Below are 56414 nucleotides of genomic sequence, written 5' to 3' on the forward strand. Positions count from 1 at the left end.
GTACGCGGACCTGATCTGGTGTGAGACCGCCACGCCCGACATGGAGCAGGCGCGCCGCTTCGCCGAGGCCATCCACGCGAAGTATCCCGGCAAGAAGCTGGCCTACAACTGCTCGCCAAGCTTCAACTGGAAGAAGAATCTCGACGAGAAGACCATCGCCACCTTCCAGAAGCAGCTTGGCGAAATGGGCTATGCGTTCCAGTTCATCACGCTCGCCGGCTTCCATGCCCTGAACTACTCCATGTTCCAGCTGGCACGCGGCTACCGCGACCGCCAGATGGCGGCCTACGTTGAATTGCAGGAAGCCGAATTCGCTGCGGAGAAAGACGGCTACACCGCTGCGAAGCACCAGCGCGAAGTCGGCACGGGCTACTTCGATACGGTGAACCAGGTGATCTCGGGTTCGTTCAGTTCGCTCTCGGCGCTGAGCGGCTCGACCGAGGAAGAGCAGTTCCACCCGGCGTCGGCCGCGTAAGTCTCGTCCTCAACGACACCCGCCTCGCGCGAAAGGCCGCACCTTCCAGCACAGGGGTGCGGCCTGCTCGAGTGGGTTCCTACCAGCGATAGGTCGCACTCGCCATCGCCGTGCGGCGATTACCCCATGAACACCCCAGCTCGCCATAGCAGACGGACACGAAGTGCTTGTCGAGCAGGTTGTTGACGTTGAGCGCGAGCGAGACGCTCGGCATTTCGTAACGAAGAACGGCGTCCACCAACGTATAAGCCGGTACGTTGAAGTCCCGCGTGGCATCGGTCGTCACATCCGGATGGTAGGTGCCGCCGTAACTCTCGCCGACACGACGTACACCGCCGCCAAATCCAAGACCGCGTGCAACCCCTTCGTGCACGGTGTAGTCGGCCCAGAGGGATGCCATATGCATCGGCACCGTGCCGGGCGGCTTACCGATATCCGACACGACGCTGGACCGGGTCGTCTCGGCGTCCGTGTAGGTGTAGGCCGCACGCAGCTTCAGCCCGTCGGTCAGATTCGCCACACCCTCCAACTCAGCCCCTCGCGAGCGCACTTCGCCGGCCGCACGCGAGAAACCGGGGTGCAATGCGTCAGTCACGAGCACGTTGCCCTCGTGGATCTCGAAGGCCGACACCGTCACGAACGCGTCCACGTTCACCGGCTGGTACTTCACGCCGCCCTCGATCTGACGACCGGTGGTCGGCAGGAAACCACGCCCCAGATAGTCGAAACCACTGTTGGGAAGGAAGGACGTCGACCAGCTGACATACGGCGCAAGACCCCACGAGGTCTGATAGACGAGGCCGACACGCCCCGTGGTCTTGCTGTCGACCTGACGGCTGGCGGCGTCCGCGATCTGGTCGAGTCCACCCATCGATGTCCAGTCGCGGCGCACGCCGAGGAGCGCCACCCAGCCGCCACCAAACTTCAACTGGTCCTGCGCATACACGCCGGTCTGCTTCAGGCTTTGTCGATTACGGAAGCCCGGCGTGCCCAGCGGCGCCATGGGCAGGTTGTATTCGGGCGCATAAGCGCTCAAGGGATTGCCCAGGCCATCGCTTTCGCTCTGGCTGCTGTGCGTCTGGGAAACGTCCAGCCCCATGAGCACGGCATGCTGCACCGGCCCGGTTGCGAAGTTGGCCGTCACCCTGTTGTCCATGAGGTAGCTGTTCGTCTGCGAGTCGTTGTCCATCGCATAGCGATTGAACGTGCTGTAGTCCGGGAACAGTGGGCCACTACCGTAGAGCTGGCGCCAGCTCGTTGTCTGCCGGGCGACGCGCCCATTGAGGTGGAAGCTCCACACATCGTCCACCCTGTGGTCGATCTTGTAGCCCACCGCCGACTGGGTCCGGCGATAGCTGTCCCAGTTCGTGTCGCCCGTGTAAAGCGACGTGGACAGCTTGCCGTTCGGGTTGAACAGCACGGTGCCCTGCGCCGGTAGAAACGGATACAGGCTATTTGTCAGGTCGCGCTGATAGTTCGTCAGCAACGTGACGCTGGTGTTGTCGTCAGGCGCATAGGTGATCGCAGGGGCGATGGCGAGACGACGGTTATAGGTGTGGTCGATCTGCGTGTCGTCGTCGAAGCCGATCGCGGTGAGGCGATAGCTCCAGTGGCCCGCGTCGTCCAGCCTTCCGCCGTGATCGGTGCGCAGCTGGCGCTGTGCGTAGTTGCCGAGCTGGATGCCTACCTCGTGCAGCGACTCCGTCGTCGGCATCTTGCTGGTGACATCGATGAGGCCGCCCGGGTTGCTCTGTCCGTAGAGCACCGAGCTCGGCCCCTTCAGCACGGCGACGGATTCGATCAGGTAAGGCTCGATACGGAGACTGAGGCCGCCCGGCTGGGATCTCAGTCCGTCCTGGTAGATGCCGAAGGACCCCGCGTCGAAGCCCCGGATAGTCGGCCAGTCGTACCGTTGATCAGTGCCCGTCGCGTTGGAGGCTGTGCCTGCCGTGTAGTTCAGCGCCTCGGACAGGCTCTGCACGTTGCGTAACGTGAGGTCTTCACGACTGACCACCGACACCGACTGCGGCACCTCGATGAGCGGCGCATCGGTCTTCGTGGCCACGGTGGCCTGAGGCGCGGTGGAGGCGCGGACTTTCACGCCCTGCAGGTCGGTGACCTTGTCCTTGTCTTTCTCTGATACATCATCCGCGGCGCGAGCCATCGGTACGATCAGCAGTGCGGAGACGCATAACGGGAGGGCACGACGGAGCAGCGTATCGAAGGGACGCACGGCAAGCTTCCTTGAGGTAAACGGAGGGCTTGCTGGCTGGGTCGCGAAGGCGAGCGTGGCTGGCTGGTCCGGGGGAGACCGCGGTCGCGGGAATGACAAGGCACGCGAGCGCGGCGGCATTCTCCCGGCTGAGGCTTACCCGCGTCAAGGAAAGCCGCTACGAATAATCCCTCGTCCCAAAAGAAAATCGGCCAACACCGTGAGGCGGGCCGAGATAAGGACAGCTAAGGATCGTTGTGGAGAAAAGGCCGGGCCCCGGTGCTAGAGCGGGGGGAGGGAGGGGTATCTAGCACCGGAGCGGGGCGGGCAGCCCATTAGAGAACCGCCTGGTACAGAATTATCCGCTCGCCCCCGGGATTCGTCAACTACTCAGTACATGAAATAAGTATTAACTCTTTGGAGTGATTTTGGCCCGCGAATTGCTGGTGTTTCCAGTCATGTCGATGTCGAACCCACTCGCGCAACTCAGTGGTTCGATGGCGCCGCGGGCGTCGAAGCGCAGTGGCTCCCAGTAGTGAGTCGCATGGGTCTCGCTCGGGTTGCCGTTGTCCCAGCGATCCGACTGGAAAAGGAAGACGGGGCCATCCGGTCCCGGCAGGGTCGCGACATCGGCTGGCTGCCCGCCGCAGGACGTGGCACTGATCTTCAGGCCACGATGCTGTCTTGCCATCTCACCGCTCGCGGGCTTGCCCGTCCACGGACCCAGCGGCGATGTGGCATGGAGATATGACGTGCCGGTTGTGCAGTATCCACAGTTCGGGTCGGAGAACGTGAGGTAGTAGGTGTCACCGCGACGGAAGATCGATGGCGCCTCGGTTGCCTTCAGGCCAACGCGCGCGTAGCGCCCTGTACCGCTGAGATAACTTTCATCGAGTTGCTCGATCGCGATATCGCCCTTCCGTCGCCAGTCGGTGTACGCGAGGTAAGCCGTGCCATCGTGGTCGACGAAGACATCGTGGTCGCCGTGATTCAGGCCGGGAGGCTGGTCACGGTTGATGGCCAGCTTCGGTAGCGGCGCTTCGACGAAGGGACCGGTCGGCGTCGTGGCGGTGAACACGTGGTAGCCAACAGCCACTTCGTAGCTGTTGATCCACAGAACGTAGCGCTGCGTCCGGGCGTTGAAGACCACGTGCGGGCGGAAGCAGCCATAAGTCGACCCGTCGCAGCGCTTCTGCCAGGACGGCGTTGTCGCGTCGAAGAGCGGGCCTTCGGCGCGCCAGTGCGCAAGGTCGCTGGACGAATACACAACGAATCCGCAGAACGGAGCCTTCTTGTCGTTCCAGCGAAAGCCACAGCCATAACGCGTGCCGTAGAGATAATAGCGGTCGCCGAAGCGCTGGATCTGGCCGTCGTGGGCATCGATCGGATGCCCCTCATCGTCGACCCTGGCCGTGCCGGGAAGTCCGTTGTCGAGATGCACATGCACCGCACGACCGCCCGGCTCTTGCGTTGATGCGGTAGCTCCCGTCGATGCCGTGAGCACTGAAAGGACCGCGAGCAAAAGGCACATCGAGTAGCACAGACGCTGGAAAGACAGTGGCATGAGAAGAGTCGGATCGACGGAGAATAAGGCTCCGACCATAGCCGCTGCGCGTGTACCCGACAACGGCGGGCGCACCTGACCTCTTGCACATGCCTGCGCTTTCCCACCGGCGCATGCTCGTCGCACAGGAAGACGAAGCGGCCGGCCAGGGGTGGTGCGGGCCGTCGGGACGTTACGTGCCGCACTGGGGATACACACGCATGATCGGTTATTACATCGACCTGGCGCTGCACAGCCTCAGGCGCAGCAAGGTCCTGACGGTACTCATGATCCTCGCGATTGCCGTTGGCATCGGTGCGAGCATGACGACACTAACCATCATGCACCTGCTTTCCGGTGATCCGCTGCGTGGACGAAGCGGGCAGATCTTCTACCCTCAGGTCGAACCCGACCCTGGCTCGAAGGCCCGCGAGCCTCACGATGTCATGGACTACCAGTCCGCGATGGACCTGTGGAGCGCGCACCGCGCCGATCGCCAGGCACTCGTCATCAACAGTCGAGTGAAGTTACTGGCACCCGACACACGACTGCCGCCACTGATGCTCTCGATGCTCTCCACGACCTCCGATTTCTTCACGATGTTCGAGGTCCCGATCCGGTTCGGTCGCAGCTGGACGGCCGAGGACGACGCCGCGCATGCCCGCGTCGCGGTGATCTCCGCCAATCTCAACGACCGTCTGTTCGGCGGGCAAAACAGTGTCGGCCTGACCTTGCGCCTGAAGGACAGCGACGTGCGCATCGTCGGCGTCCTTGCACCGTGGCGTCCCTCGCCTCTTTTCTACGACGTACGCGGCGGTCGCTTCAGTGGCGGTGACACGGCCAGTTTCTATGACAAGCCGGAAGGTGTCATCACGCCCTTCACGACGGCACTGGAGATCAACGACGGAAACTTCCAGCCCTTCACGTGCTGGTCGAATCCCGTGACACCGGGACACCTGCAGAACGCGTCGTGTGTCTGGGTGGCTCTGTGGGTGCAACTGGGCGACGCTACCAGGGTCGCATCGTATCGCCGCTTCCTCGACGGCTACGTCGCTCAGCAACAATCGCTCGGGCGCATCACCCGAGCGGACAACACACGATTGCGCAGCCTGCCGGAGTGGCTCGATTTCAACGGCGTCGTGCCCGGTGACGTGAAGTTGCAGACATCGCTGGCGTTCGCGTTCCTGGCGATCTGCGTGTGCAACGTCGTCGGGCTACTTCTCGCAAAGTTCCTGCGCCGGAGTGGGGAGATCGGCCTGCGGCGCGCGCTTGGCGCCACGCGTCGTGCCGTCTTCATCCAGTGCCTGGTCGAGGCGGGCGTGATCGGTGGGCTCGGGGGACTCGGTGGTTTATTCCTCACGCTGTTCGGGCTTTGGCTCGTCCGCCAGCAGCCCGTTCCGTATGCGGACTTCGTACACCTGGATGTGTCGATGTTCCTGGCAACGTTCCTGATTTCCATCGGAGCGAGTCTTCTCGCGGGCCTGCTACCCGCGGCGCGCGCCAGCCTCGTCGAGCCCGCATTGCAATTGAAGGTGCTTTGACATGGCCGACCTGCAGATCCAGCCCGTCCTTGCCGCATTGCGCAAGCACCGCATCGCCACCATCGTGATCGCGCTCGAGATCGCCCTGGCATGCGCCGTGCTGTGCAACGCATGCTTTCTTATCGCGGGCCGCGTGCAAGCCATGCATGTGCAGAGCGGTGTCGACGAACAGGCGCTGGGCACGATCAAGCTGGAAGGTTTCGATCCCGAGCAGGCGAACGACCTCGATGCACGAGTGATGGCCGGCCTGCGAGCAGTGGCCGGCGTGCAGTCCGTGAGTGCCGTCGGCGCCGTTCCTTTCGGCGAGGCCAGTGTCATCGCGGGCGTCCATCTCGACGCGGCCGGCCAGCAGTTCGGCGGCGTCGTGGACTTTTATGTCACTGGGCCCGGCGCCGCCAATGCGATGGGTATCCGTCTCCTGTCCGGGCGCATGCCAGCGCCAGACGAATACATGTCGGTAACGCAGTTCGTGCCAAAGGAAGCTCCGGTCCTGATCACCCAGGTCCTGGCGAAGCACTTCTGGCCGGACGAAAATCCGCTCGGCAAGACGATATGGTCCATGGACACCCACTTCCGCGTAATCGGCGTCGTCGATCACCTGACCGTCCCACAGCCCGGTTCCGGCGAGGAGAAGGATGCGGACTGGTCGATCGTGGTGCCCGCCATGCCTGGCCCTCAGTTCGCCGGAAAATATCTGTTGCGAGCGAACCCCGACGATCTCCCGCGCGTCATGCGCGATGCCAGGACGGCCGCCCTCAAGATCGCTCCGGACGCCGTCCTCGACCTTGATCAAAGCAGGACCATCGGTGAGCTTCGCGAGAAGTTTTTCCTCAATGACCGGGTCATGACGGGATTGCTTATCGCCGTCATCGTGGCGCTTCTCGGCACGACGGCCCTGGGCATCGTCGGGCTGGCGAGCTTCTGGGTGGCGCAACGTCGAAGGCAGATAGGCGTGCGGCGTGCGCTGGGTGCAACGCGGAAGGATGTCCTGCGTTATTTTCAGATCGAGAACTTCCTTATCGTGACGATCGGAATCGTCCTCGGGATGGCTCTCGCTTACGGAATCAACCTGGCCCTTATGAATATCTACGAGCTGCCGAGGCTGCCTGCATGGTATCTGCCGATCGGCGCCATGGCTCTGTGGGTTCTGGGTCAACTGGCCGTGCTGGCACCGGCGATGCGAGCGGCAGCGGTCCCGCCGGTGGTGGCCATGCGCTCCTCCTAGCGGTTGCAGGACAGACGTCCCTGCAACCGCAGTCCCTCATCCACTTACGCCGGGCGGCTTGATTTAGGTTTGCAGGTCATCGTCACCGCCGTCTTCGCCTTGATGCCATCCGCATCAATAAATGACGCGCTCCACTTGATCGTAAACGGGTGATCTTTCACAGCCGTGCAGCCGTAGTCGATCGTCAGTGGCACGGCGGGATCTTTGAATCGCCCATATCGTGGCGTGCAGACGAACACTACGTCCGCCTTGTACTGCGCTCCCGACACCAGATTCACTTCTGGATGAGTAACCGTGAACTCCTCACATCCGCGACCCTCGCGAAACATGCGATATCCCTTTTCAAGACCTCGCATCGCCAGGTCACGGAAAACGTAGCTTCCGATTGCTGCGGCGTCTTCCTTGTTGGAATGAAAACCAATCTCCGCGACGATACTTGGCATAGTCGCGTACGTGTTCTCTCCGTACCGACCGATACTCGGCTCGGATGCAACAGGAAATGCATCAAAAGCGGCATTGGACTTCAAACTCTCTTTGATATAGCAGAGACCCACCGTCGCAAGGCGCTCATCTACGTCCCGACCTTTCGTGTAGAAGATTCGGATGCCCCTGGTGTTCGGGTTCTCGGTCGCGTTTGTATGAAGATGAATGGCAGCGTCTACACCGAGATGGTTTGCGTAGAGCGGACGACTTCTGATGTCCTGCTCGTACTCCTCCATGTCGCCGCCTTTACCGGGTTTACTGTTCCAGATTTCAGGAGCGTTCGGAAGCATATTTTCGAGGAAGTAGCGGCTTGCCATGTCCGTCCACGGCTTACCGCTTTCAGCATGCCTGTCTCGCGCCTGGGACCGAGCCCTGAATACCTCTTCTCCGGCACGAGAGCCGAGATAGCTATCCAGCGATGCGGCAAATGCCGGTGTAGCGAAATCCTCGGTTATTCCGTTAACTAGCGACCTTTGCGTAGTCCATCCGAACTTCTTGTGGAAATAGTAGCCATGACCCGCCGAGACAAGCACGCGGCCTTTTCCGGCGTCGGCCCGATGAAATAGTGTCTGGCGCTGCGACATCTCAGCCTGTTCTTTGAGTCCTTTCTCGTAAGGGAAGTAGTCGAGGATGTCCCTCCCCTCGAAGGTGAAGTCCACGCCTCGAAGCGGCCCGATCTTGTCCATATACACGTACACCGTGGTGGCCAAGGCATTGATGCGATCTTCGAAGTCGCCTCCGTAATAGGTAGGCACGTAACCCTTACCAAGCTCCACCAACAACTCGTCGCCGGAATCGTTGAAGGACACGTCTCCGACCACAATGATCGGTGCCTGTCCAGGCACTCGCTCCTGTACATCCACATGGGCCTGTAGCAATCCTCGTAGCACGGGCTCGAGCGATTTGCGCTGCTCGGCCGAGAGCTTGGTCGAATCTTTCGCCACCTCTGCGCCGACTTCCGCGGCATGGGAATGTTCGAGGTTCGAAATGAAAGCTGTTGTGGAAAGGATGGCCGCGCGTAGTACTCGCACGTGCACGAATGCGAAATTCATCTTTTTCTCCGATAAAGGGAACGAGTCCGCTGCACATCGATCAACGATGCACAGTCATCGTCCGTTCTTTCGAAGGGGCACCACAGTCACCAGGGCCTTGCGTGTCGCGTAGGGTACTAAAGCGGCACGCTCACGTGCTCACTGTCAGCATGTCGGGATAAAAAACTACTGCTTTCGTGGCGCGTAATAACACTTGCGAAAAGATCAAAACCGCCGGTAATGCAACGCCTCGGCAAGATGATGCTGCTCCACACACCCCGCCCCACCTTCAAGGTCGGCAATGGTGCGCGCTACGCGAAGCACACGATGGTACGCACGCGCGGATGCACCGAGCTTCTCGACAGCCCCTTCGAGCCATTCACGCTCGGCCTGCGGTAGCGCGCAGTCGCGTTCGAGGTTGACCACACTCAGTTCGGAGTTCGGTTGGCCGGCGCGAAGCAGTGCCTTCTCACGCGCGTTGATGACGCGGCGACGAACGGTGGTGCTGTCGTCGTCGTGCGGACCACGAGGCGCCGTCAGATCGGAGATCGGTACGCGGGGTACTTCGACACACAGGTCGATGCGATCGAGAAGCGGGCCGGAAATGCGTGCGCGATAACGATGAATCTGGTCAGGCGTACATCGACAGTCGTGAGTCGGATCGCCGGCGTAGCCACACGGACACGGATTCATCGCGGCGACCAGTTGGAACTCCGCCGGGAAGGTGGACTGGCGTGCGGCGCGCGAGATAACGATCTGTCCGGACTCGAGCGGCTCGCGCAACACTTCGAGCACGTGGCGACTGAACTCGGGAAGCTCGTCGAGGAAGAGGACGCCGTTATGTGCCAGCGAAATCTCACCCGGTCGCGGCGTCGAGCCCCCGCCGACAAGCGCGACGCCTGACGCCGTGTGGTGCGGCGCGCGGAACGGACGGCGGCGCCAGGATTGCGGGTCGATGGCTTCGCTGGAGAGCGAGCGGATGGCACAGCTCTCCAGCGCTTCGGATTCGGTCATCGGTGGCAGGATGCCCGGCAGGCGTTCGGCGAGCATGGTCTTGCCGGTGCCCGGCGGACCGATCATCAGCAGGTGGTGCCCTCCCGCCGCGGCGATTTCCAGGGCGCGCCGCGCCTGGTACTGGCCGCGCACGTCTCGCATGTCCGGCCCGCACGTCGGCAGGTCGTAAAAGTCGGTTGCCGCCGCCGGAGCGCCCAGGGTGCCATGCCCGCCCAGCCAGGCGCAGACCTCCGCCAGGCTGTCGGCGAGCAGTACATCGGCTTCGCCGACCAGCGCCGCTTCCGCCGCGTTGGCACGAGGAACGACGATGCGCCGACCGCAGCGGCGCGCGCGAATCAGGGCGGGGAGAATGCCGGGAACGGCGCGCAGTTCACCCGACAGCGCCAGCTCACCGAGGAACTCACAGTCGTCGAGCCGCTCGCGAGGGACCTGCGAGCCTGCGGCGAGAATGCCCAGGGCAATGGCGAGGTCGAACCGGCCGCCGTCCTTCGGCAGTTCGGCGGGCGCCAGGTTTACGGTGACGCGGCGATTGGGGTATTCGAAGGCGGTGTTCTGGATGGCGACACGGACACGATCACGCGCTTCGCGCACCGCCGAATCGGGCAGTCCAACGATGGACGTGGAAGGCAGGCCGCCGGACAGATGCACCTCGACGACGACCTGCGGCGCGGTGACACCTTCCTGCGCCCGCGAGAGGGTGACGGCGAGGCTCATGACGAGGGATATCGTAACCGGTAACGGATCCCATACGGCGGCGAACTACCGTGATCCTGTAGGGATCGGGCTCGCATACGCACTCCTTGCGTCGACTGGGAAAATAACCGCCCCCGACCGCTCTCGGGGTGAGGGTGACGGATCGGGGGCGGTCCCGGGACGTTTGGCCGTCCTTATTGGCCAGGAGCCGCAGCGCTGACTTCCAGGTCGGCGAGGCGCTTTTCCAAAACTTCGAGCCGTTCGCGCGTCCGCGCTAGAACCTGGCTCTGAACATCGAATTCTTCTCGAGTAACGAGATCGAGGCGGCGTAGTCCCTGCGCCAGAATATCTTTGAAGTTGGCGTGCATATCCTCACGCGCTTGCGCCAACCCTGGCGGAACCAACGATGCCAACCGCTGTGCGAGTTGATCGATACCCTGCACATCCATCTTGCGCACCCCGATGTCGTGAATGAAGTTTAGGTGATTGGTTTGTAGGCGCTATAGGCCTACGCCTACACGTAGTGTAGGGTTTTTCCTACAAACGCCCCAGAAGACGCCCCGGGAGCCGGATGGCACAATGGCTGTCCGCGCGCCGGCAAGCGGCTGCGCCCTAGGAGTGATACATGAAGCTGGTGGTCGCCATCATCAAGCCTTTCAAGCTGGACGACGTCCGCGAGGCCCTCGCCGAGGTCGGCGTCCAGGGCGTTACCGTGACCGAAGTGAAGGGTTTTGGCCGGCAGAAGGGCCATACCGAGCTCTATCGCGGCGCGGAGTACGTCGTCGACTTCCTGCCCAAGATCAAACTGGAAGTGGCTGTGGCCGACGACCAGATCGAACGCGTGGTCGAGGCGATCCAGGTCGCCGCCCGCACTGGCAAGATCGGCGACGGCAAGATTTTCGTCAGCTCGCTGGAGCAGGTGGTCCGCATCCGCACCGGCGAACTGGACAACGACGCCCTCTGAGCGAGGGCGCCCCGGCTGGCTCAGGCTGCCTGGGCCAGCCGCTTGTGGCGACGATGGTGGAACAGCACGCCCGCGTAGTAAGCCATGTAGTAGCCGATGGTCAGACCGATCACCAGCATGGTCAGCGGACTGTTGCCCGGCGCCGGCGTATGGGCCGGCACGGCAGCCGTCCCGTCGCTGAACATCGGCGCCAGCACCAGGAAGCGCCAGGCCATGCGGCCGAGCAACAGGGCCGTGAGTGCGGCACCGATCCAGGGATTGGGCACATAGAAGTCGGCGCCTTCGGCGTTCGACTCGAAACGGGTCAGGCGCAGGCCGACGAGGGCCAATGCGGCGCCGGCGACGAGCCCGCCCAGTGCGCCTTCGGCCAGGCGGACGTCCTGCAGACCGGAGGTCAGCGTCAGACAGGCGATGACCGCGAAGATCGCGACGCGGATGCTCATGCGTTTTGTGCGGATCGGCTGACGACCGAAGCTGCCGCGGACACGGCGATAGACGGCGAAGGCCATCAGCGGAGCGACGATGAACGGGACGACGGTCGGAGCCAGCATGGCGTAGGTCTCGGTGGGTGGCGGTGTGAGGCTACGTTAACGTCATGGCGCGGGGCGTTCGAGGGCTGACTGACAGGTGTTGGGGGTGACGGGTGTCACCCCCTCCCTCTGGGGCCGTGGGGAATGCCGCTTCGCCGCTTCGTTGGCTTTTCGCCGATGAATCGGCTCCCACATTGTCCTTTTCGCCGATGAATCGGCTCCCACATTCTTTTTATTTGGCCTTGCCCTGGTTGGCGACGGCGGCCATTTTGGCCTCGATCTCGGCCTGGTCGCCCAGGTAGTAGTGCTTTACCGGGTTGAGGTCGGCGTCGAACTCGTATACCAGCGGGATGCCGTTGGGGATGTTGAGCTCGGCGATGTCGTCGTCCGAAATGCCGTCGAAGTACTTCACCAGGGCGCGCATCGAATTGCCGTGGGCGGCCATCAACACGTTGTTGCCCGCGCGGATGGCCGGAGCCAGCACGTCATGCCAGTAGGGCAGCACGCGGGCGACGGTGTCCTTCAGGCACTCGGTCAGGGGTACGTCGATGCCCTTGTAGCGGTCGTCGTCAGCGAACGAGGTCGCACCTGCCTCGAGGGCCGGTGGCGGGGTGTCATAGCTGCGACGCCAGACGTGAACCTGTTCGTTGCCGTACTTCGCCGCCGTCTCGGCCTTGTTGAGGCCGGTCAGGGCGCCGTAGTGGCGCTCGTTGAGGCGCCAGTCGGTGACGACCGGGATCCACATCAGGTCCATCTCGTCCTGTACATGCCACAGGGTGCGCACGGCACGCTTGAGGTACGAGGTGTGGGCCAGGTTGAAGGTGAAACCGGCTTCCTTGAGCAGGCGACCGGCTTCGCGGGCCTCGGCTACGCCCTGCTCGCTGAGGTCGACATCGGCCCAGCCGCTGAAGCGGTTTTCGAGGTTCCAGGCCGACTGGCCGTGGCGGATCATGACGAGCTTGTACATGGCGTCCAACGATGGGGAGGAAAAATCCCATGGTGAAACCTGACCCCGGGGCAGTCAACTTGGCGGTTCAGGTGCCCATGTCATCAGTCACGCTAAACCTTGCGGCCAGCAGGTGCATCCTAGGAGTCCTAGTCCACCCGTGGAGCAGCACACCATGCGTCGTACCCTGATCTCGCTTCTCATCGCCCTTTCCGTATCCGGTGCCGCCCTTGCCAGCGACGACGACGTCAGCAAGGTCAACGGCACGGCCCAGGTCGAGGCCGGCCAGCACGCGGGCGACGTCCACACCGTCAACGGCTCGGTCCGCATCGGCGATAACGCCGTGGTGCAGAAGGCCAGCACGGTCAATGGCGCCGTGGAACTGGGCAAGGGCGCCACCGCGACCATCGTCAAATCGGTCAACGGCGGCCTGACCCTGCACGACAACGCGCGTGTCTCGGAGGAAGTGACCACGGTAAACGGGCGCGTCCTGCTGGAGCGCGGCGTCGACGTGAAGGGCCAGCTGACGAACGTCAACGGCGAGATCTCGCTCGAAGGCGCTCACGTCGGCGGCGGCATCGAAACGACGAACGCGGATATCACCATCGGCGAAGGCTCGAAGGTCGAAGGCGGCCTGCTGGTGAAGAAGCCCTCGATGAGCTTCTTCAGCAGCAACGACCGGGTCCCGAAGATCGTGATCGGTCCGCACGCCGTGGTGCAGGGCACCCTCTCCTTCCAGCGCGATGTCGAGCTCTATGTCAGCGATTCGGCCACGGTCGGCAAGATCGAGGGTGCGACGGCGAAGAAGTTCTCCGGCAACGCTCCGTAAAACACCTGGGCAATTTCTGTAGGAGCCGATTCATCGGCGATCCCGCGGCAGCGGGCCAGGGTGCCGCAAGCACCCATCGCCGATGAATCGGCTCCTACCGAGCGTGCGGATGCGTCCGCGACCGCCTGAGATGGGCGTTACACCCAGTCGCGGGGCTTGAGGTATTCGGCGAGCCTTGCCTCGGGGCTGTCCGCTTCGGGCGTGAAGCCATATTCGAAGCGGACGCGCGGCGGCAGGCTCATCAGGATCGACTCGGTGCGGCCACCCGATTGCAGGCCGAACAGCGTGCCGCGGTCGTAGACGAGGTTGAACTCCACGTAGCGCCCACGCCGGTAGAGCTGGAACTCGCGCTCGCGCTCGCCGTAGGGCGTGTCGCGGCGACGCTCGACGATCGGCAGGTAGGCGTCGAGGAAACCCTCGCCGACATCGCGCATGAAGTTCAGGCAGCGGTCGAAACCGCCTTCGTTCTGGTCGTCGTAGAAGAGACCGCCGACGCCACGCGTTTCACCCCGGTGCTTGAGATAAAAGTACTCATCGCACCAGCGCTTGTAGCGATCGTAGACATCGTCCCCGTAGGGTTCGCACAGATCCCTGGCGACGGTGTGCCAATGTCGCACGTCGTCGTCAAAGGGGTAGTACGGCGTGAGGTCGAAGCCGCCGCCAAACCACCAGACCGGTTCAACACCTTCCTTCGACGCCTCGAAGTAACGCACGTTCGCGTGCGTGGTCGGGATGTATGGGTTGCGCGGGTGCAGCACCAGCGACACGCCGGTGGCGATGAAACTGCCGCCGACCAGATCCGGGCGGTGTGCTGTCGCGCTGGGAGGCAAAGGTGAGCCCGAGACACGCGAAAAATTGACCCCGGCCTGCTCGAAGACACCGCCCTCGCGCAGCACCCGGGTGCGTCCACCGCCGCCGGCCGGTCGCGTCCAGGCGTCTTCCTCGAACCTCGCCTTGCCGTCGATCGCTTCGATGGCGGTACAGATACGGTCCTGCAGACCGCGCAGGAACGACTCGGCAAGATTGGCTTGTTCGGACATGGGAGCGAGCATCCTCTCGGGGTATCGATGAGACAGAGCTTAGCAAGACGCTCGGGATCCCCTCTGCGACACGCCGCCGCGCGCTGCCGACAGCTCAGGAAATGCGGGCCGCCATGCGGTGGTTGCCGATCAGCGCCGCCCACCGCATGCCCGTATCGATCCACATCAGGTAGCCGGCCTCCATCAGCATGCGCAGCACGTAGCGGCGGTTCACCGGCAGGCGCTCCTCCGCACCGATGGGCGAGGCATCGAAGCCCAGGCGACGGGCAAGGTACATGCAACGCGCCAGGTGATAGCGGCTGGTCACCAGGCTAACCGGCGGCAAGACGGCACCGGCGCGGTCCCTGAGCAACTCGCGGGCGTGGCGAAGGTTTTCCAGCGAGTCGATCGACATCTGCTCGAGCAGCAGCGGAACGTCGCCAGGCCACCCCTCCGCGACGAGCCATCGCCGCCCCGCCTCGGCCTCGCTGACGGACCCGCCACTGAGGCCACCAAGCAGAAGCACCCGGTCAGCGCGACCGGCCAGCGCGTTATCGCGGCCGCGTATCAGCCGGCCGACGAAGTCATGCTCCGGGCGATCGTCGACAAGGCGACGGCCGAAGATCAACAACGTGTCGCGGCGGGCGGCCATGACCGGGCTGTGCCGCGCCAGTCGCCAGACCCGCACCGCATGCACGACATACAACAGACCCAGGCTGCCGACAAACGCGATCGCCGTCACCAGGGCGGCGAGCAGGATGTCGCGATCGCTGAGGTATCGCCAGACGCCTCGGCGCAGGGGCTTGAGTAAACCGGACATGGGGAAGGCCCGCGGGAAGACCCGCAGTCTGTGCCATTCGCTCGCGCGGGTGCAATCGGCTGAACCGGGGCCCGGCGTTCACGAGACGCTATCAGGCAAAAAGGATAGGCTCGCGCGTATGCCCCATCCCATGTCGCCTCTTTCCATTCGCGCGTATACCGCGACCTCTGCCCTCGGTCGCGGCCTCGATGCCCATGCCGATGCCCTGCTTGCCTCACGTGGCGGCCTCACCCCGAACGACTTCAGCTCGGCCTCGCTGGATTGCTGGATCGGCCGCGTGGCCGGCCTCGAAGATGAGCCGCTACCGCCTGAACTCGCCGAATGGGAGTGCCGCAATAACCGCTTGGCCTGGCTGGCCCTGCGCCAGGACCATTTCATCGACGCCGTGCGCGATGCGCGCGAACGCTATGGTGCCTCTCGCGTGGCGGTACTGCTCGGCACATCCACCTCGAGCATCGGTGCCACCGAGGAAGGTTACCGCCGTCTCGACCATGGCCGCATGCCGGAAGACCTTCACCGCCCCGTCCTGCACACGCCGCATTCGCTCGCCGGCTTCGTCGCCGCCGTGTTCGATCTCGAAGGTCCCTGCCTGACCGTCGCCACGGCGTGCTCGTCGAGTGCGAAGGTCTTCGGCAATGCCGAGCGCATGATCCGCCTCGGGCTGATAGACGCGGCCGTGGTCGGTGGCACCGACACGCTGTGCGACAGCGTGCTGTTCGGCTTCAACTCGCTCGAACTGGTTTCAGGCGAGCCCTGCCGTCCCTTCGATGCGAACCGAAGTGGCATCTCGATCGGCGAAGCCGCCGGTTTCGCCTTGCTCGAACGCGCGACCGAAAGCACGTCCGGCCCGCTGCTGATCGGCTATGGCGAAGCGAGCGACGCTCACCACATGTCCACGCCGCATCCTGAAGGTCTCGGTGCGGAGATCGCCCTGCGCGACGCCCTCGCCCGCGCGGGCGTCGAAGCCGGCGATGTCGACTACATCAACCTGCATGGCACCGCGAGCCAGAAGAACGACGAGGTGGAAGCCGCACTCGTCGCGCGTAATTTCCCCGCGAGCACGCGCGCCAGCTCGACCAAGGGCTTCACCGGCCACACGCTCGGCGCTGCCGGCATCCTCGAGGCGGTGATCACCTTGCTCACCATGCGCGACGGGCGCATCCCGGGCAACCTCGGCACGACGACCCCGGATCCCCTATGCGGTCCGCAGATGGCCTGGACGGGCGAACAAGGCAACGTACGTATCGCCCTGAGCAACTCGTTTGGTTTTGGTGGCAACAATGCCTGCCTGGCATTCGCTCACGAGGGAGAACCCGCATGAGCGCCGCCCTGACTGTCTGGGTAAAAGGTATCGGCGTGTGGGCGCCGGGTGCCGCCGACTGGGATGCGTTTTGCGAGATCGCCGCCGGTCGCGCGGGGGCCGCCGCCGAGGCCCGTCCGATGGCCGACGTGCTCCCGCCCAACGAGCGCCGACGCGCGCCGGAGAGCGTGCTGCTCGCTGCCGCCGTCGCCGGTCAGGCGGTCCGAATGAGCGGCGTCGATGCAGCCACGCTGCCCTGCGTCTTCGCTTCCGCGCATGGCGACCAGACCATTACCGACTACATGTGCGCAACGCTCGCCGGCACACCGACCGAATTGTCCCCGACGAAGTTCCATAACTCGGTGCACAACGCACCGGCCGGCTACTGGACCATCGCCACGCACTGCCATGCGAGTTCCAGCGCCGTTTCCGGCGGCGAAACTACGTTTGGCGCCGGGTTACTTGAAGCGGCGACGCTCGCCGTCGCCGACGACCGCGACGTTCTACTGGCCAGCTATGACATTGCCGGGGCGGGACCGCTGGGCGAGATGACCGCGACCACCGGACCGTTTGCCGTCGCCCTGGTCTTGTCGCCCCATGCGGACGCGGCCGCCATACGCCTCGATGTCACGCCGGCACCGGGAAATAGCGGTAGCCAGCCAACCGGCAACGCCTGGCTGGATGATGTGGCCGCAAGCAATCCCTCGGCGCAGGCCATTCCCCTGGTGCATGCCCTTGCCCTGGCGCGCACCACCGCGCTGCGTATTCCTGCGGCCCATGAACTCGATCTCCATGTCGATGTGGGGGTGGACACGTGAATGCGAGCGTCGAACGATGCTGCATCCTGATCCCCTGCCTCAACGAGGAAGGAGCCATCGGCCGCGTGGTGGGCGAAGCGCTGGCGCTGGGGCTTCCGGTCATCGTCGTCGACGACGGCTCGGACGACCGCACGCCCGATATCGTGGGCGCCCTTCCCGTCACCCTGCTTCGCCACCCCACACGACGTGGCAAGGGCGAAGCCTTGCGCAGCGGTTTCCGCGAAGTGTTGCGCCAGGGATTTGATGCCGTGGTCACCATGGATGGCGATGGCCAGCACCTCGCCTCCGACATTCCGGCCATCCTCGCCGCGAGCCAGGAGCATCCCGGCTGCATTGTCATCGGCGCACGGATCCTCGACCGCGACCAGCAACCGCCCGGTCGCCGCCGTGCCAACGCCGTCGCCGACTGGGGCATCTCCTGTGCATGCGCACAACCCATCGCGGATACGCAGAGCGGCCAGCGCCTTTACCCGCGCGCCGTGCTCGACCTGGTCGACATTCCTGCGGAGCACTTTGTCTTCGAAGCCGCATTACTGATCACCGCCTGTCGCGAACGCGGCACCCGCGTCGTCTCGGTGCCGATCGCCTCGCGGTACCATGGCGACTTCAGGGTCAGCCATTTCAATCCCGTTCGCGATGTCACCCGGATCACGGTCTACACCGTCGGCAGGGTCTTCCACTACGGAAACTTCCTGGCCAGTTACCGACGCTCACGCAGTGAGCCAACCATCATCGGTGCCACCGAATCGATCGAACCAGGCATCGCACACTGACACCCGAGGTGGAACATGGACCGTAAGCCGCACGACGCCGTCATCCTGGGAGGAGGCCTTGCCGGGCTCTCGCTCGCCATGCAGCTCAAGGGCGAATACCCGGACATGGACATCGTGGTGCTCGAGCGGCAAGCGCGTCCGTTGCCTGCGGCGGCACACAAGGTGGGTGAGTCAACCGTGGAGATCGCGGCGCACTACTTCGCCGACACGCTCGGCCTTCGCGACCATCTTGAAAGCTCGCATATCCGCAAGTTCGGCTTCCGCTTCTTTTTCTCCGAAGGCCAGGATGACCTGGCTGACGTGACGGAACTGGGCGTCAGCGCGGTGCTGCCGACGCCGAGCTATCAGATCGATCGCGGCATCCTCGAAAACTATCTCGGCGACGAGGCGCGTCGGCGTGGTATCGATTTTCGCGACGGCGTTACCGTTCGCGGCTTCGACATCGGCGCAGGCGAGGCGCCACATACGGTTCGGGCAAGCGCAGCGGACGGCAGCGACCTGGTGCTGCACGCGCGTTGGCTGCTCGACGCTTCGGGCCGCGCCGGCATGATCCGACGTAAGTTCGATTTCACGCGCGACAACGGCCATCACGTCAATGCCGTGTGGTTCCGGATCGATGACCGGCTGGAGATCGACGGCTGGTGCGACGACGCGGAGTGGAAGGAGCGCTGTCGGCCGCCCGAACGCTGGCGTTCGACCAATCATCTGTGCGGACCAGGGTATTGGGTGTGGTTGATCCCCCTTTCCTCAGGTGCGCATTCGGTGGGTATCGTCGCCGACGCGGCCATGCACCCGATTGAAGGCATGAAGACCTTCGACCTTGCGGTCGACTGGTTGGAGAAACACCAGCCGCTGGTCGCCCGCCAGGTGATCGAGCGGCGCGAAAAGCTGCTGGACTTCGCCTTCTTCCGGAACTTCTCGTACAGCTGTTCACGAATGTTCTCTTCCGACCGCTGGGCCCTGACGGGTGAAGCCGGTGCCTTTCTCGATCCCTTCTATTCGCCCGGCAGCGATTTCATCGCCATCGCCAATACGTACATCACGCTACTGATCGGCCATGATCGCCGCGGTGAGAACGTGGCACCGCATGCTCGCCTCTACGAGCGGCTGTTCTTCTCGTTTTACGAAGGCACGCTGAAGATGTATCGCGGGCAGTACAACCTCTTCGGTGACGCCGAAGTGCTACCGATCAAGGTGATCTGGGATTACGCGTATTACTGGGGAGTACTCTGCCAGATCGTGTTCCAGAAGCGGCTGGGCGACAGCGCCTTCATCGCCAGGATGAGCAACGAGCTGATTGCCGCCACCGATCTGAACACGAAGATGCAGGCTTTTTTCCAGTCCTGGCACACCGTTTCGAACGGTCGAAATCCAAAGGTCATGCTCGACCAGCGCGATCTTGCCTGGTTTGCCGACATGAATAGCACCCTGCACGACGTGATGGACGACGACACGCTGGCAGAGCGACTGCGTGGCACCGTCAGGATGATGCGACTGCTGGCGGCAAGCATTGTCGAGCGCGCCGCGGACGATCACCCGTCGCTGCGCGAGGTGGCTGGGGAGCTGCTCGACATTGAAGGCGAACGTACGGAGCTGTTCGCACGGGTGGCCTGAGTCGCGGGTTCTGAGACGACGGCGACGCAGACTGCTCTGGTCGGCCCGGAGGGGGCGGTCAGGCTCCTCATCAGTCCCCTTTCAGGTACCCCTCCGGGCCGACGGCTATGCGGGTGGTCACATCTTCGGGTGAATGACGGCCGCGCGACCCGAGGCGATTTCGACGCCTTCATGCTCGATCTGGAACGTGTACTGCGCGCCGGTATCGTCGGCGATCAGGCACTGCGCGCGCACGTGCAGCGTACCTGGCAGCGTGTCCACGCGGTCGGTAGCCAGCTTGACACCGCGAAGGCTAACCAGCATCCCCGGGCGTGGTTCCGTCTCACCCCGCTCGCGCGCGCGTAACGCACCGTGTACGGCCATCGCCTGCGCTCCGTACTCAGCCAGGTGTACGGCATGCAGCCCATGCTCACCACGCAGTGGATGCGTGTCGAGTACATGGCTGACGCTCGTCGCATGGATGGACGTGTCGTCCCAGACGACAACGCCATCGAGAAGACACATGTCGCCGGCGTGCGGAATGAGATCGATGAAGTCAGTCTTGGCGAGCATGCGGGGCCATGAGGATCGAGAGGCAGAAATGGAAGGCGGGGTCGTCTGTGTCGCCAACGCTTTCGCGTCATCGGGCTCAGACCTCTGAGTGGCCGGACACGTGAGCGGCAGCAGCGCCGGCAGGTTCGTCAGCAGCGCCGGTTTCTTGCCAGAAGTCGTAGAAATTGAACCAGTTGAAGGGATAGACGCGCGCATAGTGCTCAACACGCACGGCGAAGCGTCCGATCACGGCGTCAAGTTCAGGCTTGCGATTGGCCCGCGGAATGTCGATGCCGTCGGAGAACGCTTCGAAAATCAGCTTGTAGCGATTGCCGCCGAGATAGATACCCATGCACAGCACGACGGGAATCTTCAGCGCAGAAGCCAGCAACCATGGCCCGGCAGGAAAGGGCGCCGGCGTACCGAGGAACGGAACCATGCGTGTGGTCTCGTTCTGGTGGCCACGATCGGCGAGCAAGGCCACCATGCCGCCTCGTTGCGCGCTTTCGGCCATCGCCAGGGCGACCGAAGTGCCACCGAGTGCCGCGTCGATCACCGCGGCGCCAACGTCCGGCGCAAGCGCCTCGAGCATGGCCGTGAGCGCGGGGGTCTTCTGTTTGTCCAGCACCACGCGCAGCGGCACGTCGGGACGGCGGCCGCTGAGAGCCCGAAGCGCCTCGAAGCTGCCCTGGTGAGAGCCGATCAGCAGCACACCCTGGCGCGCATCGAGATAGCGGTCGAGGATGGCCAGGCCTTCGACATCGACGACGAAGTCGCGCTCGCCATGGGCGAGGAAGAACATGCGATCGAGCAACGTCGCCGCGAACATGTGGATGTGATGGAAGACATCCCGGGATGTGATCGGTCGATGCAGGACGCGCGCAAGGTAACGGCGCGAGGCGTCACGCTCGTCGGCGCGACGCAGGAAAAAATAAAACGCGATGGGATAAAGCAGGATGCGTGCGACGTCGCGCCCGAGCCGCATGGCGATCGTCCGGATCACCCAGATGGCGAAATGCCCGCCGCCTTCGCGCTGCTTCCAGTGGCTCATGCTTCCGCTTCCAGGGTGCCGCGCAGAAGGGTGTCGGCGCCGCGACGAACGGTAAAGCGATAGCGCGCGTCGGCCAGGGCGAGGAGCTCCAGCTCGGCGTCTTCGCCGGGCAGCAGGGGTGCGAGAAACTTCGCGTCGACGACCTGGCGCACGCCCAGGCCGCACCACTCACGCAGCGCTTCCGCGGCCTGCTCGATCAGGAGCACGCCGGCGACGATGGGCTGCCCCGGAAAGTGACCGGCAAAGCTGGGGTGCGCGGCATCGAAATGCAGCGGGCGGACGTAGGGCGCGATGTTGGCGGTGTCGGTCAACGGCTGGCTCCGGGCCTTGGGAGGAACGGCGACGCGTCGGTCGTCGCCCCGGGATCTGCGCGCAGCAGAACACGGCGGGGGCGAGTACGACCTGAACGACCGTCAGGCCGCGGCGCGATGCTGTTCGACGTGCTCGGAGAGCGACCGAAGGTTTGTGAAGATAGTGCGATTGTCCGGGTTGTCGGACTTCAGCTGGAAGCCGTAACGCTTGGACACGGCAAGCGCGATTTCGAGGGCGTCGATCGAGTCCAGGCCGAGGTCGCCGCCGAAAAGGGGCGCCTCGGGATCGATGTCGGCCGGCTTCACCGACTCGAGGTTGAGGCTCGTGACAATCAGTTCTGCCAGTTCTTTCTGTGCTTCGGTTTGCGTTGCCATGTGGTCTTTCCAGGTCTCGATATACCTGCCTCCCCCCGGATGGCAGCGACCATGGACTTTAACACAGGGGCCTCGCCGGACCCGTGGGTCCGTTCAGCGTCCGGAAGCCATCCTCACCCACACGCCGCGCTGACAACGGAACGATATGATGGCTTCGACGACTACCGGAATGCCCGATGCCCCCAGGCAGTGAAATGCGCGAGCGCTCGCCGCTTACCGCCCCTCCCGCTCCGTTGGTGAGCTACCAGGCCACGTCCGCGGCGCTATCGCCGCAAACCCTCGCCGCCTTTGGATTCGGCCGAGACGCCGTCCATCACGATGATCCTCGCTGGCTGCGCGTGGCGCTTGAACCACTGGGCCAGGGCCTGGCCGAGGTGTGGGAGGTCGGCGCCGAGGTAGCCAGCGGGCGCGACGGCGACCTTCGGTGGTCACGGGGGGGCGGCTGGCTGTTCGCCGCTGTCGAGTGCAGGGAAGATGACCACGGCGGTACCGAAGCAGCGGCGGACTATGCCTACGGCCTGCTGTCGCGTCTCCTGGCGGCAAGCAATGAGCGCCATGTGCAGCGCATCTGGAACTACCTTGCGGCCATCAACGAGGGCACGGGTGACGACGAACGCTACAAGCACTTCTGCACCGGCCGCATCCGTGGCATGGGTGACGTCTTCGCCCAGGGCTTCCCCGCAGCCACGGCGATCGGCCATCACGCGGAACCGGGCCTGCTGCAGGTGTACCTGCTTGCCACCGACCGGCCGGGGACGAAGGTAGAGAATCCGCGTCAGGTCAGCGCCTGGCGTTATCCGCGCCAGTACGGCCGCACCCCGCCGAGCTTCGCCCGCGCGACGCTGCTCCCGGCCGACGACGTGCTGGCGATTTCCGGTACGGCGGCGGTCGTCGGCCATGCGTCAGCGCATGCCGGCGACATCGCGGCGCAGTTGGGCGAGACCTTGCGCAACCTCGATACCCTGCTCGAAGCCGGCGGCCTACCCTCCGGGTTCGATCACCTCGCGCCGCTGAAGATCTACGTGCGGCATCCGCACGACGAGGCCGTGGTTCGCGCCTTCGCCGCCAGACATCTTCCGGATGCGCCACTGCTTCTGGTCCACGGCGACATTTGCCGAGCCGAGTTACTCGTCGAAATCGACGGCTGGCGCTATCGCGCCTGATCTGCTGCTCGTATCAGGCGGCTCTAATCAAGGTTTCTTCGTCGGCCGCTGCCAGCCTTCGATAGCCGTCTGCCGGGCCCGTGAAATGGTCAGCGTATCCGCCGGCGCGTCCCTGGTGATCACCGAACCCGCGCCAATCGTGGCCCCCTCGTGCAGGGTCACGGGTGCGACCAGCGAGCTGTTCGAGCCGACGAATACTCGGTCGCCGATGGTGGTGCGACTCTTGTTCACGCCGTCGTAGTTGCAGGTGATGGTGCCTGCGCCGATGTTCACCTTGCTGCCGATCACTGTGTCGCCCAGATAACTCAGGTGGTTGGCCTTCGACCCTTCGGCGATCACCGCGTTCTTCGTCTCCACGAAGTTACCGATGTGCACACCGGCCGCGAGGTCCGTTCCCGGACGCAAACGGGCGAACGGACCGATCGTGCAGGGCCCATGCGTCACGACGCCATCGAGATCGCAATGCGCGAGCACGATGGTCCCCGCCGCGAGGGTCGCGTTGCGGATGCGCGTGAAGGGTCCGATGCGCACCTCGTCGCCCAGCGACACTTCGCCCTCGAGGATCACGTTGACGTCGATCTCGACGTCGCGCCCCGCGGTGACCTTGCCGCGCACGTCGAGCCTTGCCGGATCGGCGAGACGCACACCGGCGAGTGCGAGTTCGCGCGCCATGCGCTCGCGATAGAGCGCTTCCAGCCCGGCCAACTGCCAGGGATCGTTCGCACCGGATGCCTCCACCGGATCGCAATCCACGCATGCCGCGGGCGCGCGCTCGGTCGCGGCCATTTCGAATACGTCTGTCAGGTAATACTCGCCTTGTGCGTTGCTGTTACCGAGGCGCTGCGTCCATGCCAACAGGCGCGCGGCATCACCGCCGACGATGCCCGTGTTGACCAGGTCAATGGCGCGCTGTGCGGCGCTCGCATCCTTCTCTTCAACGATGTGGCGCACGTTGCCTGCCGCATCGAGGACGACACGCCCGTAGCCCCGTGGATCCGCAAGCCGCGTGGCCAGCATGGCAAGACCTTCGCCGGCGCGCGCAAGCGCGGCCAGGGTTTCCCCACGGATCAGGGGCACGTCGCCGTAGAGGATCAGCACGCGTCCCTCCAGCTTGCCGGCGGCCTGCAGGGCTTCGAGCGCGGTGCGCACCGCGTGACCCGTGCCCAGGCGTTCACGCTGCTCGATCCAGCCCAGCGAGGCATCCGCAGCGTATGCCGCGCGGACCTGTTCACCATGGTGACCATAGACGACGTGCACGCCCGTGGGCTCGAGCGAACGCGCCGCATCGATCACGTGGGAGAGCAATGGCCGACCGGCCAGAGGCATGAGCACCTTGGCTGACGCGGACTTCATCCGCTTGCCTTCACCCGCGGCGAGAATCAGGACATGAAGGGGCGTAGCGGTCATGGGGGTCTTGCCTGGCGAGAAGGACAGGGCCGCACTGTCGCGCGTTTTTTCTCCCCTGCCAAGTCGGCTACTTGTTGTCCGGCCGATGGGTGAGGTGTTCGAGATTGGGCTTATAGGCCTCGACAAACGCATTGTGCAGAATGCCGATGATCGCGTCCGAAGCGGACATGTTCTTGTCGCCGATGGTGCCGGAAATGGCCACGCGCGTCGCGAACTGGTCTTTCGACTGGTTCTTGAAGACCTTGGTGACGCCTTCGGCCAGGGCTTCGTACGCCAGCTTGACCGGCCCCTTGTGATCCTGCTCGGCGTCCTGTTTCCAGCTGAATATCTGCAAGCCGTGGAAAAGCGGCTTGGCATAGCCGTTGAGCTTGCGATCCTTCGCTTGCAGCTCCATGACGAAGTCGCCTTCACCGCCGGCGAAGTCGAGGCCGGAGTAGGCCCGCGCGAGATCGTTCGCCTTGACCAGCTTGATGTTGCGGATGCTCAGCTCGTAGTGGAAGTCACCCAGGCGCTCGAGCGGGTCGAACTCCGCGGTCGTCTCCAGCGGTGCGTCGCCGAGCACTTTGGCCGTGGCGTGCATATGGGCCACGCGAGACCCGCCGACGCGCTGCACGTTGGTCAGGTTGGTGGCAGTGCCGTTGACCTCGGTCATCTTGAGGTCAACCTTCGGGCTTGAGACGAAGTTGTGGAAGGTCACGGTGCCATTGTAGACATTGACCTCTTCCAGACGTGTCGGGACGAGCGCCTTCAAAGGCGTGCGCCAATCGACGCCCTTGCCGGTCTGCGTGTCGCCCTCGCCCTTGCCGTCCACGAAGTTAACCACGGGGTCGAAAAAGTCGATCTTGCCGCGGAGCCGCCCTTTGACCAGTGCGGTGTAGCTCAGTGAGATCTCCGCGCGTGCCGTGTCGAACAGCGGCACGGGAAGCTTGCCGTCGGTCTTGGTAACGGACAGGCGGTTGATCGTATACGCGCCGCGCCAAAGGTGGATATCAATGTCGACGATGTGGCCCGAGTAGTTGCCCATCTTCGCCAGGCGGCCGTTGAGGTAGTTGAGGACCACGTACGGGAGGACGATCCGCGCGACGATCAGCACGACGGCGACGACGCCGATGATCCAGAGGCTGCGGCGGTAACGGATGTGCATGGGCGGGGGTACCGGGGGACGACCGGGGCAGTGTGGCGTGTTCAGGATCACAGGCACATGAAGGCCGACGGCTTCCAGACCAGGCATTCTTTGGCACCTCGCACCTCGCACCTCGCCCATGGCTCGCCTTCGGCCTTGCGGGCTCGGCTTCGCCGTCGCTCGCTACACTTGGGCGTCTCGCGGGGGAGACCTTGGTGCCCACCCTCGCTGCTCAGACAGTCCTCCGCGTTCGGATCGGAAGGCCGCTCACGCGGCCCATGTGTCTATCTGACCTACGGCCGCTCACTTGTGCGGAACTCGCCTCGAGGGTGGACACCAAGGTCTCTCACGACGATACGGTTGGGTGGGAGGAGAGCCGTGGCGTGGTGCCGTCGTCGGCCCCGGCCGCTCGCGGAACTCCTGGCCCATGCGAAAGCGATGGCTGGTACGCGTGCCGATCACGTTCCCCCGCGCCTTTGCCTGCGTGCCTGCGGACGATGCTGCCACGCGCTTTGGCTCGACCCACGCGAACCTCAGGGTCCGGGAGAGCCTTCGGTGCCCACCCTCGAGGCGAGTTCCGCACAAGTGGAGCGGCCGTAGGCCAATAAGAACACGGGCCGCGCAGCGGCCTTTCCGGTACGAAACGCGGAGGACTGTCTGAGCAGCGAGGGTGGGCACCGAAGGCTCTGCGCCGCTACGTCACCGAAGGCTCTGCGCCGCGACGCCCGCAATTCCGCGATGAATAAAAGAAAACCGGCGCAGTGGGCGCCGGTTTCATTTGAAGAGCATCGCCGATGAATCGGCTCCTACAGGGATACAGGGGGTTGCTGTCAGTGCTTGAGGGTCTTGCGCATGCGCTCGAGGGCCTGGAGCTGGGCCAGGGCCTCGGCCAGCTTGGCCTGGGCTTCGGCGACATCCAGCGTCTCGCCACGATTGGCCAGCGCGGCTTCGGCTTCGTCCTTCGCCTTCAGCGCGGCGGCCTCGTCGAGGTCGGCCGCGCGGGCGGCCGTATCGGCGAGGATCGTCACGACCTGCGGCTGCACCTCGAGGATGCCGCCAGAGACGTAGAACTGCTGGCGCTCGCCGTTGGCACCGACCACGTCCACGTGGCCCGGCTTGAGGCGGGTGATCAGCGGCGCGTGACGCGGCGCGATGCCCAGTTCGCCGAGTTCACCGGTGGCGACCACGAGCGTGGCTTCACCGGAGTAGATCTCAGCTTCGGCGCTGACGATGTCGACGCGAATGGTGTGGGTCATGGACTTTTTCTTCCTAGGTAAGGAGTGGGGAAAGAAGGCGCTTACGCGGCCTTCTTCGCACCCATTTCCTCGCCCTTCTTGATGGCTTCGTCGATGCCGCCGACCATGTAGAAGGCCTGCTCCGGCAGATAGTCGAGCTCGCCGTCGAGGATCATCTTGAAGCCGCGGATCGTGTCCTTCAGGGCGACGTACTTGCCCGGCGAGCCGGTGAAGACTTCAGCCACGTGGAACGGCTGCGAGAAGAAGCGCTCGATCTTGCGGGCGCGCGATACCGAAGCCTTGTCTTCCGGGGACAGCTCGTCCATGCCGAGGATGGCGATGATGTCCTTCAGTTCCTTGTAGCGCTGCAGGGTGCCCTGCACGCGACGGGCGATGTCGTAGTGCTCCTGGCCAATCACCGCGGCGTCGAGCTGACGGCTGCTGGAAGCGAGCGGATCGACGGCCGGGTAGATACCCAGCGAGGCGATGTCGCGGCTCAGCGTGACCGTTGCGTCGAGATGCGCAAACGTGGTTGCCGGCGACGGATCGGTAAGGTCATCCGCGGGGACGTAGACGGCCTGGATCGAGGTGATCGAGCCCGTCTTGGTCGAGGTGATGCGCTCCTGGAGCACGCCCATCTCTTCGGCCAGCGTCGGCTGGTAACCCACGGCCGACGGCATACGGCCGAGCAGCGCGGACACTTCGGTACCGGCCAGCGTGTAACGGTAGATGTTGTCGACGAAGAGCAGGACGTCCTTGCCCTTACCGGTCTCGTCCTTCTCGTCACGGAAGTACTCGGCCATGGTCAGGCCGGTCAGCGCGACGCGCAGGCGGTTACCCGGCGGCTCGTTCATCTGGCCGTAAACCATCGCGACCTTGTCGAGGACGTTGGAGTCCTTCATCTCGTGATAGAAGTCGTTGCCTTCACGCGTACGCTCACCCACGCCGGCGAACACGGACAGACCCGCGTGTGCCTTGGCGATGTTATTGATGAGCTCCATCATGTTGACGGTCTTGCCGACGCCGGCGCCGCCGAACAGGCCGACCTTGCCGCCCTTGGCGAACGGGCACATCAGGTCGATGACCTTGATGCCGGTTTCAAGCAGTTCGTTGCCGGCTGCCTGTTCGTCGTAAGCCGGGGCTTCGCGGTGGATGACCCACTGTTCGGTCTCCCCGATCGGGCCGGCTTCGTCGATCGGGCGACCGAGCACATCCATGATGCGGCCGAGCGTGGCCGTGCCGACCGGCACCTTGATGCCTTCGCCGGTGTTGCGGGCGATCAGGTTGCGGCGCAGGCCGTCGGTGGAACCGAGCGCGATGGTGCGCACGATGCCGTCACCGAGCTGCTGCTGCACTTCGAGGGTGATCTCGGTGCCGTCGACCTTCAGTGCGTCGTAAATCTCCGGCACCTGGTCGCGCGCGAATTCGACGTCGACGACCGCGCCGATGATCTGAACAACTTTGCCCTGGCTCATGGAATGCTCCGGATGAATCTTCGTAAGGTTCTGTTTCGGCGCCGCATGCTGCGTCGCCATCGCTTTGGGGTTTCGGTCAGACCGCGGCGGCGCCGCCGACGATTTCCGAGATTTCCTGGGTGATCGCCGCCTGACGTGCCTTGTTGTAGACCAGCGTCAGTTCGCCGATGACCTTGTTCGCGTTGTCCGAGGCGGCCTTCATGGCAACCATGCGTGCCGCGTGCTCGCTGGCGAGGTTCTCCAGCGCAGCCTGGTACACGACGGACTCGATGTACCGCGTCATCAGGTGCTCGAGCACCGTGCGCGCGTCGGGTTCGTAGATGTAATCCCAGTCGTGGGTCTGCTCGACCTTCACGCCTTCGGATGCCTTGCCCTCGGCGTTCTCGAGTTCCTGCGCGACCAGCGACACCGGCAACAACGCCTCGATGGTGGGCTTCTGCACGATGGTGTTCACGAAGTCGTTGTAGACCAGGAACACGCGGTCGAGCTTGTTATCGGAGTACGCGTCGAGGACCACCTTGATCACGCCGATGAGGTCTTCGAGCTTCGGCTTCTCACCCAGGTGCGTCGCCGTGCCGATCAGGTTCACGCCCTTGATGCGGCGGAAGAAACTGACGGCCTTCTGGCCGACGGCAACGACGTCGATCTCGGCGCCCTTGCCCTGCCACTCGCGGATGGAGGTGAGCGTGCGACGGAACAGGTTGGAGTTGAGTCCGCCGGCGAGGCCGCGGTCCGTCGACACCACGATGAAGCCGACGCGCGCGACGTTCTCGCGCTCGGTGAGGAACGGGTGCACGAAGTCCGTGCTGGCCTGGGCGACGTGAGCGATCACCTTGCGCATCAGGCGCGCATAGGGACGCGATGCCTTCATCAGGTCCTGCGCCTTGCGGATCTTCGACGCCGAGACCATTTCGAGCGCACGCGTCACCTTGCGCATGTTCTGCGTGCTCTTGATCTTGGTTTTGATTTCGCGGCCGCTTGCCATGGCTTACTCGTCTGTAAAGGGTGGCGCCAGGTGTTCCACGGGGCGGGCGATGTCGCCCGCCCCGCGTGTCTCGCTTGTTACCAGCTACCGGTCTTCTTGAACTCGTCCGTGGCCGACTTGAAGGTCGCCTCGATGTCCTTGTCCCAGTCACCGGTCTCGTCGATCTTCGTCATCAGGTCGGCGTGGTTCTGGCGGAAGAAGGCGTGCAAGCCCTTCTCGAACGGCAGCACCTTGTTGATCGGCAGGTCGTCGAGGTAGCCCTTCTCAGCGGCGAACACGGACACGCCGAGTTCGGCGATCGACAGCGGCGAGTACTGCGGCTGCTTCATCAGTTCGGTCACGCGCTGGCCACGGTCCAGCTGGGCCCGCGTGGCGGCATCGAGGTCCGAGGCGAACTGCGCGAACGCAGCCAGCTCGCGGTACTGGGCGAGGGCGAGCTTCACGCCACCGCTGAGCTTCTTGATGATCTTGGTCTGCGCAGCACCACCGACGCGCGACACCGAGATACCGGCGTTCACGGGCGGACGGATACCGGCGTTGAACAGGTCGGTCTCGAGGAAGATCTGGCCGTCGGTGATCGAGATGACGTTGGTCGGAACGAACGCCGAAACGTCGCCCGCCTGGGTCTCGATGATCGGCAGCGCGGTGAGCGAACCCGTCTTGCCCTTCACTTTGCCGTCGGTCATCTTCTCGACGTACTCGGCGCTGACGCGCGAAGCGCGCTCGAGCAGACGGGAGTGGAGATAGAAGACGTCGCCCGGATAGGCTTCGCGGCCCGGCGGACGCTTGAGCAGCAGCGAGATCTGGCGGTAAGCGACGGCCTGCTTGGAGAGGTCGTCGTACACGATGAGCGCGTCTTCGCCGATGTCACGGAAGTACTCGCCCATGGCGCAGCCGGAATACGGCGCGACGTACTGCAGGGCGGCGGCTTCGGAGGCCGAAGCGACGACCACGATGGTGTTGGCCAGCGCGCCGTTCTCTTCGAGCTTGCGCACGACGTTGGCGATCGAGCTGCGCTTCTGGCCGATGGCCACGTAGATGCACTTAATGCCCGAGTGCTTCTGGTTGATGATCGCGTCGATCGCGACGGCGGTCTTGCCCGTCTGGCGGTCGCCGATGATCAGCTCGCGCTGGCCACGGCCGATCGGGATCATCGAATCGATGGACTTGTAGCCCGTCTGCATCGGCTGGTCGACCGACTGGCGCCAGATGACGCCCGGCGCGACCTTCTCGACCGGGCTGGTGCCCACGGCGTCGATCGGACCCTTGCCGTCGATCGGGTTGCCCAGCGCGTCGACGACGCGGCCGAGCAGGCCCGGGCCAACCGGCACTTCAAGGATGCGGCCGGTGGTCTTGGCGGCATCGCCTTCGCGCAGGTGCTGGTATTCACCGAGCACCACGGCGCCGACCGAGTCGCGCTCGAGGTTCAGCGCGAGGGCGAACGTGTTGTTCGGCAGTTCGATCATTTCGCCCTGCATCACATCGGCCAGGCCGTGGATGCGCACGATGCCGTCGGACACGCTGATGATCGTGCCTTCGTTGCGTGCCTCGGCGCCGAGCTTGAACTGCTCGATGCGGGTCTTGATCAGCTCGCTGATCTCGGACGGATTCAGTGTGGTGCTGGACATGGGTGCGTTCCTTAATTCGTATCAGTGCGTCAGCGCGCTGGCCAGCCGCTGCAGGCGGCCGCGCGCGGAACCGTCGATGACCTGCTCGCCGGTGTCGATGACGACACCACCGAGCAACGCCGGATCGACGTGCGTATCCAGTTCGATCTCGCGCTTGAAGCGACGTTTCAGCGATGCTCGCAGCAGGTCTGCCTGCGCGGTATCGAGATCGAGCGCGCTCGTGATCTTGACCTTGAGCGTCTGCTCCGACTCACGCTTGTAGTCGTCGTAGAGCGCCGCGATTTCCGGCAAGAGCACCATGCGACCGTTCTCGGCCAGCTCCCCGAGGAAGTTGGCGAAAGGCGCATCGGTGGCGACGCCTTCGGGCAGATGCAAAGCCACCAACTGGGCCGGCAGCACGCGCGGATCGCTGTACAGGCCCGCGACGCGCGGATCCGCCGCGACCACGGCCGCGAAGTTCAGCGCATGGGACCAGTCGGCGAGCGAACCCGACGCATGCGCCACTTCAAAAGCGGCGCGTGCGTAGGGACGGGCGAGGGTGAGCGCCTGGGCCATGATCAGATCTCGGCGGCGAGTTGGTCGAGCAGCGCCCTGTGGGCCGCCGGATCGATTTCACGCTGCACGATCTTCTCCGCGCCACGCACGGCGAGGGCGCCGACCTGTTCGCGAAGCTGTTCACGGGCACGCTGGGCCATCGAGGCGATCTCGTCCTGGGCCTGCGCCTTCAGACGGTTGATCTCACCGGTGGCTTCGGCGCGAGCCTTCTCGAGAAGCTGGTTGGCCTGCTGCTGGGCCTTGTCGATGATCTCGGTCGCCTGGAGGCGAGCCTGCTTGATCTCGACAGCGACCTTGGCGTCGGCATCCTTCAGCTCGGCACGAGCACGCTCGGCCGCGGCGAGCCCTTCGGCCACCTTCTTCTGGCGTTCTTCAATGGCACCGTTGAGCTGGGGCCAGATGAACTTGGTGGTGAACCAGACCAGGATCGCAAAAGAGATCATCTGGCCCAGGAAGGTCATGTTAATTTCCATGATCTCTCCAAAGACTCCGAACGCTGGGGTACTGACGGTCGCCGTGGCGTTGCGGCCACGGCGACAAAGACAAACGCTTGCTTAGCCGCCGGAAGCGGTGCGCAGGACGTTGATCAGCGGGTTCGAGAAAGCGAGCAGCAGGGCGATCGCCAGGCCGATGATGAACGCCGCGTCGATCAGGCCGGCGAGCAGGAACATACGACCCTGGAGCAGCGGAACCAGCTCAGGCTGACGGGCGGCCGACTCGAGGAACTTCGAGCCCATGATGGCGATACCGAGACAGGCGCCGAGTGCGCCGAGGCCGATGATCACGCCGATGGCGATAGCGGTCATGCCCTGGACGTGGGCGAAGAGCGAGGCGAGTTCCATGGTGTTCTCCTGGGATTTCTTAGAGTCGAAAGGGTGGTGTGAAACGAAACAGAATGGACTGGTTTAACGTCGGTGCGGTGAGTTAGTGGTGTTCCCGCGCCGTGGCGATGTAGACGATCGTCAGCATCATGAAGATGAACGCCTGGAGGGCGATGATCAGGATGTGGAAGATCGCCCACGCCGTGTTGAACACGACGCCAGGCACGAAGCCGATCCAGCTCACCATCAGGCCGGCGATCAGCATGAACACCAATTCGCCACCGTACATGTTGCCGAACAGTCGCATGGCGAGCGACACGGGCTTCGACAGTGTTTCGACGACGTTGAGAAGCAGGTTGGGAATAAGCAGGATGGCCTTGGCCCACAGGCTCTCGGCATGGAACGGCGCGGTCAGCATTTCCTTGCCGTAACCGAAGCCGCCCTTGGCCTTGATGCCATGGCCGATCACGATGAGGATCACGGCGAGCGAGAGGCCGACGGTGGTGTTGATGTCGGCCGTGGGCACGGCGCGGAAATGCGTGTGTTCCGCGACCTCGGCACCGGCGAAGGTGTGCACCAGCCAACCGGCGAGATCCACCGGGAGCAGATCCATCGCGTTCATGAAGAACACCCACATGAAGATGGACAGCGCCAGCGGCGTGACCGTGCGGCGGTCGCCGTGGAAGGTGTCCTTCACCTGGGTGTCGACGAATTCAATCGCCAGCTCGACCAGGGCCTGGCCCTTCGACGGCACGCCGGAAGTCGCCTTGCGGGCGTACAGCCAGAACCACAGGCAGAACGCAGCACCGAGCACGAACGACACCACGAGGGAGTCGATGCGCAGGTTCCAGAACGCGCCATGATCGGTGCTGAAATTCACCGTCAGGTGGCCCAGGTGGTGCTGGATGTATTCGGTCAGACCGCCTTGCGGTTCGCTCGCCATGCCTCAACCCTTGAATCTGAATGCAAATACATTGACCGCGAAGGCCGCCACCAGGCCCGCTAGCGCGGGCAAGGGTGGCAGCTTCCACTGAACCAGAATGAGCGCCAGTCCACCGATGAGTACGATCCAGCGAAGGATCATGCCCACGAGAAAGCGGACGAACGTTGCCCCTGCACCTCCCAGCGCACTGAACGCCCGCGCAGCGAGCAGCGCGGTGGCGATAGCGACGATCAGGGCACCCGCGAAGGCAGCCAGACCGGCCGGACGCCCCTGCAGGAGAAATGCCAGTCCGGCAATGACGGCCACCATCAACTGCGCGAAAACGACGCGCATGGCGAGATGACGACCGGCTGCAAGACTGTTGAGCAACGCGAGGCTCCCGTGGTTTCGCTCGAAGGCGGCACCAGATGGTTCAACGGGCCACGGTTTAATCTGGAAAAGTATACCAGTGCCGTAAACAACGGGACAAGCGAAGAAAGGCCATAACCACCCGCCGGCGCGACATCCGTCGCGTCGTTGGCGAGGGAGCCGCGGTAGGTCAGGCCCGGGCGGGCTGACCTGCCAGTGCGCCGAGGGATGTAGCCGTTTCCACGGCCACATCGAATATGTCGCCCGCGGCGGATGCCGCGCGCTCCACGCTTTCACGTTGCAGATCGCCACCACGGGCCATCAGCGTGCGCAATGCGTTCGCATCCGTCGCCGTCATGGCGTCCGCCATCAGACCGCTTGCCGCGCGGGCGTGGCCCTCCATGGCCTGGAGGTGCAAATCGGCAACCCGCTCCATGCCGCGCCAGGCCAACGCCTGCGCAGCAGTGGCCTGCTCGACGAAACGGGCGAAATCGGCATAACCGCTTGCGTGGGACATCGGGGCAACCGTTGGGGAACGGGGAGGTGCCGGAGTGTAGACCCGTCTGCTGCAACGCGGCAACCGCGAATTCCTGCGCAGGCAGCTTTTGCCTTTTGTATCAATCCGCGATTACGCCATGTCGGCGGAAAACTCTGCTCCCGACGTGCAGGTTTCATGTACCACGACCCTGGCCAGGCCGGGCACATCGACGCGAAGGCGCTCGAAGATCCACCGGGCCAGGTTCTCGCTGGTCGGGTTGTCCAGGCCTTCGATGTCGTTGAGGTAATGGTGATCGAGACGATCGTAGAGGGGCTGGAAACGCGCCTTGAGGTCGCCGAAGTCCATCACCCAGCCGAATACGGGGTCGGTCGGCCCTTCCACGTGCAGCTCCACGCGGAACGAATGCCCGTGCAGCCGCGCGCACTTGTGCCCCTCGGGCACATTCGGCAGACGGTGGGCCGCCTCGATGTTGAATGTCTTGAAGATGCGCATGGGAACCGGATCGAAGGAGTGACCGCTTATTGTAACGGACAGTTACGTAAACGATTTCCGTCAAAAGCCTCTTCACGACGGGGTTCGCACTTTTACTGATGACGCCCGTGATCTCCGGCGCTTTCATGGGATAACCGTTACGTTGGTAACTACAAGCGCGGAGCCGGGGGGCTCTGCAAGCCACATCAACCGGGAGGCTTCATGGGCCTTGGACGTGGTTCGCCCGACAGTGCGCCCGTAGGCGCACTGTGTGAGGAAGTGTTCGCCGCCCTGCCCTGGCCCTGCGCGGTCTGGCGGCGAGACAGCGGGCGGGTGGTCATGGTCAACGGGGCGTTCCTCGGCGAATTCGGCATAGGCCGCGGACGAGCCGGACCGGCGTGGATCGACAGCCATCTGGAGCCGAGCGGCGACGCCGGCGAGGTGATCTTCCGCGACAGGGACGCACCGGCCCGGCGATTCCGGATGACGCGCCAGGCGATCGACGTACAGTCCACCGGCTTCGAAGCCGTCTTCCTCATGCCCTTGTCCCATGACGAGCCGGCTGGGGACGAGCCGGCGGCAAGCTCGCTGACCTCACTTCGACCCGATGTCGGGCTTACACGCCGCGAGTCCCAGGTTCTGGACGGGATCATGAACGGCAAGCTCAACAAGGTCATCGCCAGCGAGCTCAACATCAGTCCGAAGACCGTCGAGCTACATCGGGCCAACCTGATGACCAAGCTGCGCGTGCATAACGTCATCGAGCTGGCCCGCGCAGTTCTGGACAATCCGCCGCGCGTGGAGGAAACACCCGAGCCTGACACCCTTCGGTCGGCGTGACCCGAATGAGGCGCAAGAAAAAGGCCGCACCCATGGGGCGCGGCCTTCTTTTTCTTCTGGTGGCTAGAGGCGGGCTCGAACCGCCGACCTCAGCATTATGAGTGCCGCGCTCTGACCAGCTGAGCTACCTAGCCGTGGAACCTGGTCGTCCGCGAGACGGGCTCGCGAAGGCCGGGCAGTTTAATCGGGGTGGGCTTTCCGTTCAAGTAGCGCCTTGTACAGGCTTCTCGCGGTGTGGTTGAATCGGGCGCATAGCGTGTATCCGGCCACCGCCGGCTGGCGCGCGACAAGTTCGCGGAGGGCGGATGATCGACGCTGATGGCTATCGACCGAATGTGGGGATCGTCCTCCTCAACGGGGACGGCCGCCTGTTCTGGGCGCGCCGGGTCAATCGTGACGGCTGGCAGTTTCCCCAGGGAGGCATGCGCAGCGACGAAACACCACTGGAGGCGATGTACCGTGAGCTGGAGGAAGAGACCGGCTTGCACGCGCATCACGTGGAAGTGCTTGCGGAGACGCGCGGCTGGTTGAAATACCGGCTGCCCAGCCGCTTTGTCCGCCATCACCAGCGGCCCACCTGCATCGGCCAGAAGCAGGTCTGGTTCCTGCTGCGCCTGACCGGCAGCGAGGACGCCCTGAAGCTCGACGCCTGCGACAAGCCCGAGTTCGACCTCTGGCGCTGGGTGGACTTCTGGTACCCGGCCAACCATGTCGTGAACTTCAAGCGGCAGGTCTACGAACGGGCCCTGCGTCAGTTCGCGCCCACGGTGGAAGTCACCTGCTCGGTCACGGTGGGCACCTGCCCGCAGGAAGCCGAGGCCCTGCGCCTGGCCCGGGGCGGCGAATAGTTCCGTCTTAACATCTCGCCCGTCTTCACATCTGCGTAGTTGACAATCGTTCGCATTCGTATTCGAATGCGCACCCATGTACATCTGCATGTGCAATGCCGTCACCGATCACGCCATCCGCCGCGCCGCGGCCGAGGGTGTGGAGTCGTTCGCCCAGCTCCAGGCCCGTACGGGCTGTTCGGATTGCTGCGGCGCCTGTGAACCGGAAGCCCGCCAGTGCCTGCGCGACGCGGTCGAGCAGACCCGCTCGGTGCTGACGTTCCTGCCCAGCCCGGCCTGAGCCCCGCCCCGCCTGAGCGCTTGCGTGCCGCATTCGCGGACGCGAACCGTCTTCATTCTCGTTTCGTCATGGCCTTTTGCGGCGACGTATAGTCGTGCCTTGAACAGTCAGGGAGACCCCTCATGAAGGGCGACGCAAAAGTCATCGAATTCCTCAACAAGGTGCTCTACAACGAGCTCGCTGCGATCAACCAGTACTTCCTGCATTACAGGATGTTCAAGGACTGGGGCTACAACGAACTCGCCAAGCACGAGTACGAAGAGTCGATCGAGGAGATGAAGCATGCGGACAAGCTCATCGAGCGGATCCTCTTCCTCGACGGCCTGCCGAACCTCCAGCACCTGGGCAAGCTGCGCATCGGCGAGAACGTGGTCGAAGCCCTCCAGGGAGACCTCGACCTCGAGATGATCGCAACCAAGGATCTGCGCGAGGCGATCGCCTATAGCGAAGGCATCCATGATTTTGTCAGCCGCGACCTGTTCAAGTTCATCCTTGGCCAGGAAGAAGAGCACATCGACTGGCTCGAGACGCAGTTCAGCCTGATTTCGGATATCGGTCCGGAGCGTTACATGCTGAGTAAGGTCGGAAAGCTGTCGGACTGAATCGTGTCTGCCTCCAATCCGGAAAAGCCGCCGCGAGGCGGCTTTCTTTTTGGTTCATCGCGGAATTCCGGGGACGTCGCTGCGTTCGGTGACGTAGCAGCGCAGAGCCTTCGGTGCCCACCCTCGCTGCTCAGACAGTCCTCCGCGCTCGGTTCGGAAGACCGCTTCGCGGCCCATGTCTTATGTGGCCTGCGGCCGCTCACTTGTGCGGAACTCGCCTCGAGGGTGGGCACCGAAGGCTCTCCCGAGCCCTGAGGTTCGCGTGGGTCGAGCCAAAGCGCGCAGCAGCATCGTCGGCCGGCATGTCAGCACGGGCGCGAGGAAGGTGTTGGGCAACCGGGTGCTAGCAACCGCTTCCGCATCGCCCCGGTGTTCCGGAAGCGGCCGGGGCCGACGACGGGACCACGCAACGGCTCTCCTTCCACTCAACCGTATCGTCGTGAGAGACCTTGGTGTCCACCCTCGAGGCGAGTTCCGCACAAGTGAGCGGCCGCAGGCCAGATAGGTACATGGGCCGCGTGAGCGGCCTTCCGCACCGAGCGCGGAGGACTGTCTGAGCAGCGAGGGTGGGCACCAAGGTCTCCCCCGCGAGACGCCCAAGTGTAGAGAGCGATGGCACAGCCGAGGCCGCGACGTCGAAGGCGAGCCATGCGCGAGGTGCGAGGTGCCAAGGAATGCCCGGTCTGGAAGCGGACGCACGGCGGTAATTCACGAAGAACCTTTTTTGTGAGGCGGTCGCGAGATTCCTTCGCCGCTGAAGCGGCTCCCACAGGATTTCGATACCATCCGGTCTTCACGCCTTCTCCACGGAATCGTCCATGACTTCCCGGCATCCGCCACGGTTCGTCGTGCGCACCCTCGCCGATGCGACTCGCGAGGCCCGCAAGCGCTGGTTGCTGCTTGGTGCCTGGTCGGCCAGCCTGATCATCGTCGGGCTGATCGTCTGGATGCTGGTCGGGCACGGCCCCGCCGCCGTCGCGAACCGCGGTGACGCTCGCGCCCTTGGCGCGGAAAACGAGGAGTTGCGCCAGCAGGTTGCCAACCTCCAGCGAGCCGGCCAGGTTGCCGGGATTGCCGCAAAAGAACTGACGCGAAACCTGGCCGAGCGCGACGAAGAGATCAGCGGCCTGCGCACCGACCTCGCGTTCTACTCGCGCCTGGTCGGTGGCAACGGCCAACGCGACGGCCTGAAGGTCCAGGGCGCGCGCACCGAGCCGGTGAAGGGCTCGCCCAATGCCTGGAACGTTGTAATCACGCTCACCCAGAACGCAAGGCGGGGCGAGGTGCTCAAGGGCAGCCTTACCCTGGCCGTTGAAGGCATCCAGGGCAGCAAGGTCGCGACGCTGGAGGGACCGGCCCTCGGCCAGGCCGCACCTTCGCCGGGGCTACCTTTCTCATTCAAGTACTTCCAGCAGATCCAGGGGAGCTTCACCCTACCCGCCGGGTTCAAGCCGACGCGCCTGCGCATTGTCGCCAGCGCCGACGGCGACGAGCCCGTCACCAGTACGATCCCCTGGGCAGACGCCACCCGAAACGACGAGGTCAACGATGTTCAGCAGTAACCGGAAGAACCAGGCCCCCTCCGTCGGCGCTGCCGCCACCAGCCTGATTGCCCGCGGCCTCACCATCCGCGGCGATGTGCAGTTCAGCGGCACGCTGCATCTGGACGGCGTGGTGGAGGGCTCGGTGCATGCCGATACCAGTGGCGACGGCGTACTCACGATCAGTGAGACCGGCCGCGTCATCGGTCGCATCGAGGTGCCTCACGCGGTGATCAACGGTGGCGTCACCGGCAATATCGACGTATCCGAACGCCTGGAACTCGCCCCACTGGCCCGGATCGACGGCGACGTTCAGTATCAGGTCCTGGAAATGGCGGCGGGCGCCCAGGTCAACGGCAAGATGATCCACCGCGCCCCGGCCACGGTCCGGCAGCTGGCCCAGGCGGCCATCGAAGCGGCCCCGGTTCCCGCCGAGGCTTGACCTGCCGCCGAACGGCGCCATTATGGGTGGCATGAACAACCCCTTCCCCATGGCGCCGTCCCCGGACTACCGGTCCGCTGGTGCGCCACTGATCTTCACCGAGGCCGCTGCCCGCAAGGTGCACCAGCTGATCGAGGAAGAAGGCAATCCCGGCCTCAAGCTGCGCGTTTACATTAGCGGCGGCGGGTGCTCGGGCTTCCAGTACGGCTTCACCTTCGACGAGGACCAGGCTGAGGACGACCTCGCCGTTTCGCGTGAAGGCGTTACGCTCGTCGTCGATCCGCTTTCGCTGCAATACCTTACGGGTGCCGAGATCGACTACGCGGAGTCGTTCAGCGGCTCCCAGTTCGTCATCCGCAATCCGAATGCAAAGACGACCTGCGGCTGCGGCTCGTCGTTCAGCGCATGAGTGGTTGCGCGGCGTGACGGTCGAGCAGGAGCGCGACAGGGCCGTGGCGGTGCGCGCCCGCGAGAACGTCTTCGCGGGCATCGACATCGACCGCATGGCCGAACGTCGTGACGACCGCCTCTGGCTCGAAGAGCTCGAGCGCGACCCGAGCAGTCGCTTCCTCGTCCTCGACAGTGACGGCCAGGCCTTCGCATGTAGCGACGACGACGCACCGCAATGGATGTCCCCGAATATGCGCGGCGAGCGCTTCGGCGATATCCCCGCCACCTTCCTCGGGCTCGCCGGTCATGTCGCGTGGTTCACGCTCGTCGTCGACGAAGCGCAGGCGGAAATCTTCACGACGTTGACCAGCGCGCGCCGTGTTTCGCTGCGCGAAGCAGGCCTGGTCTTCGCCGCCTTCGATGCGGGACTATTCGCCTTCGCCAAGGGCATCACCCACTGGCAGCGGCAGACCCGGTTCTGCAGCCAGTGCGGCGCGCCCACGCTCGTCGTCGCCGCGGGCCATCGCGTGCAGTGTACGAATCCGGATGGCGCGCACCTGCACTTTCCGCGCACCGATGCCGCGATCATCGTGATCGTCGAAGACGGCGACCGTTGCCTGCTCGGGCGGCAGCGGGGATGGCCCGCCGGTCGCTATTCCACCCTGGCGGGTTTCCTCGAGCCGGGCGAGTCGCTGGAAGACGCCGTAAGGCGTGAAGTGCGCGAAGAATCCGGCGTCGAAGTGCTCCACGCGACCTACCATTCGTCGCAGCCCTGGCCGCTTCCCGCATCGCTGATGGTCGGTTTTACCGCCACGGCCAGAACGCGCGAGATCCACCTGCGCGACGACGAACTCGAAGACGCGCGCTGGTTCTCCGTCGACGATATCGTGACCGGCGTGGCCACAGGGACGCTTGGCGTGCCGCCGCCGCTGTCGGTGTCCTACCGCCTGATCGAGCATTGGCTTGGCCTGCGCGGTGTCAGTCTCGACGAACTCATCGCGAGTGCGCCGCCCCGCGGCTGATCCCCTACAATCGGGCCATCGACCAGCGGATCACGCTTGCCATGGCTCTACGTCTCCTCGCCGTACTTATCGCCCTCGTTATCGTCTGGAGCGTGCCGCAGCTCGCGCGCTGGCGTGACGATCGCTGGTTCCGCAGTTGGGTGAATCGCCTGGGCGATACCTCCGGGCCCGGGCGCGTCGCCGTCATCCTGCTGGTGCCGGTGATCGCCGCGGCGATCATCGCCAGCATTCTTGCCTCACTGCCCTTCTTCGACCTCGCATGGCTGGTCTTCTCGATCGCCGTGCTGGTCTATGCCCTCGGCCCGCGTGAAATCGAAACCGATATCGATGCCATTCTTCGCGCGCCCGACACCTTGCGTCGTGATGAGGCCATGGCAGCCCTGCGTCATGACGAGAATGCGCTGACCTGGTTCGCGCCGGCGCTGGTCGGAGCGGCGTTCTACGGCGCCCTGCGCCGCCGCTTCGGCGTGCTGCTGTGGTTCCTGCTGCTCGGCCCCGCTGGCGGCCTCGGCTATCGGCTCGCACAAATCCTCGGCCGGGATGCATCGCTTGCACTGGACAGCGCCACGCGCACGGCCGCGCAGCGCGTCGCCGATGCGCTGGACTGGATTCCCGCCCACCTGATGGTGTTCGCCATGGCCCTGGTCTCGGACTTCGATGCTGTCATCGGCGCCTGGAAGCAGTGGCATCACACCTCGGGCAGCCCGCGTTCGCGCCTGGACCCGGATTTCCTCGGCGCCGTGGCCCGTGCCGGCGTGGATGCCGATGTCGAGGCCGGCGACGGCTACGTCCAGGACGTCAGCGATCCGGTGGCGGAACTCGAAGATGCGCGACGCGTAATCCGCCGCGTGCTTGTTGTGTGGCTTGCCGTTGTCGCGGTGATCGTGCTCGCCGCGTGGGTCGCCTGACTCAGGCCTTGTCGCCGCGAAGCTCACCCACCCGGGATTCCAGCACCGCCGCATTTGCCTCGATCGCCGATAACGGCGCGCCGCCCACCAGTTCGATCTTCGACCAGAACCGGCGCGGCAGGCGCGACCGGTGCAGCGCGCTGTCGCGCCGGCTGAAGATGCTGCCCCACATCCCCCTGAGCGCCAGCGGCACCACGGGCACCGGGCGACGTGCAAGGATCTGGTCGACGCCGGGGCGGAAGGTCGCGATGCCGCCGTCCTTGGTCAGGCCGCCCTCCGGGAAGATGCAGACTACTTCGCCTGCCGCGAGTGCCTCGTCGATCAGCTCGAACGCGCGGGCCAGTTGCGCCTCGTCTTCGTTGCGCCCGGCGATCGGAATCGCCTTCGCCGTACGAAACACGAAATTCAGCACCGGGATGTTGAAGATCTTGTAGTACATGACGAAGCGCATGGGCCGACGCACGCTGGCCATGAGGATCAGCGGATCCATGAAGCTCACATGGTTGCATACCACCAGCGCGGCGCCTTCGTCCGGCACGTTCTTCAACCCGTCCACGCGCACGCGGTAAAGCGTGTGCACGAGTACCCAGGTGATGAACCGCATCATGAACTCGGGCACCAGGGTGAAGATGTATATCGCGACGGCGATGTTGATCAGGCCGGTGATAAGGAAGATGGTCGGCACGCTGAGACCGAGCATCGTCAGGCCGATGCCGAACGCGGACGCGGCGCAGATCAGCAGCGCATTGACGATATTGTTGCCGGCAATAATGCGCGACAGGCGCTCGCGGGGCGCCCGACTCTGCACGAAGGCGAACAGCGGCACCACGTAGAAACCCGCGAACGCGCCGATCATGGCGAGGTCCAGCGCAACGCGCCACGCACCGGGCACCGCCAGGAAGGATGTCCAGTTCAACGATGCCCCCGCGATCACCGCTGGATGAGCGAAGAACAGGTCGACCGCGAACACGGTCAGCCCGAAGGCACCCATCGGCACGAGGCCGATTTCCACACGCTTTCCGGAAAGCCTCTCGCAAAGCAGCGAGCCCACGCCGGTCCCGATCGAGAACAGCGTAAGCGCAAGCGTATTGACCGAGCCGTCACCACCGAGCACGTGGCGTGTGTAGTTCGGCAGCTGCGCGATCATCACCGTGCCGAAGAACCAGAACCAGGAAATACCCAGCACCGCGTTGAAGATGGCGCGGTCCTGATGGGTGAGCTTGAGGACGCGCCAGGTTTCGCTCAGCGGATTCCAGTTGAACTTCAGGTCGGGCGCCGTGGCCGGCGCAGCCGGAATGGAACGGCTCACGAGATAGCCCGTGACGGCGATCGCGATCGTGGCCAACGAAGCCGCCAGCGTACCGTAGCCGGCGATCAGCATCAGGGAGTTGCCGACGATCATGCCGATCAACATCGCCAGCTGCGTGCCCGTCTCGACCAGCGCATTGCCGCCGACCAGCTCACCGCGCTCGAGCGCCTGCGGCAGGATCGAGTACTTGATCGGACCGAACATCGTCGAGTGCATGCCCATCAGGAACAGCACCACGAGCAGCAGCGAAATGTGGTGGGTGAAGAATCCGATCGCGGCGACAGACATGGCCGCGATTTCGAACAGCTTAACGAAACGGATGAGGCGGGTCTTCTCGAACTTCTCCGCAATCTGCCCGGCTGTCGCGGAGAAAAGGAAATACGGAAGGATGAACAATGCCGGCGCGAGGTTCGTGTAGAGCGAGACCTGTGCGTCGGGCAAGGCCATCTGGAACGCCACGAGCATGACCATCGCGTTGCGGAATGCGTTGTCGTTGAACGCGCCGAGTGCCTGCGTCCAGAAAAAGGGCGCGAAGCGTCGCTTAGCCAACAAGGAGAACTGGGACATTCCATGCGCCATCGACGAAGGTGGCAACGAGTGTAGCCGAGCGTAGGGCCTGCACGAAGGCCCACGCACTTCGTCGGACTCGACCTACATCAGACTTCGGGTGCGTCCGGACAAGATGTCTTCTTCCTCCTACTGCCAAGGATTTGGCGCAATGAAACGTCGATACCTTTCGATCGTCCTACCGGCGTGCTTCGCGACGCTCGTACCTGCATTCGCCGACGCGGCACAGGCAGATACACGCGCCGGTGGCACATCACGCACCCACTCCCTGGCTCCGGCTGTTCTTGCCGTGGCCGATATCCCGGCCACCCTCACCGCCACCGGAGGCAATCCAACCGGGTGGATCACTCCCGTCCGGTTGCGGGACACATCCCCCACTGAATCCGCGGGCCAAGGGGTCCCACTTGCCGCATGGGTTGCCAGCGCGTCGCTCAGTGACGGTGCGCTGCGGGCCGAGGTGCGGAGGTTGTTCGATCAGGGCGCCGCGATCCTGGTCACCAGTTTCGCGGGCGAGGCACGCCACGAACTGGCGACCTTCGGCTTCGAGCCGATAGGCCGCGTCGCCATCTACCGACAGACACCCGATGGTCTGGACGTCACCTCGATCACCGCGGATTTCCATAACCCGGACGCCGCGGCGGCCTGGCAAAAGGCGTCGGACACGGTCCTCGCCGCCATGCTTCCTTCGGAGGCGCCCCATTTCGAAGCCCTGAGGTCCGACGGGCCGTTGAACGACGAGATCCACGGAGATCGCGCCTTTCTTCGGGTCGACGACCAGACAATCGCAAGCAACGGCCGGTCCGCATCCCAGACGATCCGTGTCATGCGCGACACCACGGCAAGCCACGACTACAAGGTGATCGCCGTGGAAGCCGCCGTCCATGTGATCCCCCATACAAATGGGGTGCTCAAGCATCGTGATGACGAAAACAGCACCCCTTACTTCGAGCGCGTTGGCGAGGGCTTCTATCTCTTTGCTCCGAACGCTTACCGCGCCACGACGGTCCTGCAATGGCAGGGAGATGCTCCGGCCGCGCAGCTGCTGCAGGCCATACCGAAGACCAGCGGTGCGACCAACCGCAAGATCACCGAGGACATCACGAGCAAGAGCACATTGACGGCGTCGATCACACCCGAGTACGCGCGCGGGCTCAATAAGGACGGCATCTTCTACCAGGGGAAGGTCCCATTTTCGTTGGCCTTCGCATCTGAAACCAGCGAGCGCTCCGCCGTCGAGATGAACGTCGAGGACTACTCGGTCAGCGCCAAAGCGCAGACGTACCGGTGGGGTCTTGCAAGCACATGGACGTTCCCTCTCGCGAACGATATCAGCGGCAATCCCGATTACTTTGGCGCGGAGAAATTGTCGACACGAAAGATGACCCCCATGATGCGTGAAGCGTCGCTCGCTACCGCCTCCGAATGGAGGGTCGATGGAGACTACGAACAGACCATTCTGATCGCGTCGCGAGGCACGGTAGAGAACCGGCGTTTCACCTGGTCAGGCGTCCGCGATGATCCTGACCGGGGCCCTCGTGTGTTCCCGGACCGCGCCTCGATCGACCCCTTCAGTCTCGACGAGAAGGGCCTGCCGTGGGAACAGGACGTCAACGAGGCTGGCACCCAGGATGGCGACGCGCAGCCCTGGGTAGTCTCGAAGATCGACCTCTCGTCACCCTATCTCACGCGCAGTCCGACCATCCTCATCCAGAGCCTCGCGGGACTTGGCGAATGCCTTCAGGCCGATAACGGCATGGTGGAGCTTGCCGCGTGCGACAAAGGCGATCGGTCGCAACAATGGAGCCTGGAGGCCGACAGTACCTATCGTAATCGCGCGGACGGTGCCTGCCTCACAACGGCTCCAGGCGATGGAAGCATGACCACGACTGCCTGCGCGGCAAACACCCTCAACCAGCAATGGAAGTGGTCGGCCGATCGCATCCACTCCATGTACGACGGCGGGGAAACCTGGCGCCTTCATGTGCACGCGGGGGCGATCAACGCGAAGTTCGATGCATCGCGCCACCAGCGAATGGCGCCCAATCCGAACCACTTCCTGCTGCGTCCATGGTCGTCGTACCCGTCAGCGCCCAGTGAGAAGGACTGGGTACCTACTCTCTCGGGCCGCCCCTCCGATTTCCAGAAACTTCCCGGATACGAGTACCGCGAAGTGGAAACCACCGAGCGCTGGCAGACGATTGCCCTGCGCCACGGGCTGTAACGACGTCGTCGAGATGAAAGGCCCCGGTTTCGTTCCGGGGCATTTCTTTCAATCGCGCCCGAGAGCCCGATAGGCGATGTCCTTCCGATAGAAGGAACCCGCCAGGTCGATGCGCTCGATGGCGTCGTAGGCCCGGGCACGCGCTTCGGCCAGATCCTCACCCAACGCGCACACCGTCAGAACGCGGCCGCCCGAACTCACCGCTACACCCTGCACATCGGTTGCCGTGCCGGCGTGGAACACCTTTACATCCTGGCCGAACGATCGGTCCGCGCCGTGGATGACGTCGCCCGTACGGATCTTCCCGGGGTATCCGCCCGCGGCGAGCACGACGCCGAGTGAAGGCCGCGGATCCCATGCTGCTTCGACACGACGGACGTCCCCATCGAGCGCCGCTTCAACAAGATCGACGAGATCGGATTCCAGGCGCAGCATGATCGGCTGGGTTTCCGGATCGCCGAAGCGCACGTTGAACTCGATGACCTTGGCCGCGCCGGCCTTGTCGATCATCAGGCCCGCATAAAGGAATCCGGTGAACGGCGCGCCGTCGGCAGCCATGCCGTCGAGCGTGGGCTGGATGATTTCGCGCATCACTCGCGCAGACACTTCGTCAGTCACCACCGGCGCCGGCGAGTAAGCACCCATGCCGCCGGTGTTCGGGCCCAGGTCGCCATTGTCGCGGCGTTTGTGGTCCTGGCTGGTCGCCATTGGCAAGGCGTGCCTGCCGTCGGCGATGACGATGAAGCTGGCTTCCTCACCGTCGAGGAATTCCTCGATCACCACACGCGAGGACGCATCGCCGAAGGCCTGCTGGCCGAGCATGTCATCCAGCGCCGCCTCGGCTTCGTCGAGGCTCATGGCGACGACCACGCCCTTGCCGGCCGCCAGACCGTCGGCCTTGATGACGATGGGCGCGCCGGTGCTGCGCACGTGGGCGAGAGCCGGCGCCAGTTCGGTGAACACGGCGTAGTGCGCGGTGGGAATGTGGTGTCGGGCCAGGAAGTCCTTGGCGAAGGCCTTGCTACCTTCGAGCTGGGCGGCCTTGGCCGTGGGACCGAAACAACGCAGGCCCTCGGCAGCAAAGCGGTCCACGACACCAGCGACCAACGGCACCTCGGGTCCGACCACGGTGAGACCAACGCCCTCGCTCTTTGCCAGCGCCAGAAGGCCGTCGATATCCGTCACAGGAATCGGCACGTTCCGCAGGCCGGGCTCGCGCGCGGTACCGGCGTTGCCTGGCGCCACGATGACCTCGTCCACCCGGGCGGACTGAGCGAGCTTCCAGGCCAGCGCGTGTTCGCGACCGCCGCCGCCGATAACGAGGACTTTCATGGGGTGTCTCCAGACTTTGAACCCGGCATTCTACCCGGCGCGAACGACCACGTGCCCCGGAATCGCCTCCTGGGCGCCCCGTGAAGACCCCCATGCGCCCGCAGGCTGTGCGCGGATGCCACCCTAAGGACTATCACCATGCCTCGTCTTGCCACCCTGTTCAGCGCCCTTGCCGTGCTCGTCCTCGCGACGACGGCCCATGCCGATACCTGGCGCGAGCACCCCGAGTGGGGCCGCACGTTCGCCGAGGCTCATCTGCGTGGCACCTTGCTGGTTTACGAAGAAGGCACGAAGACGATGCACGTGTTCGATTCGGCGCGGGCGCGTCACGCGTATCTTCCCGCCTCCACGTTCAAGGTCTTCAACGCCATGGTCGCGATCGACACCGGCGCTGTCACCGACGAGTTCGAGACGATTCCCTGGGACGGCAAGGTGCGCTCGATCGGCGGCAAGCCGATGACGGAATGGAACCGGGCCAACAGCCTCGCCAGCGGCATGCGTTATTCCACCGTGTGGCTTTACCAGGAGGTGGCGCGTCGCGCCGGGCAGCAGCGCATGCAGGCCTGGGTCGACAAGGCCGACTACGGCAACCACGACATCTCCGGCGGCATCGACCGGTTCTGGCTCGATGGAGGCCTGCGCATCTCGGCAGAACAGCAGGTGGCCTTCCTGCGCCGCCTGGCCGACGGCACACTGCCGTTCTCGGCCCGCGCCCAGGAGATTGCCCGTCGCATCACCGTTTACGAATCAGCGCCGACCTACGAACTGCACGCCAAGACCGGCTGGGGCACGAACGCGGCACAGGACAATGCCGATCCCACCAGGGCCAGCGACATTGGCTGGTACGTCGGCTGGGTGGAACACGACGGCAAGCGCTGGTTCTTCGCCATGAACATCGACATCAGGAACGCCGAAGACGGTGGCAAACGGGTGACTCTCGCCCGCCAGATGCTTCAGGATCTTGGCGCATTCGGTCCGCGCTGAACGCACGGACCGAATGCGCTCAGCGATTGCCGAGCAGCTCGATCAACTGCGCGCGCGGCAGCTTGCCCGTCTCGTTGCGTGGAAGCGCCTCGACCAGACGCAGGGGCCGGGGCAGGAACACCGGATCCATCGCGTGACGCAGTGCGTCGAGGACGGCGTCGACGGTTAGCGTGGGGGCGACGACGAGACCGGCGATGCGGCGAATGCCGGCCGCATCGCCTTCGTCCAGCTGGAACAATACGCCGTCATCCACGCCTTCGATGGCCAGAAGGCGGCGGTTGAGATCCCCCAGCGAGGCGCGCTTGCCGGCGATCTCGAGCAGATCGGTATTGCGCCCGCGCAGACGGAAACGGCGTCCTTCATCGTGCAGCGAAACGATGTCCGCCAGCGCGATGGGCTCGGCCAGTTGCGGTGCATCCACGAGCGTGCCGTCCGGCTGTGGATGCAGAACGACGCCTTCGTAGAGCTTCCAGTCCTCGTCGACCGCCGTGCGCCGGCTGGCGAACACGCAGGTCTCGGTCGAGCCGAACACCTCGTGCAGCGGCGCACCGAAGCGCTGTTCAGCCGACGTGGCCAGCTCGACCGGCATGGGCGCCGTCGCCGAAACAAAGGCGGCCAATGGCGGCAGGCTGACGCCGGATTCGATCAGCGCACGAAGGTGCACCGGCGTCGTCACCAGTACGCGCGGATCGGGTAACGAAGCGAGCGCGCTGGCGACGTCGGCCGGGAAGAACGGCCGGCCTGCATGCACGCTCACATCGGAAAGCAGCGGCATCAGCACGGACATCTCCATGCCATACATATGCTGGGGCGGCACCGTGGCGACGACATGGAACGCGTCGCCGATGGCAAGGCCGAGCATGCTGGCGTTGCCTGCATTGCTGGCGACGAAGCTGCCCCACGTCTTCACGTTGGGCTTGGGTTTGCCGGTCGATCCCGAGGTGTAGCCGATCGCGACCACCGCCTCGGCCGGAACCGAGGGGATGCCGCCATAGGCAGGCAGCACGTCGTCCAGCTCAGGCATGCGCAGATAGCCCGGGGGCGCGGGTGACAGGTCGAGCTCACCAATGGCGTAGGCACCGGGATGATTCGCCATCACTTCGTCGACGGCGTGGCGTGCCCGCGAGGGCGGCAGCAGATTGGTCTGGCCGCGCGTCACCAGGGCGGCAAAGGCCACAAGGAAGGCGTAGCGGTCTTCGCAAAGGTTGACCGCGCTCCCGGCCTCGGGAAGCGTCGCCGCCACCTGGCGTACATGGGCGAGGAAGGTTGCCGCCGTCACGGCATGCCCGCCGCGCCACGCGACCACGCGGGAAGGCGAGCCGACGAGCAACGGTAGTGGCGAGGCGCCCGGGCGCCCGGAAATCTCGGTATGGACGATCGACAACGGCGTACTCCCCCTCTCAGGCGCGGATGATAGCGCCGCTGAGGGCGTCACGGATGGTGGTGGGCCGCGCCTGGTCGCCGAGCGCCGCCTCGAGCACGCCGTCGAGGCGCTCGCCGAAGAAACGCTCCAGCGTGGCCACGTCGCGCGCCGGCGTTTCGCCGTGGGGATTGGCACTGGTGGAGACCAGCGGCGCACCGAAGGCGCGGCACAACGCGGCGGCGGGAGCGTGCGCGGTCACGCGCAGGGCAATGCCGGCATGGGCGCCAGCCACCCAGTCAGGCACATGGCCGCTACGTGGAAAAATCCAGGTATGGGGCCCGGGCCACGAGGCGCGGACATCGCGGAGGACGGCCGACGGAACCGCAGCGAGATCGATATAGGGCGCGATCTGGTCGAAGTCGGCGGCGATGAGCAGCACGCCCTGCGTCGCGGGGCGTCCCTTCAGGGCGAACAGGCGGTCGAAGGCGTCGCGATCGTGCGGATCACAGCCGAGGCCATAGACAGCCTCGGTGGGGTAGGCGAGGACGCCGCCACCGCGCACGAGCGCGGCAGCGGCATCGACCGTAGCCGTAGTGAAGCGACGCATGTCAGTCGACGGACGGGGACACCGACTTGGCGGCAGCCGACTTGGCCGGCGCCTTCTTGGCGGCCGCCTTCTTCACGGCGGTTTTCTTCGTCGCCGTTTTCTTCGTCGCTGCCTTTTTCGTCGCGGCTTTCTTGACTGCCGTCTTCTTCACCGCCGTCTTCCTGGCCGTCGCGTCCTTCGGAGCGGCGGCCTTCTTCGTCGCAGCCTTCTTGGCGGCGGCTTTCTTGGTGGCCGTCTTCTTCGACGCCTTGCCGCCGCGCGGCTTCTTGATCGGCGCGGCTGCGAGCAGCTCGATGCATTCGGGCAGGGTCAGTGTTTTCGGCTCGCGGTCCTTGGGGATGCGCGCGTTCTTCTCGCCGTCGGTGATGTAGGGCCCGTAGCGACCGTTGAGCACCTGGATGTCGTTACCGAAGTCGGTGATGATCCGGTTGGCGATGGCCTCGAGCTTCTCCTGCACCAGCTGGAGCGCACGCGGCAGCTCGATGGTGTACGGATCGTCCTCGGGCTTGAGCGAGGCATACGTGCTACCCTGCTTCACGAAGGGACCGAAGCGGCCGACGCCGACGGTGATGTCTTCACCCGCCTCGGACTGGCCAAGGTTGCGCGGCAGCTTGAACAGCTCCATCGCATCCTCGAGCGTGATGGTGTGCATGCTCTGGCCCGGGCGCAGGCTGGCGTAGGTCGGCTTGGCCTCGTCGTCCTTGCTGCCGATCTGCGCGTAAGCGCCGTAGCGGCCCAGGCGCACCGAGACCGGCTTGCCGCTCTTCGGGTCTTCGCCGAGTTCACGCGCACCGGTGGCCTCGTTGCGATCGACCGATTCGGTCTTGTCGTCCACCAGGGTCTTGAATGGCTGCCAGAAGCGCTCGAGCAAGGGCACCCAGGCTTCTTCGCCACGGCTAACCGCGTCCAGCTCGTCTTCGAGGCGGGCGGTGAAGTCGTAATCCACGTAGCGGGCGAAATGCCCGGAGAGGAACTGGCTCACCGCGCGGCCCACGTCGGTGGGGCGGAAGCGACGGCTCTCCAGGAGCACGTATTCACGACTGAGCAGCACCTGGATGATGCTTGCGTACGTGGACGGACGGCCGATGCCGTATTCCTCGAGCGTCTTGACCAGGCTGGCTTCGGAGAAGCGCGGCGGCGGCTCGGTGAAATGCTGGTCGGCCACGACGGCCGCCACAGGCACGACATCGCCCTGGGCCAGGCGCGGCAGGCGACGCTGCTCGTCGTCGTCCTCGGTTTTCTGGTCCTTGCCTTCCTCGTACACGGCGAGGAAGCCCGGGTCGATCACGGTGGTACCTGTGGCGCGGAAGGCCGACTCGCCGACCGGGAACTCCACCGAGACGGTGTTGAGGGTGGCATGGACCATCTGGCAGGCGACGGTGCGCTTCCAGATCAACTCGTAGAGCTTGCGCTGGTCGTCGTTGAGGAACGAGGCCACCGCGCGCGGCATATGCATGGCCGAGGTGGGGCGGATCGCCTCATGCGCTTCCTGCGCGTTCTTGGCCTTGGATTTGTAGACCTGCACCGCGTCAGGCAGCGCGCCCTTGCCGTATTCGCGCGCGATCAGCTCGCGCAGCTCGGCCACGGCGTCGTCGGAAAGGGCCACCGAATCGGTACGCATGTAGCTGATCAGGCCGACGTTGCCCTCGCTGCCGAGCGACACGCCCTCGTAGAGGCCCTGGGCCACTCGCATGGTGCGGCTGGTGGAGAAGCCGAGCTTGCGGGCGGCCTCCTGCTGCAACGTGGAGGTGGTGAACGGCGGTGCGGGGCGGCGCTTGCGCTCGCGGCTGGTGACTTCGCCGACCGTGAACCTGCCAGCCGCGGCCTTCTCCAGCGCGGCGCGCGCGGCCGTGGCATCGGCCTCGTTGGTCAGGTCGAACTGTTCGAATTTCTTGCCGTCCAGCTTGACCAGGCGGGCGTCGAAGTCGCCCTGGGGGTGAGCCATGTTGGCCTGGATGGTCCAGTACTCGCGGGCCGTGAAGGCTTCGATCTCCAGCTCGCGCTCGACGATCATGCGCAGCGCCGGCGACTGCACGCGGCCTGCCGACAAACCGCGCTGCACCTTGCGCCACAGCACGGGTGAGAGATTGAAGCCGACCAGGTAGTCGAGGGCGCGGCGGGCCTGCTGGGCATCGACGAGGTCGTGGGAGAGCTTGCGCGGGTTGGCGACGGCTTCCTTGATGGCGCGCGGCGTGATCTCGCTGAAGACCACGCGTTGGACGTCCTTGCCCTCGAGCAGTCCGCGTTCCCGGAGGATTTCGCTGATGTGCCAGGAGATCGCCTCACCTTCGCGATCCAAGTCGGTCGCGAGATAGATGCTGGTCGCTACTTTCGCCGCCTTGGCGATCGCGTCGACGTGCTTCTCGTTGCGGTCGATGACCTCGTAGGCCATGGCAAAGCCGTGGTCGGGGTCGACCGCGCCCTCCTTCGGTCGCAGGTCGCGCACGTGGCCATACGATGCCAGTACCTGGAAGTCGGGTCCCAGGTACTTGTTGATCGTCTTGGCCTTGGCCGGCGATTCGACGATGAGGAGGTTCTTAGCCATGCGTTAGTCGGTTCCGAAGTCCGTCGGGGCGAGTGAACCCCAGCGTATGTATATATTTAGTTGGAAACATATCGCCGTGACGGCTGTCAAGCCTCGGCGATCAGACCACGCGCTGATAACGGTTCCCGGGCAGGGAGGCAACCACGCCCTCGAGCTCAAGCATCAGAAGCATCGAAGACAGTGCGCCGGCGGTGAAGCCCGTCGTACCGATCAGGGCGTCCAAAGAGGCGGGATCGTAACCCATGGCGTCAAGAAGGCGGCGATATTCGTCATCCTGGCGCCAGTCGAAGGGACCGGTCTTGCGCCGTCCGACTGCCGGAGCCGGCCCGGAGCGGTCCAGCCGGGCCCGCAATTCGACGCCCAGCTCGACCGCCGCAGGCGCCAGTACGCCTAGAATCTCATCGGCACGCTGGACCAGACGGGCACCCTCGGCGATGAGAGCGTGACAGCCTTCCGCCAACGCATTGTGAATGGATCCGGGCAGAGCGAACACTTCGCGCCCCTGCTCGCCGGCGACGCGGGCCGTTATCAGCGACCCGGATCGTAAGCCGGCCTCGATCACGAGCACCCCCAGGCTGAGGCCGGCGATGATCCGGTTGCGCTGGGGAAAGTGGTGCGGCTGGGAGGCCACGCCGGGCGGGTATTCGCTCACGATGGCACCATGGGCGGCGATACGCCGGGCCAGCGCGTGGTGCTTGGGTGGATAGACGCGGTCGGGACCCGTGCCGATGACCGCGACGGTGGGCTCGCCGGCGTCCAGCGCCGCCTCGTGGGCGGCTCCGTCAATGCCATCGGCCATGCCACTGGTGACCAGGAGCCCGCCCACGGCGAGCGCCTCGGCAAACCGCCTGGCGTTGGCGAGGCCCGGTGCCTGGGCGCGGCGGGCACCGACGATGGCGACCTGGGGACGCAGAAGCAGCGACGCATCTCCCTTGACGAAGAGCGCGACCGGCGGATCGGGAATGGCTTCCAGCTGCGGCGGGAAATCCTCATCCGTGCAGCGCAGGAGCCGCTGGTCGTCACCCGACAGCCAGCTGAGGTCGCGAGCCAGCGTGGCCTCGTCGGGAGCGGCGATCCAGGCGCGTCCCTCGGCGGTCAGCGCATCCCCGTGGCTCGCCAGCCAGCGCAGCAAGGGGGTGGCGCCACCCCGACTTACCAGGCCCTCGCGAAGGCGGCGGGCGTTCATGCCGGGGGTACGCAGGAGGATCAGCCACTCACGGAGGTCATCGGAATCGATCATCCGGGCAGTGTAGAGGCCCGACCCGCTGCCCGCGGAAGTGGAAACGGCCGCCCAGGGGGCGGCCGTTTCATCGCCGTTGCCGGCAAGCCCGCTCCCACCAAAAGTAGGGGCGAGCTGATTGCGTCACTCCGGAAGGGTGAGCTTGTCGCCCTTCTGGATCGGCTTCAGGGCATCCATGACCAGGGCGTAGCTGACGTGGTCGAAGGTACGGAAGACCATCACGTGGCCACCGTACTCGTCGGGCAACTGGACCTTGGGCGAGGTATCGCGGCGGTTGTAGTTGCCGGACACTTCGTCGGCGATCTTGTCACCCTGATGCATCACGGTGAACGTCGTGCCGTTGTCGATGCCGTCCGCCGTGCCCGCCGAGATGGAGACCACCTGGCGGCTACCGGCCCCGTTCAGCGCGTCGGTATAGCCGATCACTCGCGGATCCGCCGGCATGGCTTTGGGTGCATGCGGGTAGAAGTAGGGGTCGTAAGGCTTGTCGTCGACCTGCATCAGGCGATCGCCCTTGCGAACTTCCATGGTCGACTCGACCAGCACCAGGCTGGCCACTTCGCCGTTGGTGGCGATGACTTCGGCGGTGCCGATGACGGAAACCTCGACGCCCTGGTCGGTGCCCCGACCGTTGTGGGTGTCATGGGCCGAATCCTCACGCCACGGACCCGGCGCCATGGAAACGTCGCTGTCGAGCTCATCGGCCACGAACGAGCCGTGCTCGCGATTGCCGAGATTGTCGATGTTGCCGGTGTCGCCGCCGTGGTCGCGGAAGCGGTTGGTCGGCCGGACGATGGCCCAGCGCTGGCCCGGCGCGGCCGAGTCCAGGTTCTTGGCGTAGACCTTGTTGCCTGGTGTGGCGCGCAGGTGATTCTCTTCGAACCCGACCAGGTAAGGCGATTGCTCGACGGCGTCGGCGTCCATGACGCGGAGTTCCTTGAGGAACATACGCAGGTCTGCCAGCGGGATCGCCGTGACGGCATCGCCCTCGGCGCGCACGCGCGGCTGCAGGCCGAGGTGCGTGCTGCCACCGTTCATCGAGAGGTTGAGGACATCACCCGGATAGATCAGATGCGGGTTGCGCACCTGCGGGTTGGCCTGCCAGATCTCCGGCCACAGCCATGGCTTGCTCAGAAAGCGCGCCGAAATGTCCCACAGCGTGTCGCCCTTGCGCACCGTATAGGTGTCCGGGTGATCGGGACGGAGCTGGGCCGCGGCGGCATAAACGGCCACGGTGAAAAACATGCCGCCCAGCAGCATGGCGAACTTCTTGATCATGCGGGATTTCCCCCTTCCCCGGTGCTGTCGCGAGTGTAACTGAATCGTTAACGGGCACAATACGTCCGGACGCTCGCCCGGCCCCTGCTGCGCGCGTAGAATACGGGGCCATCCTACAGGGTCGCGCTGCTTGGATTTCGCCGACTTGCCCGCATTTTTCCAGGCAGGACGCGCCGCCGTGGCCCGTAACCGTTCAAGGTGACACCGTGTCGACCCTAACCATCCTGGAATTTCCCGACCCGCGCCTGCGCACCGTCGCCGCCCCGGTCACCGTCTTCGACGACGATCTGAAGCAGTTCGTCGCCGATATGTACGAAACCATGTACGCCGCCAATGGCGTCGGACTGGCCGCCACCCAGGTGAACGTGCACAAGCGCGTCCTCGTGGCGGACATGAGCGACGACCGCGACGAGCCGATGGTGCTAATCAATCCCGAGATCCTCGAGAAGGATGGCCAGCAGGTCTACCAGGAAGGCTGCCTGTCGTTCCCTGGTATCTACGCCGACGTGACGCGCGCCCTGCATGTGAAGGTCCGCGCACAGGACGCGTCGGGAAGCGAGATCATCGTGGACGTGGAAGGTCCGCTGGCCGTCTGCATCCAGCACGAGATGGATCACCTGGCCGGCAAGGTTTTCGTTGACTACCTCTCGCCGCTCAAGCGCGGGATCCTCCTGAAGCGAATGGAAAAGCAACGCAAGGCAAGCGCCTGAGCGCGCCGGTGCGTCCCTTGCGTGTGGTGTTCGCCGGCACACCCGACTTCGCCGTGCCCTGCCTTGAAGCCTGCCGCGATACCGGGGTCGAGGTCGTGGCTGTCTATACCCAACCGGATCGCCCTGCCGGACGCGGCCGCAAGCTCGCCGCCAGCCCGGTCAAGGCGGCGGCACTCGCCGCGGGCATTCCCGTGGAGCAGCCGGAGTCGTTCAAGGCCGAAGCCGACCGTGATCGGCTCGCCGCGTATGCGCCCGACCTCATGGTCGTGGTGGCCTATGGCCTGATCCTGCCACGCAAAGTTCTCGCCATTCCCCGGCTCGGCTGCTGGAACGTACACGCCTCCCTGCTGCCGCGCTGGCGCGGGGCCGCCCCGATCCAGCGGGCGATTCTTGCCGGTGACGACGAATCCGGCGTCGACCTCATGCAGATGGAAGCGGGCCTGGATACCGGGCCCGTCCTTGTCGAGCGACGCACCGACATAGCAGCCGACGAAACCGGCGGCAGCCTGCACGACCGCCTTTCCGCGCTGGGCGCGGATGCGCTCGCCGAAGGCCTGCGCCGCACCCTGGCTGGCGAAACATTGACCGCCCGCATCCAGTCCGACGCGGGCGTGGAATACGCCCATAAGCTCGA

The 56414-nt window shown here is 64.7% G+C and carries 56 protein-coding genes and 1 tRNA gene (2 of these 57 running past the window's edge); 23 read left to right on the forward strand and 34 right to left on the reverse strand.

From position 1 onward, the window contains the following. Positions 1-475 carry the final stretch of an isocitrate lyase gene (aceA, locus tag C8J98_RS02750; protein WP_107910655.1) on the forward strand. 815 nt of this gene lie to the left of the window's left edge, so the window shows 475 of its 1290 coding nt (coding positions 816-1290); its start codon lies off the left edge, out of view; it ends in the stop codon at positions 473-475. 79 nt (positions 476-554) lie between these two features. On the opposite strand, the gene C8J98_RS02755 is transcribed toward aceA, so the two are convergent. Beyond that, on the reverse strand, positions 555-2708 hold the full coding sequence (locus C8J98_RS02755) for a TonB-dependent siderophore receptor (protein ID WP_158272575.1): 2154 nt from the start codon (positions 2706-2708) through the stop codon (positions 555-557). A gap of 388 nt (positions 2709-3096) precedes the next feature. Continuing rightward, positions 3097-4251, reverse strand: coding sequence for a family 43 glycosylhydrolase (locus C8J98_RS02760; RefSeq protein WP_158272576.1), 1155 nt, complete (start codon positions 4249-4251; stop codon positions 3097-3099). A 200-nt stretch (positions 4252-4451) separates the two neighbouring features. On the opposite strand from C8J98_RS02760, the gene C8J98_RS02765 reads away from it, so the two are divergent. Both C8J98_RS02765 and C8J98_RS02770 read left to right on the forward strand, forming a co-directional pair. After that, positions 4452-5771 (forward strand): ABC transporter permease, encoded by a 1320-nt coding sequence (locus tag C8J98_RS02765; protein WP_107910660.1) that lies wholly within the window; start codon positions 4452-4454, stop codon positions 5769-5771. A 10-nt stretch (positions 5772-5781) separates the two neighbouring features. Beyond that, on the forward strand, positions 5782-6996 hold the full coding sequence (locus C8J98_RS02770; RefSeq protein WP_107911131.1) for an FtsX-like permease family protein: 1215 nt from the start codon (positions 5782-5784) through the stop codon (positions 6994-6996). Between the two features lie 44 nt (positions 6997-7040). Here C8J98_RS02770 and C8J98_RS02775 read toward each other — a convergent pair whose 3' ends face one another. The 3 genes from C8J98_RS02775 to C8J98_RS02785 all read right to left on the reverse strand — a co-directional run bounded on the left by C8J98_RS02775 (position 7041) and on the right by C8J98_RS02785 (position 10666). Next, on the reverse strand, positions 7041-8531 hold the full coding sequence (locus C8J98_RS02775; protein ID WP_107910662.1) for an N-acetylmuramoyl-L-alanine amidase: 1491 nt from the start codon (positions 8529-8531) through the stop codon (positions 7041-7043). A gap of 204 nt (positions 8532-8735) precedes the next feature. Further along, positions 8736-10238: a YifB family Mg chelatase-like AAA ATPase gene (locus tag C8J98_RS02780; RefSeq protein ID WP_107910664.1), complete on the reverse strand. Its 1503-nt coding sequence runs from the start codon at positions 10236-10238 to the stop codon at positions 8736-8738. A 173-nt stretch (positions 10239-10411) separates the two neighbouring features. Beyond that, complete coding sequence (locus tag C8J98_RS02785; protein WP_046981909.1) at positions 10412-10666, reverse strand: accessory factor UbiK family protein; 255 nt, start codon at positions 10664-10666, stop codon at positions 10412-10414. Between the two features lie 176 nt (positions 10667-10842). Between C8J98_RS02785 and glnK the strand changes: the two genes are divergently transcribed. Continuing rightward, positions 10843-11181 (forward strand): P-II family nitrogen regulator, encoded by a 339-nt coding sequence (gene glnK / locus C8J98_RS02790; RefSeq protein ID WP_107910666.1) that lies wholly within the window; start codon positions 10843-10845, stop codon positions 11179-11181. 20 nt (positions 11182-11201) lie between these two features. Here glnK and C8J98_RS02795 read toward each other — a convergent pair whose 3' ends face one another. Then, entirely contained in the window at positions 11202-11732 is a 531-nt protein-coding gene (locus C8J98_RS02795; RefSeq protein WP_107910668.1) for a DUF1453 domain-containing protein, read from the reverse strand. A 211-nt stretch (positions 11733-11943) separates the two neighbouring features. Further along, complete coding sequence (gene gpmA, locus C8J98_RS02800) at positions 11944-12678, reverse strand: 2,3-diphosphoglycerate-dependent phosphoglycerate mutase (protein ID WP_107910670.1); 735 nt, start codon at positions 12676-12678, stop codon at positions 11944-11946. 154 nt (positions 12679-12832) lie between these two features. On the opposite strand from gpmA, the gene C8J98_RS02805 reads away from it, so the two are divergent. Continuing rightward, positions 12833-13486, forward strand: coding sequence for a hypothetical protein (locus tag C8J98_RS02805; protein WP_107911133.1), 654 nt, complete (start codon positions 12833-12835; stop codon positions 13484-13486). Positions 13487-13623: 137 nt separating this feature from the next. On the opposite strand, the gene hemF is transcribed toward C8J98_RS02805, so the two are convergent. Both hemF and C8J98_RS02815 read right to left on the reverse strand, forming a co-directional pair. Continuing rightward, a complete protein-coding gene (gene hemF / locus C8J98_RS02810; protein WP_107910672.1) occupies positions 13624-14526 on the reverse strand; it encodes an oxygen-dependent coproporphyrinogen oxidase in 903 nt (300 codons plus the stop codon). A gap of 94 nt (positions 14527-14620) precedes the next feature. Further along, complete coding sequence (locus tag C8J98_RS02815) at positions 14621-15325, reverse strand: YdcF family protein (RefSeq protein WP_107910674.1); 705 nt, start codon at positions 15323-15325, stop codon at positions 14621-14623. Positions 15326-15443: 118 nt separating this feature from the next. Between C8J98_RS02815 and C8J98_RS02820 the strand changes: the two genes are divergently transcribed. From C8J98_RS02820 to C8J98_RS02835, 4 genes are read left to right on the forward strand one after another with little or no spacing between them, the layout of a single operon-like run. Then, positions 15444-16646: a beta-ketoacyl-[acyl-carrier-protein] synthase family protein gene (locus C8J98_RS02820; protein WP_233260077.1), complete on the forward strand. Its 1203-nt coding sequence runs from the start codon at positions 15444-15446 to the stop codon at positions 16644-16646. Next, on the forward strand, positions 16643-17443 hold the full coding sequence (locus C8J98_RS02825; RefSeq protein ID WP_107910678.1) for a beta-ketoacyl synthase chain length factor: 801 nt from the start codon (positions 16643-16645) through the stop codon (positions 17441-17443). Before C8J98_RS02820 ends, C8J98_RS02825 begins: the two co-directional genes overlap by 4 nt. Then, positions 17440-18216 carry a glycosyltransferase family 2 protein gene (locus tag C8J98_RS02830; RefSeq protein WP_107910680.1) on the forward strand — a complete coding sequence of 259 codons (777 nt, stop codon included), beginning with the start codon at positions 17440-17442 and terminating at the stop codon, positions 18214-18216. Before C8J98_RS02825 ends, C8J98_RS02830 begins: the two co-directional genes overlap by 4 nt. A 15-nt stretch (positions 18217-18231) precedes the next feature. After that, positions 18232-19830: a tryptophan 7-halogenase gene (locus C8J98_RS02835; protein ID WP_107910681.1), complete on the forward strand. Its 1599-nt coding sequence runs from the start codon at positions 18232-18234 to the stop codon at positions 19828-19830. Between the two features lie 117 nt (positions 19831-19947). Here C8J98_RS02835 and C8J98_RS02840 read toward each other — a convergent pair whose 3' ends face one another. From C8J98_RS02840 to C8J98_RS02855, 4 genes are all read right to left on the reverse strand, one after another. Then, on the reverse strand, positions 19948-20382 hold the full coding sequence (locus tag C8J98_RS02840) for a phosphotransferase (RefSeq protein WP_107910683.1): 435 nt from the start codon (positions 20380-20382) through the stop codon (positions 19948-19950). Between the two features lie 76 nt (positions 20383-20458). Next, positions 20459-21412, reverse strand: a complete 954-nt coding sequence (locus C8J98_RS02845; RefSeq protein WP_107910685.1) for an acyltransferase — start codon at positions 21410-21412, stop codon at positions 20459-20461. Further along, positions 21409-21723, reverse strand: coding sequence for a hydroxymyristoyl-ACP dehydratase (locus C8J98_RS02850; protein WP_233260078.1), 315 nt, complete (start codon positions 21721-21723; stop codon positions 21409-21411). Before C8J98_RS02850 ends, C8J98_RS02845 begins: the two co-directional genes overlap by 4 nt. A gap of 102 nt (positions 21724-21825) precedes the next feature. Then, entirely contained in the window at positions 21826-22119 is a 294-nt protein-coding gene (locus tag C8J98_RS02855) for a phosphopantetheine-binding protein (RefSeq protein ID WP_255417712.1), read from the reverse strand. A gap of 155 nt (positions 22120-22274) precedes the next feature. On the opposite strand from C8J98_RS02855, the gene C8J98_RS02860 reads away from it, so the two are divergent. Then, a complete protein-coding gene (locus C8J98_RS02860) occupies positions 22275-23261 on the forward strand; it encodes a pteridine-dependent deoxygenase (RefSeq protein WP_107910689.1) in 987 nt (328 codons plus the stop codon). 27 nt (positions 23262-23288) lie between these two features. Here C8J98_RS02860 and glmU read toward each other — a convergent pair whose 3' ends face one another. The 13 genes from glmU to queD all read right to left on the reverse strand — a co-directional run bounded on the left by glmU (position 23289) and on the right by queD (position 34772). Then, positions 23289-24668 carry a bifunctional UDP-N-acetylglucosamine diphosphorylase/glucosamine-1-phosphate N-acetyltransferase GlmU gene (glmU, locus tag C8J98_RS02865; protein ID WP_107910697.1) on the reverse strand — a complete coding sequence of 460 codons (1380 nt, stop codon included), beginning with the start codon at positions 24666-24668 and terminating at the stop codon, positions 23289-23291. A gap of 67 nt (positions 24669-24735) precedes the next feature. Continuing rightward, the gene (locus tag C8J98_RS02870; protein WP_158272577.1) at positions 24736-25812 is read right to left on the reverse strand and encodes a DUF748 domain-containing protein; all 1077 of its coding nucleotides are present in this window, start codon (positions 25810-25812) and stop codon (positions 24736-24738) included. A gap of 809 nt (positions 25813-26621) precedes the next feature. Further along, a complete protein-coding gene (locus tag C8J98_RS02875; RefSeq protein WP_107910701.1) occupies positions 26622-27047 on the reverse strand; it encodes a F0F1 ATP synthase subunit epsilon in 426 nt (141 codons plus the stop codon). A gap of 41 nt (positions 27048-27088) precedes the next feature. Beyond that, a complete protein-coding gene (atpD, locus tag C8J98_RS02880; protein WP_107911137.1) occupies positions 27089-28501 on the reverse strand; it encodes a F0F1 ATP synthase subunit beta in 1413 nt (470 codons plus the stop codon). Positions 28502-28577: 76 nt separating this feature from the next. After that, the gene (atpG, locus tag C8J98_RS02885; RefSeq protein ID WP_046966955.1) at positions 28578-29486 is read right to left on the reverse strand and encodes a F0F1 ATP synthase subunit gamma; all 909 of its coding nucleotides are present in this window, start codon (positions 29484-29486) and stop codon (positions 28578-28580) included. Between the two features lie 77 nt (positions 29487-29563). Further along, positions 29564-31114, reverse strand: coding sequence for a F0F1 ATP synthase subunit alpha (gene atpA / locus C8J98_RS02890; RefSeq protein ID WP_107910703.1), 1551 nt, complete (start codon positions 31112-31114; stop codon positions 29564-29566). Positions 31115-31135: 21 nt separating this feature from the next. Next, positions 31136-31669, reverse strand: coding sequence for a F0F1 ATP synthase subunit delta (locus C8J98_RS02895; protein WP_107910705.1), 534 nt, complete (start codon positions 31667-31669; stop codon positions 31136-31138). Between the two features lie 2 nt (positions 31670-31671). Then, positions 31672-32142 carry a F0F1 ATP synthase subunit B gene (locus tag C8J98_RS02900; RefSeq protein WP_107910707.1) on the reverse strand — a complete coding sequence of 157 codons (471 nt, stop codon included), beginning with the start codon at positions 32140-32142 and terminating at the stop codon, positions 31672-31674. An 81-nt stretch (positions 32143-32223) separates the two neighbouring features. Continuing rightward, positions 32224-32511, reverse strand: coding sequence for a F0F1 ATP synthase subunit C (gene atpE, locus C8J98_RS02905; protein WP_063571178.1), 288 nt, complete (start codon positions 32509-32511; stop codon positions 32224-32226). 82 nt (positions 32512-32593) lie between these two features. After that, positions 32594-33433: a F0F1 ATP synthase subunit A gene (gene atpB, locus C8J98_RS02910; RefSeq protein ID WP_107910709.1), complete on the reverse strand. Its 840-nt coding sequence runs from the start codon at positions 33431-33433 to the stop codon at positions 32594-32596. Between the two features lie 3 nt (positions 33434-33436). After that, positions 33437-33802: an ATP synthase subunit I gene (locus C8J98_RS02915; protein WP_233260079.1), complete on the reverse strand. Its 366-nt coding sequence runs from the start codon at positions 33800-33802 to the stop codon at positions 33437-33439. 169 nt (positions 33803-33971) lie between these two features. Continuing rightward, positions 33972-34298, reverse strand: a complete 327-nt coding sequence (locus C8J98_RS02920; protein ID WP_107910711.1) for a phasin family protein — start codon at positions 34296-34298, stop codon at positions 33972-33974. A 111-nt stretch (positions 34299-34409) separates the two neighbouring features. Beyond that, positions 34410-34772 carry a 6-carboxytetrahydropterin synthase QueD gene (gene queD / locus C8J98_RS02925; protein ID WP_107910713.1) on the reverse strand — a complete coding sequence of 121 codons (363 nt, stop codon included), beginning with the start codon at positions 34770-34772 and terminating at the stop codon, positions 34410-34412. A gap of 201 nt (positions 34773-34973) precedes the next feature. On the opposite strand from queD, the gene C8J98_RS22515 reads away from it, so the two are divergent. Then, positions 34974-35591: a LuxR C-terminal-related transcriptional regulator gene (locus tag C8J98_RS22515; protein ID WP_107910715.1), complete on the forward strand. Its 618-nt coding sequence runs from the start codon at positions 34974-34976 to the stop codon at positions 35589-35591. Between the two features lie 57 nt (positions 35592-35648). On the opposite strand, the gene C8J98_RS02935 is transcribed toward C8J98_RS22515, so the two are convergent. Beyond that, positions 35649-35725: transfer RNA gene (locus C8J98_RS02935), tRNA-Met, on the reverse strand. 171 nt (positions 35726-35896) lie between these two features. Here C8J98_RS02935 and C8J98_RS02940 point away from each other — a divergent pair. The 8 genes from C8J98_RS02940 (at position 35897) to C8J98_RS02975 (ending at position 41624) form a co-directional block, all read left to right on the forward strand. After that, complete coding sequence (locus C8J98_RS02940) at positions 35897-36439, forward strand: RNA pyrophosphohydrolase (RefSeq protein ID WP_107910717.1); 543 nt, start codon at positions 35897-35899, stop codon at positions 36437-36439. Positions 36440-36515: 76 nt separating this feature from the next. Continuing rightward, positions 36516-36719: a (2Fe-2S)-binding protein gene (locus C8J98_RS02945; RefSeq protein ID WP_107910719.1), complete on the forward strand. Its 204-nt coding sequence runs from the start codon at positions 36516-36518 to the stop codon at positions 36717-36719. A 122-nt stretch (positions 36720-36841) separates the two neighbouring features. Then, the gene (gene bfr / locus C8J98_RS02950) at positions 36842-37321 is read left to right on the forward strand and encodes a bacterioferritin (RefSeq protein WP_046966945.1); all 480 of its coding nucleotides are present in this window, start codon (positions 36842-36844) and stop codon (positions 37319-37321) included. A gap of 818 nt (positions 37322-38139) precedes the next feature. Beyond that, entirely contained in the window at positions 38140-38883 is a 744-nt protein-coding gene (locus tag C8J98_RS02955; RefSeq protein ID WP_107910721.1) for a DUF6776 family protein, read from the forward strand. Further along, positions 38870-39304 (forward strand): polymer-forming cytoskeletal protein, encoded by a 435-nt coding sequence (locus tag C8J98_RS02960; protein WP_107910723.1) that lies wholly within the window; start codon positions 38870-38872, stop codon positions 39302-39304. Before C8J98_RS02955 ends, C8J98_RS02960 begins: the two co-directional genes overlap by 14 nt. Positions 39305-39335: 31 nt before the next feature. Continuing rightward, positions 39336-39713 (forward strand): iron-sulfur cluster insertion protein ErpA, encoded by a 378-nt coding sequence (erpA, locus tag C8J98_RS02965; RefSeq protein ID WP_078023462.1) that lies wholly within the window; start codon positions 39336-39338, stop codon positions 39711-39713. 13 nt (positions 39714-39726) lie between these two features. Next, positions 39727-40716 (forward strand): NAD(+) diphosphatase, encoded by a 990-nt coding sequence (gene nudC / locus C8J98_RS02970; protein ID WP_233260080.1) that lies wholly within the window; start codon positions 39727-39729, stop codon positions 40714-40716. Positions 40717-40757: 41 nt separating this feature from the next. Then, positions 40758-41624: a beta-lactamase induction protein gene (locus C8J98_RS02975; RefSeq protein ID WP_107910727.1), complete on the forward strand. Its 867-nt coding sequence runs from the start codon at positions 40758-40760 to the stop codon at positions 41622-41624. A 1-nt stretch (position 41625) separates the two neighbouring features. Here C8J98_RS02975 and C8J98_RS02980 read toward each other — a convergent pair whose 3' ends face one another. After that, positions 41626-43500: an MFS transporter gene (locus C8J98_RS02980; RefSeq protein ID WP_107910729.1), complete on the reverse strand. Its 1875-nt coding sequence runs from the start codon at positions 43498-43500 to the stop codon at positions 41626-41628. A gap of 151 nt (positions 43501-43651) precedes the next feature. Here C8J98_RS02980 and C8J98_RS02985 point away from each other — a divergent pair, with 151 nt between their 5' ends. Beyond that, positions 43652-45721, forward strand: a complete 2070-nt coding sequence (locus C8J98_RS02985; RefSeq protein ID WP_158272578.1) for an RICIN domain-containing protein — start codon at positions 43652-43654, stop codon at positions 45719-45721. A 48-nt stretch (positions 45722-45769) separates the two neighbouring features. Here C8J98_RS02985 and purD read toward each other — a convergent pair whose 3' ends face one another. Continuing rightward, entirely contained in the window at positions 45770-47053 is a 1284-nt protein-coding gene (gene purD / locus C8J98_RS02990) for a phosphoribosylamine--glycine ligase (RefSeq protein ID WP_107910733.1), read from the reverse strand. 138 nt (positions 47054-47191) lie between these two features. Here purD and blaOXA point away from each other — a divergent pair, with 138 nt between their 5' ends. Beyond that, positions 47192-48037, forward strand: coding sequence for a class D beta-lactamase (gene blaOXA, locus C8J98_RS02995; protein WP_107910735.1), 846 nt, complete (start codon positions 47192-47194; stop codon positions 48035-48037). Positions 48038-48056: 19 nt separating this feature from the next. Here blaOXA and C8J98_RS03000 read toward each other — a convergent pair whose 3' ends face one another. From C8J98_RS03000 to C8J98_RS03020, 5 genes are all read right to left on the reverse strand, one after another. Next, positions 48057-49415, reverse strand: coding sequence for an AMP-binding protein (locus C8J98_RS03000; protein ID WP_107911141.1), 1359 nt, complete (start codon positions 49413-49415; stop codon positions 48057-48059). A gap of 22 nt (positions 49416-49437) precedes the next feature. Beyond that, positions 49438-50007: a Sua5/YciO/YrdC/YwlC family protein gene (locus tag C8J98_RS03005; RefSeq protein WP_107910737.1), complete on the reverse strand. Its 570-nt coding sequence runs from the start codon at positions 50005-50007 to the stop codon at positions 49438-49440. A gap of 1 nt (position 50008) precedes the next feature. After that, positions 50009-52552 (reverse strand): DNA topoisomerase I, encoded by a 2544-nt coding sequence (locus tag C8J98_RS03010; protein WP_107910739.1) that lies wholly within the window; start codon positions 52550-52552, stop codon positions 50009-50011. Positions 52553-52652: 100 nt separating this feature from the next. After that, on the reverse strand, positions 52653-53792 hold the full coding sequence (gene dprA / locus C8J98_RS03015; RefSeq protein WP_107910741.1) for a DNA-processing protein DprA: 1140 nt from the start codon (positions 53790-53792) through the stop codon (positions 52653-52655). Between the two features lie 123 nt (positions 53793-53915). After that, on the reverse strand, positions 53916-55070 hold the full coding sequence (locus C8J98_RS03020; RefSeq protein ID WP_107910743.1) for a LysM domain-containing protein: 1155 nt from the start codon (positions 55068-55070) through the stop codon (positions 53916-53918). A 206-nt stretch (positions 55071-55276) separates the two neighbouring features. On the opposite strand from C8J98_RS03020, the gene def reads away from it, so the two are divergent. Beyond that, positions 55277-55780 (forward strand): peptide deformylase, encoded by a 504-nt coding sequence (gene def / locus C8J98_RS03025; protein ID WP_107910745.1) that lies wholly within the window; start codon positions 55277-55279, stop codon positions 55778-55780. Positions 55781-55797: 17 nt separating this feature from the next. After that, positions 55798-56414, forward strand: partial view of a methionyl-tRNA formyltransferase gene (fmt, locus tag C8J98_RS03030; protein ID WP_107911143.1) — the 5' portion only. 313 nt of this gene lie beyond the right edge of the window; the window shows 617 of its 930 coding nt (coding positions 1-617); the start codon lies at positions 55798-55800; the stop codon falls past the right edge of the window.

Source organism: Luteibacter sp. OK325, assembly GCF_003050935.1.
GTDB lineage: Bacteria > Pseudomonadota > Gammaproteobacteria > Xanthomonadales > Rhodanobacteraceae > Luteibacter.

Bases quoted from the DNA above. Each gene is read 5' to 3' on its own strand.
- glnK (WP_107910666.1), top strand. From the start codon at position 10,843: ATGAAGCTGGTGGTCGCCATCATCAAGCCTTTCAAGCTGGACGACGTC.
- C8J98_RS02940 (WP_107910717.1), top strand. From the start codon at position 35,897: ATGATCGACGCTGATGGCTATCGACCGAATGTGGGGATCGTCCTCCTC.
- C8J98_RS02785 (WP_046981909.1), bottom strand. From the start codon at position 10,666: ATGGATGTGCAGGGTATCGATCAACTCGCACAGCGGTTGGCATCGTTG.
- C8J98_RS02845 (WP_107910685.1), bottom strand. From the start codon at position 21,412: ATGAGCCACTGGAAGCAGCGCGAAGGCGGCGGGCATTTCGCCATCTGG.
- C8J98_RS02870 (WP_158272577.1), bottom strand. From the start codon at position 25,812: ATGCACATCCGTTACCGCCGCAGCCTCTGGATCATCGGCGTCGTCGCC.
- atpG (WP_046966955.1), bottom strand. From the start codon at position 29,486: ATGGCAAGCGGCCGCGAAATCAAAACCAAGATCAAGAGCACGCAGAAC.
- erpA (WP_078023462.1), top strand. From the start codon at position 39,336: ATGAACAACCCCTTCCCCATGGCGCCGTCCCCGGACTACCGGTCCGCT.
- C8J98_RS02895 (WP_107910705.1), bottom strand. From the start codon at position 31,669: ATGGCCCAGGCGCTCACCCTCGCCCGTCCCTACGCACGCGCCGCTTTT.
- C8J98_RS02820 (WP_233260077.1), top strand. From the start codon at position 15,444: ATGCCCCATCCCATGTCGCCTCTTTCCATTCGCGCGTATACCGCGACC.
- C8J98_RS02875 (WP_107910701.1), bottom strand. From the start codon at position 27,047: ATGACCCACACCATTCGCGTCGACATCGTCAGCGCCGAAGCTGAGATC.
- C8J98_RS03020 (WP_107910743.1), bottom strand. From the start codon at position 55,070: ATGATCAAGAAGTTCGCCATGCTGCTGGGCGGCATGTTTTTCACCGTG.
- C8J98_RS02900 (WP_107910707.1), bottom strand. From the start codon at position 32,142: ATGGAAATTAACATGACCTTCCTGGGCCAGATGATCTCTTTTGCGATC.
- C8J98_RS02815 (WP_107910674.1), bottom strand. From the start codon at position 15,325: ATGTCCGGTTTACTCAAGCCCCTGCGCCGAGGCGTCTGGCGATACCTC.
- C8J98_RS02775 (WP_107910662.1), bottom strand. From the start codon at position 8,531: ATGAATTTCGCATTCGTGCACGTGCGAGTACTACGCGCGGCCATCCTT.
- C8J98_RS02835 (WP_107910681.1), top strand. From the start codon at position 18,232: ATGGACCGTAAGCCGCACGACGCCGTCATCCTGGGAGGAGGCCTTGCC.
- atpA (WP_107910703.1), bottom strand. From the start codon at position 31,114: ATGTCCAGCACCACACTGAATCCGTCCGAGATCAGCGAGCTGATCAAG.
- C8J98_RS22515 (WP_107910715.1), top strand. From the start codon at position 34,974: ATGGGCCTTGGACGTGGTTCGCCCGACAGTGCGCCCGTAGGCGCACTG.
- atpE (WP_063571178.1), bottom strand. From the start codon at position 32,511: ATGGAACTCGCCTCGCTCTTCGCCCACGTCCAGGGCATGACCGCTATC.
- C8J98_RS02765 (WP_107910660.1), top strand. From the start codon at position 4,452: ATGATCGGTTATTACATCGACCTGGCGCTGCACAGCCTCAGGCGCAGC.
- C8J98_RS02805 (WP_107911133.1), top strand. From the start codon at position 12,833: ATGCGTCGTACCCTGATCTCGCTTCTCATCGCCCTTTCCGTATCCGGT.
- C8J98_RS02840 (WP_107910683.1), bottom strand. From the start codon at position 20,382: ATGCTCGCCAAGACTGACTTCATCGATCTCATTCCGCACGCCGGCGAC.
- C8J98_RS02780 (WP_107910664.1), bottom strand. From the start codon at position 10,238: ATGAGCCTCGCCGTCACCCTCTCGCGGGCGCAGGAAGGTGTCACCGCG.
- glmU (WP_107910697.1), bottom strand. From the start codon at position 24,668: ATGACCGCTACGCCCCTTCATGTCCTGATTCTCGCCGCGGGTGAAGGC.
- bfr (WP_046966945.1), top strand. From the start codon at position 36,842: ATGAAGGGCGACGCAAAAGTCATCGAATTCCTCAACAAGGTGCTCTAC.
- atpD (WP_107911137.1), bottom strand. From the start codon at position 28,501: ATGAGCCAGGGCAAAGTTGTTCAGATCATCGGCGCGGTCGTCGACGTC.
- C8J98_RS02795 (WP_107910668.1), bottom strand. From the start codon at position 11,732: ATGCTGGCTCCGACCGTCGTCCCGTTCATCGTCGCTCCGCTGATGGCC.
- C8J98_RS03005 (WP_107910737.1), bottom strand. From the start codon at position 50,007: ATGCGTCGCTTCACTACGGCTACGGTCGATGCCGCTGCCGCGCTCGTG.
- hemF (WP_107910672.1), bottom strand. From the start codon at position 14,526: ATGTCCGAACAAGCCAATCTTGCCGAGTCGTTCCTGCGCGGTCTGCAG.
- C8J98_RS02860 (WP_107910689.1), top strand. From the start codon at position 22,275: ATGCCCCCAGGCAGTGAAATGCGCGAGCGCTCGCCGCTTACCGCCCCT.
- C8J98_RS02920 (WP_107910711.1), bottom strand. From the start codon at position 34,298: ATGTCCCACGCAAGCGGTTATGCCGATTTCGCCCGTTTCGTCGAGCAG.
- C8J98_RS02960 (WP_107910723.1), top strand. From the start codon at position 38,870: ATGTTCAGCAGTAACCGGAAGAACCAGGCCCCCTCCGTCGGCGCTGCC.
- C8J98_RS02945 (WP_107910719.1), top strand. From the start codon at position 36,516: ATGTACATCTGCATGTGCAATGCCGTCACCGATCACGCCATCCGCCGC.
- blaOXA (WP_107910735.1), top strand. From the start codon at position 47,192: ATGCCTCGTCTTGCCACCCTGTTCAGCGCCCTTGCCGTGCTCGTCCTC.
- C8J98_RS02985 (WP_158272578.1), top strand. From the start codon at position 43,652: ATGAAACGTCGATACCTTTCGATCGTCCTACCGGCGTGCTTCGCGACG.
- C8J98_RS03010 (WP_107910739.1), bottom strand. From the start codon at position 52,552: ATGGCTAAGAACCTCCTCATCGTCGAATCGCCGGCCAAGGCCAAGACG.
- C8J98_RS02975 (WP_107910727.1), top strand. From the start codon at position 40,758: ATGGCTCTACGTCTCCTCGCCGTACTTATCGCCCTCGTTATCGTCTGG.
- atpB (WP_107910709.1), bottom strand. From the start codon at position 33,433: ATGGCGAGCGAACCGCAAGGCGGTCTGACCGAATACATCCAGCACCAC.
- gpmA (WP_107910670.1), bottom strand. From the start codon at position 12,678: ATGTACAAGCTCGTCATGATCCGCCACGGCCAGTCGGCCTGGAACCTC.
- C8J98_RS02760 (WP_158272576.1), bottom strand. From the start codon at position 4,251: ATGCCACTGTCTTTCCAGCGTCTGTGCTACTCGATGTGCCTTTTGCTC.
- C8J98_RS02825 (WP_107910678.1), top strand. From the start codon at position 16,643: ATGAGCGCCGCCCTGACTGTCTGGGTAAAAGGTATCGGCGTGTGGGCG.
- queD (WP_107910713.1), bottom strand. From the start codon at position 34,772: ATGCGCATCTTCAAGACATTCAACATCGAGGCGGCCCACCGTCTGCCG.
- C8J98_RS02955 (WP_107910721.1), top strand. From the start codon at position 38,140: ATGACTTCCCGGCATCCGCCACGGTTCGTCGTGCGCACCCTCGCCGAT.
- C8J98_RS02980 (WP_107910729.1), bottom strand. From the start codon at position 43,500: ATGTCCCAGTTCTCCTTGTTGGCTAAGCGACGCTTCGCGCCCTTTTTC.
- dprA (WP_107910741.1), bottom strand. From the start codon at position 53,792: ATGATCGATTCCGATGACCTCCGTGAGTGGCTGATCCTCCTGCGTACC.
- purD (WP_107910733.1), bottom strand. From the start codon at position 47,053: ATGAAAGTCCTCGTTATCGGCGGCGGCGGTCGCGAACACGCGCTGGCC.